The organism is Arthrobacter sp. TS-15, from assembly GCF_006964045.1.
GTDB lineage: Bacteria > Actinomycetota > Actinomycetes > Actinomycetales > Micrococcaceae > Arthrobacter.
Genome location: NZ_SDXQ01000006.1, coordinates 56459 through 112791 on the forward strand (window position 1 = coordinate 56459; position 56333 = coordinate 112791).

Genomic DNA, 56333 nt, shown 5'->3' on the forward strand with positions numbered 1-56333 from the left:
ACGCTCGGGCTTGACGGCCCAGGTTTCGCCATCGCCCAGGGTGGTGAGGGCGTTGAGGAGCTTGCCGTTGGCCGCTTCGATGATCGGCCCCATCTGGGTGGTTGCGTTCTCCGGGTAACCGACGGTCAGTGAGCGGGCCGCGTCGATCAACTGGTTGTGGAAGCGTGCGCTCTTGGCCACTGAGCCCACCAGGATCACCAGCGAGGCAGCCGAGCACTTCTGGCCTGCGTGGCCGAAGGCCGAGTACACGACGTCCTTGGCGGCAAGGTCCAGGTCGGCACTCGGGGTGACGATGATGGCGTTCTTGCCGGAGGTCTCCGCGAGCAGCGGCAGGTCCTGACGGAAGGAACGGAACAGCTCAGCCGTTTCGTAGCCACCAGTGAGGATGACCCTGTCAACGCTGGGGTGCGAGACCAACTGGGTGCCGAGCTCGCGCTCTTCAAGCTGAACGAGTGCCAGCACTTCGCGCGGCACACCAGCCTCCCACAGGGCATCCACCATGACCGAACCGGAGCGGCGGGCCTGCTTTGCAGGTTTGATCACGACGGCGGAGCCCGAGGCGAGCGCTGCGAGCGTCGAACCTGCGGGGATCGCCACCGGGAAGTTCCACGGAGGGGTCACCACGGTGAGGTTGGCTGGGACGAACCTGGCGCCGTCGACCGTTTCCAGGTCTTTGGCGCGCTCGGCGTAGTAGTGAGCGAAGTCGATTGCTTCGCTGACCTCGGGGTCGCCTTGATCGATGGTCTTGCCGGTCTCGGACGCCATGACCTCCAGGAGTTCAGCGCGGCGGGCCTCGAGGACCTCGCCGGCGCGGTGCAGGATGGCTGCGCGCTCGGCGGCGGGGCGGGCGCCCCAGGCCTTGCCGTGGTCAACGGCGGTGGCGATGATCCGATCCAGCTGGGCAGCGTCGGAGACCTTGGTGGACTCCACGATCTTGTTGCCGGCGGTGGAACCGGGGATGCGCTTGAGGATGTCGCGGCCCCATGCACGGTTGGCCGGGAGCGCCGGGTCCGTGTCCGGGGTGTTGCTGAAGCCCTCCAGCGGCGCGGGCTCGGCGGGGAGACGGCGGTCCTGCTTGCGGTTGGGGCCCGGAACCTCGTCCGTCATTCCGGCCAGGGAGTCCAGGAAGCGCTGCTGCTCGCGCTTGAACAGCGCTTCATTTTCGCTGAGTTCAAAGACTGCGGACATGAAGTTTTCCTGGCTGGCGCCCTCTTCGAGGCGGCGGATCAGGTAAGCGATGGCGACGTCGAACTCACCCGGGTGAACCACGGGTGTGTAGAGCAGGAGGCTGCCAACATCCTTGCGGACTGCGGTGGCCTGGCCGGTTGCCATGCCCAGGAGCATCTCAAACTCGATGCCCTCCGTAACGCCGCGCTGCTTGGCCAGGAGCCACGCGAAGGCAACATCGAAGAGGTTGTGGCCGGCGACGCCGATGCGGACAGCATCCACGTGATCCGGGGTCAGGGCGTAGTTAATGACGTTCTTGTAGCTGGTGTCCGAGTCCTGCTTGGTGCCCCAGGTAGCCAGCGGCCAGTCGTGCAGGGATGCTTCAACCTGTTCCATGGGGAGGTTGGCGCCCTTGACCACGCGGACCTTGATGGGTGCGCCACCTTCGGCGCGGCGCGCGGAGGCCCACTCCTGCAGTTCCTGCATGGCACCGAGAGCATCAGGCAGGTAGGCCTGCAGGACGATGCCGGCCTCGAGGTTCTTGAATTCGGGCATGTCAAGGATTCGCTTGAACACCGCGATGGTCATGCTGAGGTCCTTGTATTCCTCCATGTCCAGGTTGATGAACTTGGGCTTGGGGAAGGAGGCAGCAAGGCGGTAGAGCGGGGTGAGTTTCTCCACGACGTGATCCACGGCTTCGTCGAAAGCCCACGGGGAGTGCGGTGCCACGGTGGAGGATTCCTTGATGGAAACGTAGTCCACATCTTCACGAGCAAGGAGCTTCAACGTGCCATCCAGGCGGCGCTGGGCTTCGTGCTCGCCCAAAACTGCTTCGCCCAGGAGGTTCACGTTGAGGTGAACACCGTCCTGGCGGATCTTGGCGATGGCCGGGCCAAGCTTGGCGTCGGTGGCGTCAACGATCAGGTGGCCCACCATTTCGCGGAGCACGCGGCGGGCGATCGGGATGACAAGCTGCGGGACGATCGGAGCCATGACGCCACCCACGCGGACAGCGCTGCGCATGTACCACGGGAGGAACTTCGGCACCTTCGGAGCCAGCTCGGCCAGCTTCCGGCCGGCGACGGACAGGTCCTCGGGGCGGATGACGCCGTCGACGAATCCGACAGTGAAGTCAAGGCCGTTCGGGTCCTTCAAGACGCCGGCGAGGCGCTGCGCGGACACGTCCACGGGGATCTTGCTGGCTTCGGTAAGCCAGTGGCGGACCAAGGCAATGGCTTCCTGAGCCAAAGCATCGAACTGCCCGGAATCCTGGGTGCGCGGGGCGGTGGCATCCGGGAGGGTGCTGGTCATGGGGGCTCCTTCTGAGGCGGAGAAGTTTGTTTGTTTCCATCAGTATGGATCTACAATCACGTTAGGAAAAGCGATCTTTTCTGACGAATATTCATTACTCATCCCGAATCTTTGGAGGCTGCCGTGCTGGACGTCCGCAGGCTGCGTTTGCTGCACGAATTGAAGATCCGCGGAACCCTCGCCGAGGTAGCCGATGCGATGCAGTACAGCCCCTCTTCGGTGTCGCAGCAGCTGACGCTATTGGAGAAGGAAGCGGGGGTGGAACTGCTGCGAAAAGCGGGGCGTCGGGTGCAGTTGACTCCGCAGGCGGAGATCCTGGTGGCCCACACCGCTGCGCTGCTGGAAACCTTGGAGCGAGCCGAAACTGAGCTCGCGGCATCGCTGTCCATGGTCACAGGAACCGTGCGCCTGGCCGTGTTCCAGTCCGCTGCTTTGGCCCTGCTGCCCGATTTCCTCAGCATCATGCGCCAGGAGTACCCCGAGGTGAGGGTGGAAATGACACAGCGCGAACCGGAGACCGCACTCTACGAAACGTGGGCGCGGGACTTCGACCTTGTGGTGGCCGAGCAATACCCGGGCCACGCGGCCCCGCACCATAGCGGCCTGGACCGGGTTACCCTTACCAGCGACGCCATCCGGCTGGCCACTCCACCCGTAGGACTTGGCGGCGAAACCGTAGCCACCCTCGCTGACACGGCTTCCATGCCGTGGGTCATGGAACCCCGCGGCGCAGCGTCCCGGCATTGGGCAGAGCAGGCCTGCCGGTCCGCGGGATTCGAACCGGACGTGCGCTACGAAACAGCCGACCTCCAAGCCCAAATCCGGCTCATCGAATCCGGCAACGCCGTGGCACTCATGCCGGACCTCGTGTGGACCGGCCGCAGCCGCACAGTCCAACTCCTGGACCTTCCCGGCCTGCCGGAGCGAACCGTGTTCACCTCCACCAGGACGGCCGGCCGGATCCACCCGGCAATTCTGGCCTGCCGGGAAGTGCTGGAACGGGTGGCCGCCGCTCAGCAGAAAGATACCGAGCAGCAGGCTGACGGCTAACCCACAAGCCAGCGGCGGAGCGGCGACCGGAGCACCAGTAAGGCGAGAGCAAAGGGCACCGCCAAAGCTACAACGGCGTCCAAGATCGCTCCCGACGCAGGCGTGTTGAGCAGGTAGAGGAAAAATGCGTGGGTGAGAACCACCACCAGCCCGGCGGAGGCCAGCCGGATCGTCAGGCGATTCACCGCCGGGCCAACCCCGCGGTACAGCGCTGCGAAGACAAGAATGAGCCCCAGGCTCATTGCTGATGAGTTGACCACGCTCAACGCGACCGTGCCGAAGTCGCCGTCTTTCATGTTCAGCGGCCGCACCGCACCGCCCACCGTCAGGGCAACGCCGGCAAGTACCAGACCCACGCCCACGGCGGTTCTATAGCGAACGCGTGGGACCATGGCAGGCAAAGCGCGACCGACGAGGACGAACACCAGGCACGGCACTGCCAAAGCTATTCCCAGCGGCGTCCTTGCCATCACCTCCCCCGCAATAACGCTTGCTGCCAGCCCCAGTCCAGCGATGATCCACGCAACCCACGCCGGAAAGCGTTCCAGCCAGCGGCACAGCACAGCCGTGAAAAAGAGGACCGGTACAAACCAGAATGCGGAGTATGGTCGCACCGCGAAAGCTCCGCCGTAGACTGCATTTCGGAGTGCTTCGACGGGTAGGGATCCGCCGCGCAGGTACTCCACGGAAGCGAACGCGACACTGATGACGGCCAGCCAAGCAACGTACGGGACCAGGAGCGTCTTGGAGCGGCGGGTGATCTCATCGCGCACCGTCCGGCCCGGTTTCCATAGATAGCCCGTCAGGATGAAAAATACGGGGACATGCCACGCGAACAGGGCGTCAGTGAACGGCCCGGACGTCCAGACATGCCCAACCACTACGGCAGCGATTCCGATAAGCCTGATTGCGTCCAGGTCCGCCGCCCGAGCCCGACTCGGCAGGGCCGCACTAAGGTCCGACACCGGATCCCCTCTGGTTGCGAACAAGTCCACGCAATCCTAGGAGGGCATAGAGGTCCGGCAAAGCGCGTCATAGGACAAATGGCGTGCTCGGAATGTGCGGACCTCATGCCGGAAAACCATCATGGCGGGAGCCGAATTTTGGGCAAAGAGAAAGGCTCCGGGATCACGTGGATCCCGGAGCCTTTTTCGGCGGAGAATGGGGGATTTGAACCCCCGAGGGCGTTAACCCAACACGCGTTCCAGGCGTGCGCCATAGGCCGCTAGGCGAATTCTCCTTGCTTCCGATTCGAAAGCAGATACTACTGTACCTGAGAATTTCGGCATCGTGTAATCGGGCTGATTTGCCACGTCCAAGCACCCTCGAAGGAGGGCTCGTTAACGGAAAAATGGACGCCCCCAACGCGCCCATTCTTGCGGTACAACGTTGAGCTGCCGGGTCCGGCCCCTCGCTCCCAGGCCCCGCAGCTCACAATCTTGAGATTGCCCCAATCGGTGTACATACCCATGGTCCGCTGAGGCCGGGTGATTTGCAATGGTTGAGACCTGTTTGTAGCCGAAGTTTGTTGACAGGATGTCCCCATGACGCAGCTCCACGCCTTGGTGGTTTACGTACCAGAGACCCACATTGAAGAGGTCCTCCTGGCCATCGGCGACGCCGGCGGGGGCCGAATAGGGAACTACTCGCACTGCGCCTTCACCGCACCGGGCACTGGGCGCTTCACGCCTCTGCCGGGAGCACGGCCCGCTATCGGCGAGGTTGGGATTGAGGAGCAGGTGCCCGAAATGCGTGTTGAGTGCGTGGTCGAGGAGGACAGGCTCGACGGCGTGGTGCTGGCTCTGCGGGCGGCGCACCCTTACGAGGAGCCGGCTTTCATGACGTGGCCGGTGAATGGGTGGCGGTGATCCGGATCAGGCGAAGATGGGCATTCGCCCCGCTGCCAATTCTCCGTTGATCATTGCGATCTCATCGGCGGACATCAGTCTTACATCCGCGCTAAAAGCTCGGTTCGAGGCGCGCGCCCAGTTGACGACGTCCGACCAGCACCAAAGTGAGACCCCCGCCTGGATGGCCGGAAGGGGGAATGGAAAAGCCGCTTGCCGCTCGCCGGCAACCCAGTGGGCCACAGCCTGTCGTGTCGTTTCCAGCCGCTCCGCTATCTCACCCCGGGTGACATAGTCGAAATCAATTGCTAGAACGTCTCCACCCAGATGACGAACCTGGTCAACCACCCGGTGGGCGGCCAGTGTGCCGCTCTCGGCGTCCTGCAGCACGGTCACATATGGCACTTCCGCAAAGCGGGACACGATCGCGTCAAGTTGTTCCACAAGCAGGTCTTCAACCGGCTCGGGAAGTTCCCGCAAACGGAGACGCACTTCGAATGGGTGCTCGGTAGTCATAGTTTTAGAATATTCCAATGTGTTGACAAGTGACAACAGCTACCGCCGCCCTCTGAGTAGTTCATGCTGGCCCGGACACCGACGTGCGTCGCGAAGGAGGATCTTGGCTCGCTGGGACGAATTCCCAGGAGTGCCGTCAACCCTCAACTGCGCACCGCCAGATCCGCAGGGGCAGTACATGTAGAACTTGTGCCCTTGGCGCCTCAGCCTCCATCCGGAGACGACGAGGACACGAACCACAGCGAGCACGTCTTTGTGAATCTCGCCGGTTACGTCCTTTGGGTCAACCCAATCCCCACTACTCATCCCGCCCCACTGCCCCAACCTTTCCAACGAACCCCTCATGCAGTCCGAGGTTTACCACCCAGCCCCGACAAAGTGAGAAGGTTAACCACCCGCCGTCGAGCCTTATCCACAGCCCTTCGAGCCGATTCGAACCCCAACCCAAGTTCGGGTAAGCTTGTCGACGGCCCCTCATGTGGCGTCATCCTGTTGAACTCCCCCAGGACCGGAAGGTAGCAAGGGTAGATGGGCTCTGGCGGGTGCATGAGGGGTCACTTATTTAAATGTCAGTCTCTATAGGTAGGTTTCACTTGTGACTGTTACAACTGCCCTGTATCGAAGGTATCGCCCGGACTCTTTCGCGGACGTTATCGGGCAGGAACACGTCACGGAGCCGCTGATGACGGCGCTCCGCAAGAACCGCGTGAACCACGCCTACCTCTTCTCCGGCCCCCGCGGCTGCGGCAAGACCACGTCCGCACGCATCCTGGCCCGCTGCCTTAACTGCGCCGAGGGACCCACCGACACCCCCTGCGGCCAGTGCCCCAGTTGCATCGAACTCGCACGCGGCGGCTCCGGCTCGCTGGATGTCATCGAGATCGATGCCGCCAGCCACGGTGGCGTTGACGACGCCCGCGATCTCCGCGAACGCGCAACGTTCGCCCCGGTCCGTGACCGCTACAAGATCTTCATCATTGACGAGGCCCACATGGTCACGTCGGCCGGCTTCAACGCACTGCTCAAGATCGTCGAAGAGCCGCCGGAACACATCAAGTTCATCTTCGCCACCACGGAGCCGGACAAGGTCATCGGAACCATTCGCTCCCGCACGCACCACTACCCCTTCCGGCTGGTGCCACCCGAGCCGCTCATGCAGTACCTCGAACTCCTTTGCCAGCAGGAGAATGTTCCTGTCGCTCCCGGCGTTCTTTCGCTGGTCATCCGCGCAGGTGGCGGTTCCGTTCGCGACACCTTGTCCGTCCTGGACCAGCTCATGGCCGGCGCCGGACCAAACGGCCTGGATTACGAGCTCGCTGTTGCCCTGCTCGGCTACACGCACGCTTCCTTGCTGGATGACATCGTGGACGCCGTCGCAGCGTCCGACGCCGCAGTGGTCTTCAAAGCCGTGGACCGCGTCATCCAAACCGGCCACGATCCCCGGCGCTTCGTTGAAGACCTTCTGGAGCGTTTCCGCGACCTCATCATTGTCCAAGCGATGCCCGAGAGCGCGCAGGCCATCCTCCGCGGTATGCCGGCGGACCAGATCGCCCGGATGCGCAACCAGGCAACCAACCTTGGGGCAGCCGAGCTGTCCCGGGCTGCAGACGTCACCAATACCGCGCTCACGGAAATGACCGGGGCCACATCGCCGCGCCTCCACCTTGAGCTGTTGTGTGCCCGCATCCTCCTGCCCAGTTCCGAGCAGACGGAGCGGGGTATCGCGGCCCGCATCGACCGCGTGGAACGGCGCCTGAATTACGCGGGCGACGCCGGCGCACCGGCTGTCGCTGCCGGCCCACCCGCAGCTGCGGCTACCTCGCAGGCAGCTGCGCCGCTCGCCCCGGCAACTCCGGCGCCAGCGGAAGCCCCTGCCGCCGCGGCCCCCGCCGCTCCCGAGCCGTCAACCAGTAGTGGATCACGCGACGCCATTACAGCACCGCGAGTATCCACCAGCGATTGGCCCGTCGAAGATCGTCCGGCGGCTGAACGATCTTCCCGGGCTGCTGCACCGGAAGCTGCTCCGGCCCAAGCCGCTCCTGTCCCGGCACCAGCACAGCAAACCCCACCTGTCCAAGCTTCCACCACTCCCCCGTCGCAGGCAGCTCCGCAGGTTCAGCGGGCAGCCCCGGCGCAGGCAACGGCGACGCACCAGGCACCCGCGCAGCCTGCCGCTCAGGCTCCAGCTCCGGCGCAGGCCCCAGCTCCAGCTCCGGCTCCGGCGCAGGCCCAGACTTCGACCCCAGGTGGCAGCGGCGACGTGGAGGCTCTGCGCCGTGCATGGCCGGACGTTCTTCAGACGCTGACCAAGATCAAGCGCAGTACCTGGGCTCTCGTGGAACCGAATGCCCAAGTGGCCCAATTCGACGGCCAGGTGCTGACGTTGGCATTCACCACGGGCGGTCTTGCTGGTGCGTTCGGGCGTGCGGATCACTCCGAGAACCTTCGGCAGGCGATTCATAAGACCATCGGCATCGACTGCCAGATCGTCGCGGTCGCTGGCGGCAACAGCTCAGCGAGCTCTGAGCCAAACCCAAAAGCACCTACTAGCCGGGACATTCCGGCTGCTGCGGCACCAGCAAGCGCCCAGGCGTCGGCTGGTGCCGGGTCCCCTGTGGAAACAGCAGCAGATGTTACGTCAGCCACCGCGGACGCAGCCTCGACGCCGGCGCCGGTGTCAGCTGTCGACTCCGCCTGGGGTCTCGCACCCGCTTCGGCGACTGCGGCATCCGCACCGGCAGCCACGCCAGTAGCTCCCCCGCGGGCCGCCACGCCAGTAGCTCCCCCGCAGGCTGCTGCACCGGCAACTGCAGTGGCACCGGAAGCCGTCCCGGCCCCGGCTCCCGAGCCCTCCGGCGATTACTCGTACCCTGACGACGATTGGGGTCCGCCGCTGGACGAAGACGCGCCGCCTCTGGATGAAGAGCCTCCTGCGGATTGGGAGCCGCCTTCGGGCTACGCCCGTACCAGCACGCAAACGGCTGCCCCCGCAGCGGCCAGCCCATCCCCGTCGGCATCGGCATCGCCTTCCACACCCCAATCACCGTCGTCACCCCGGGCGTCGGCAACACCGTCCCAGGCCACCACAACCACAGCGTCCCAGGCAGCACGTGGCAACGCGTCCGAGGATCCGTGGTCCCGTGCAGTCGAGCAAGCGCCTGGGACGTGGGTTGTGGGCACCGAGTCCAATGTGGGCAGGAAACCCGCCGAAGCGGCCCAAGATGTCGCCCCGGCAACGGACGCCCCTGACTACGAACCCGCCGCAGCGCAGGTGCCGGAAGCAGCCACCGCTGCCTACGGCCATCCCACCAACGCGGAGCAGAACCCGAGCTCCAGCTGGGACGTCGCACCGGCGTCGAGCTGGCCCGCGACCCAATCGATGCCCGCCCCGGCAAGTAGCGCCGCCCCGTCTGCCAGCAACGCACCGGCAACCTGGCCATCCTTGGCGACGCAGCCCGAGGAAGCGCACGGTTCGGTAGCCACACTGGAGGAGGCCGCGCCGTCGGGAAGTCCGAATGGTCGCCAGAGCCTGTACCAGCGGTTGACCAACAGCCCCGAAGCCCAAGCGGGCCGTGTTCAGGCACCCGCACGGACCCAGGCAGCCCCCGCCACCGTGACGGAGGACATTCCCAGTCCGGAAGACGAAACCATCGAAGAATCCCGTGTCTTTGGGCGGGCTGCCGTGGAGCGTATTCTGGGCGGGAAGCTGATTGAAGAGCGCGCCTTGGACGGTTCTCCCCTGCAGCCCCGCTGACTCCAGCATTGATTTCAACCTAACGAGGACATTGTGTACGAAGGTGCAGTTCAAGAGCTGATTGATGAGCTCGGCCGGCTTCCCGGTGTGGGCCCCAAATCGGCGCAGCGCCTGGCGTTCCACATTCTTGAGGCCGATCCTGAGGATATGAAGCGCCTGGTCACGGCCATCACCACGGTCAAGGAACGGGTGAAGTTCTGCACTGTGTGTTTTAACGTGACCGAGCAGGAAACGTGCAATATCTGCCGCGACCAGCGTCGTGATCCGTCGGTCATCTGCGTCGTGGAAGAGTCCAAGGACGTCCTGGCCGTTGAACGCACGCGGTCCTTCCGCGGCCGTTATCACGTGCTGGGCGGGGCCATTAATCCCATCGCAGGCGTCGGTCCGGAGCAGTTGCGCATCCGTGAACTCCTCACGCGCCTCAACGACGGCGCCATCCAGGAAATCATCATCGCCACGGACCCCAACCTTGAGGGCGAAGCTACAGCCACTTACCTTGCCCGCATGCTCAAGTCGATAGGCATCACCGTGACTCGGCTGGCCTCCGGCCTTCCCGTAGGCGGGGACCTGGAGTACGCGGACGAAGTCACGCTCGGCAGGGCGTTCGAGGGCAGGCGCAACGCGCTGTTGTAGTCTCGCAGTCACAACATCAACCGTGATTGGGGTCCCGTGCGAGAACTTGTGTACTACGTTGCTGTGAGCCTGGATGGCTATATTGCCGGCCCTGGAGGCGAGTTTGACGCGTTTCCGGTGGAGGGCGACCACATGGCCGCCTTGAATGCGCGGTTCTCAGATGCCATTCCCACTGCGATTGCCGACGCCTTTGGCATCGAACGCACCGGGACCATGTTCGACACCGTGGTGATGGGCTGGAATACCTACGCGGTGGGCCTGCCGGTGGGCATGACAAGCCCGTATCAGCATCTGCAGCAGGTGGTTTTCTCGCGGACTCGGACTGAGGCAGACATTCCTGGCGAGCACCCGAACCTGACGTTGACGTCCGAGGACCCGGTGGAAGTGGTGCGCCGGTTGAAATCCGGGCCGGGCAACTCCATCTGGCTGTGCGGCGGTGGCACGTTGGCCACCCGGCTTTCCGGGGAGATCGACAGGCTGGTGCTCAAGCGCAACCCGCTCCTCTTTGGCAACGGCATCCCACTGTTTGCGCCCGGCGCCTATCAGCCCAGCGCCTTCGATGAGGTTTCGACGACGGCGTTCGGCTCGGGCGTGGTGGTTTCCGAGTACGTGCGACGGGGTTAGCTGGAACCCGGACTAGTTCGCAGCCTCCTCGCAGCCAGCCAGCGTCCCGGAACCAGCACCAACGCGGCCGTGAGTGCCTGCAGCACCAAGCCTGTCAGCGCCACTGGCATGGACGGCGCACGGTTGGTGCTTGATTCTCCGCGGAGGCACGGCACTTCACGGGATGGCCCGTCGGAAGCCCACTGCAGTCCGGACATCACCCAGCCCAGCGCGTTATCCGGGGGCACCATGTCGGCGCCGATGCTCCCCAGAAGGAGGGCCGGGTTGGCTGTGGCAAGCCACACGACCCGGTCCGTGTGGGCAACCTCAACCGGTTGAAGCTCGCCCACACATTCGTAGGCAATGACCCGCCCCGCACCGTCCCGCTCCACATTCACCGGTACTGACGCCTGGTCCATTCCGGTGGTGCCAGGAAGCAGCAGGGCCGTGACAACAACGTTGCCTAAGCACAGGAATGCCACCACCACGGCGGCCAACGCCGCACCCGGCGCCGCCGTGGCAAAGCACGTCCGTGCACCTGCACCGATCAGCCCGAACACGGCTACTTCGAGGACAATCACCACGACGGCGGCACCGGTCAGCGCGGTCGGCCCACCAACGCTGCTGCCCACCGTGAGCAAGACGCCACCGGCCAGCGCAGCCAACGCCATCCCTCGCATGGCCCCTGACAGCAGAAGAACGGGTACGCGCCCATGGGAATGACGGAAGCCCCACATCGCGCCCAACACGGCGGCGGCAAGTGCCAGGAACACCGCCGTGATCAGGTAGATGGCGCCTGGAACCCTGACGTCGAACCACCCATTGGCTTCCCCTACCGCAATCACAGCGGCAGCTGATCCCCAAGCGGCCGCAATCCCCAAGGCGCAGGCCACCCAGAACCTCCACGAGGTAAAAGATGTCCGGGCGCTGTGCCATGCAACGGCCAAGTCTGTCCCGAACTGCGGGGCGGGTCTGCCCGGAGACCCAGTCCTTGGACTGGTGCGATCAAAGCCGGAGGGCTGATCGTCGATCACGCCGCCGATCACTTCGTATTCGGGTTCATGGGTTGGACCCGGACCGCGTGGGCGGTCAGGAACGCCGGCCATTGCCTCTCGCACTCCTCATGAATGGATGGTACGCCGGGCACGCTGCCACGGATACGCCCAAAACTTCACGGGGAGATCCCAGCCAAGCGTGCCACTATGGGACATGGTCTCCAGTCGCAGTGTTTCCGGCGTCTTCCGGCGCCCCCGTCCCATCAAGCCGGCCCCCGGTCAGGAATCGGTGTGGGACTATCCGCGCCCGCCCCGGGTTGAGCCGCGTGCCGAGCGGGTTGTGGTGCGGCTGGGAGGTCAGGTGATCGTAGACACCACCGATGCTGTGAGGGTGTTGGAAACCAGCCATCCTCCTGTCTATTACGTGCCGTTGGATGCCTTCCCGGAAGGTGTTCTTATTCCTGTTGGGGGCACCACATTCTGCGAATTCAAGGGGCAGGCGAGCTATTTCACTATCGCTGCCGGCGGGACGGTTGTTGAGCGCGGCGGTTGGACGTACCCACACCCGACCCGGGGCTTCGAGGCCCTGAGCACACGGGTGGCCCTGTATCCGGAAAACATGGAAGCCTGCACGGTGGACGGTGAGCAGGTGACGTTCCAGGAAGGCGGCTTTTATGGCGGCTGGATCACCCGGCAGATTGTGGGCCCGTTCAAGGGCGGTCCGGGCACGGCCGGATGGTAGAGGGATGGGGTGGCCGCTATGTGGTCACAATTCCTACCAGCCCTGCACACGGCGATAAACTGGGCAAATAAGCTACGCAGGCGTGCTCAAATTTGGATTTGGCAGGCCGCGTTCGAACCCTATTGATGCAGTGAGGGTGCGCGCATGACTATGCCCACTACCGAAGTGAAGATCGACGAGCTCTCCAACGAGGCTGCCATTACCAAGCAGCTGATCGTTCAAAAGTTCGGCGGTTCCTCGGTTGCCGATGCTGATGGCATCAAGCGGGTCGCTCAGCGCGTCGTGGACGCGCAGAAGGCCGGCAACGAGGTTGTGGTTGTTGTTTCCGCAATGGGCGACACCACTGATGAACTCCTGGACCTTGCAAGCCAGGTCACCGACTCGGCTCCAGCCCGTGAAATGGACATGCTGTTGTCCGCCGGTGAGCGAATTTCCATGGCCTTGCTCGCCATGGCCATCAACAAGTTCGGTGCCTCCGCGCAGTCCTTCACGGGCTCCCAGGCCGGCATGATTACCGACGGCATCCACGGCAAGGCGCGAATTATCGACGTCGATCCTCACCGCATCCGCACCGCCCTGGACAAGGGTCACATTGCGATCGTGGCAGGTTTCCAGGGCATGAGCCGCATCACCAACGAGATCACCACCTTGGGCCGCGGTGGCTCGGACACTACCGCTGTTGCCTTGGCTGCGGCTCTCGAAGCTGACGTCTGCGAAATATACACGGATGTGGACGGCATTTACACCGCCGACCCCCGCGTCGTCAGCAGCGCCCAGAAGATCGAACGTATCTCCAGCGAGGAAATGCTGGAGTTGGCCGCTTCCGGTGCCAAGATCCTGCACCTGCGTTGCGTGGAGTACGCCCGCCGTTTCGGTGTGCCCCTGCACGTCCGCTCGTCATTCAGCCAGAACGAAGGCACCTGGGTCATCCCCGGCGCCGACGAAAAGTTCACTATTCAAGAGGGAGTTGCCTTGGAGCAGCCAATCATCTCCGGCGTTGCACACGACCGGTCCGAAGCCAAGGTCACTGTGGTGGGCGTACCGGACATCCCCGGCAAGGCAGCTGCAATCTTCCAGGTGATCGCAGATGCGCACTCGAACATCGACATGATCGTCCAGAACGTCTCCACCCACGGCACCGGCCGCACGGACATCTCGTTCACTCTTCCCATTGTTGAAGGTGCTGACGCCCTGGCCGCCCTGCGCGCCGCCGAGGGCCAGATCGGCTTCGAGAGCATCGAGTACAACGAGCACGTTGGCAAGCTCTCCCTCATTGGTGCAGGCATGCGCTCACACCCCGGCGTTTCGGCCACGTTCTTCAAGGCCCTCTCTGACGCCGGCATCAACATTGACATGATCTCCACCTCGGAAATCCGTATCTCCGTGGTTACCAGCGCTGACGCCTTGGATGATGCCGTGCGCGCCATCCACAATGCGTTCGAGCTCGACGGCGACGCTGAGGCTACCGTCTACGGCGGCACCGGCCGCTAGCATCACCACGGGCATCGCCCCCAAGTAAGTAGCAGATAAGGCCGTTCTNNAGAACGGCCTTATCTGCTACCCAGTTGGGTGCGACGGGGCCAGCAACACGTCGGTGAGCTGCCGCAGTCCTTCGGCCATGTCCACTGATTTGTCGTAAAGCCACTGCAACTGCAGGCCGTCGAAGGCAGCCACCACCAGCCGCGCAAGAGCTTCAGCGCCGACGTCGGTGCGTACCTCGCCGGACGACTGGCGCCGTTCGATGTCGGCAGCAATGCCCCGAATCACGGTCTCGTAGCGGTCCTTGAAGTACGCGTGGGAGTCGTGCCCTGGGTCATTGGCAGTTGCCGAGGCAACCGCGTAGAGGGTAGTCAGCCCCGGCTCCCGCTCGTTCCGCTCGGCGATGCCCGGCATAAGGGCCAGCCCCACCTCGGATTCGCCGCCAAGGGCCAGGGAGCGACGATCCCGTTCGGCCAGGACCGCAGTGAGAAGTTCCTGCTTCCCTTTGAAGTAGTGGAACAGCGTTGCTTCCTTAACGCCCACCAGCTCGGCGACGCGTTTGAGGGCTGTTCCCTCAAATCCTTCGGTGGCGAAGACGTCGGTGGCGGTCTGGATGATCTGTTCGCGGCGTTCCGCTCCCTTGGCGTATTGGCCGCGGGCCCTCGAAGTTGGCATTGGGACAGTCTATTTCAGACTCCAAAGTCCAGTGTCACTCGACATATTTCCACCAAAACCTAGTCACACTAGATTTTTGTCGCTAGAGTCTTCACTCAAGACCCAACGGTGGGTCACCCGTTCATCAGGAGGCAATGTGGCCCTCAATCTCAATCAGCAGGCGGCAACCCCGGAAACCACCATCCCGGGAAATGGAACCATTCCGCCCAAGGCAGCATCCCGTGCTTACGTCATCGGCATGCCGATCGCCAGCGCCGGCCTATGGATGGCCGTCCTGGCCCCGGCGCTGGTGGTCCTCGCCATCAAGGTTTCAGAGATCACCACCCCGGATACCCGCGCCGGGGCGCTCAGCCTCGTGGCCGGCGTTGGAGCAGCTGTCGCCCTGCTCGCCAATCCGTTCTTTGGCCGTCTCAGCGACCGAACCACGTCCCGTTTCGGGATGCGCAAGCCGTGGATTGTGGGCGGCTCCCTCATCGGCCTTGCAGCACTCTTCATGCTGGGTTCGGCCACGGAAGTCGGCGCCGTCCTCGTAGCCTGGGTTGTAGCACAGCTGGGCTTCAACGCAGCCCTGGCCGCTCTTGTAGCAATTCTTCCCGACCAAGCGGGCCCGACGGAGCGTGGACGCCTTTCCGGCCTGATCGGCATGACACTTCCCATCGGCCTGGTATCTGCGGCGTTCTTCGCGCAAATGTTCGATAACGCCTTCCAGATGGCCGTAGTGCCGGGGATCGTTGGCACGGCAATAGCCATTGCCTTCGCCTTCACCTTCAAGGACCGCGTCCTCACCGAGAAACCGGCTCCGCTAAATTTCAAGGAAATCCTGGGCTCGTTCTACTTCAACCCCAAAGATCACCCCGGTCTTGGGTGGGCTTGGGTCACCAAGTTCCTGGTCTATGTGGGCTACTGCGCCGGACTGCTCTACCTTCCTTACTTCTTCACGGACCACCTTCACGTCGCCGAAACCCAAGTCACCAGCCTGGTGTTCCAAGCAACCCTGGTGAGCTCTGCAGGCACCGTCATCACCAGCCTCGCCGGTGGCTGGATCAGTGACCGGATCGGCAAGCGAAAGAGCATGGTGATCACATCTGCCCTGATCATGATGGGCGGCCTGATCGTTATTGCCACCAGCACCGACACCGGCCAGGTCTTGCTGGGCCAAGGAATCCTCGGCCTGGGTCTGGGTGTCTTCAGTGCCGTCGACGTCGCCCTCATTACGGACCTGCTACCCAAGGACCAGTCGGAGAACGCCAAGACCTTCGGCGTCTTCAACATCGCCCAGGCCCTCCCCCAATCCCTGGTGCCCGCCATCGCGTTCCCCGTCATCGCACTGGGTGGCTACCCCGCATTGTTCCTCGGTGGTGCTGTTGTCGGCATCATCGGCGCTCTCCTCGTCACACGTATCAAAGGAGTCAAGTAAATGAATCCCACACTCGCAGCTGCCGTCACGGCACCGCAGGCCGGATCCCCGGACGCCGAAGCGAAGATCCGTGAACTCGCCACGAGTCTGTCCCTTGAGCAGCAGGTCCAATTGCTGACCGGAGCGGACGTCTGGTCCACCCACGCCATCCCGGAGATCGGCCTGTCCCGCATTGTGATGTCTGACGGCCCGGCAGGCGTCCGCGGCGAAGACTTCGATGAGCGCCACGACTCAGTCTCCTTGCCGTCGTCGTCCGCCTTGTCCGCCACCTGGAGCGTGGAAACCGCCCACCGCTTCGGCCAGGTCCTGGGCCAGGAGGCCCGCCGCAAAGGCGTCCACGCCGTCCTGGGCCCCACCATCAACCTGCACCGCTCCCCGCTGGGCGGCCGCCATTTCGAATGCATGAGCGAGGACCCCCGGCTCACCGCCACCATGGCTGCCGGCTACGTTGCCGGCGTCCAGTCCATGGGTGTGGGCGCCACCCCCAAGCACTACCTCGCCAACGAGGCTGAGACCGAGCGCTTCACCGCAGACTCCATAGTGGACGAGCGCCCGCTCCGCGAGCTGTACCTGGCCGCCTTCGAGGACGCGATCACCGAGGCCCGCGCCTGGTTGGTGATGAGTTCGTACAACTCCATCAACGGCACCACCGCCAGCGAGAACAAGCTGCTGGAAACGCCACTGTCCACCGAATGGGACTTCGACGGCGTGGTGGTGTCCGACTGGACCGGCGTCCGCTCGATCGACGCAGCCAACGCCCACCAGGACCTGGAAATGCCGGGACCGGTAGGCCACTGGGGACCCATGCTGCTGGCCGCCGTCAATGATGGCCGCGTGAGCCGTGACGCCATCCTGGAGAAGGTCACCCGCATCCTGCGCCTGGCGGCACGTGTCGGTTCACTCGAGGGATTCGCGCCCGCAGTCACCCAGCTCCCCACACAACTTGACGGTGCCGCCGTCGCCCGTGAAGTAGCCGTCCGCGGCGCCGTGCTGGTCCGCAATAAGGGGCTCCTGCCTCTGGATGCCAAAATGCTAAGCAGCGTGGCCGTGATCGGCCACAACGCTGACGAAGCCCGCACCCAGGGCGGCGGCAGCGCCACGGTGATGCCCAAGTACACCGTCTCGCCGTTGGAGGGGCTGCGGAAGGCACTGCCCGACGACGTCACGGTCGCCTACGCGCGCGGCGCCAAGGTTGCCGAGGGCATCCAGCCATTCCCCCGCGCCTCCCTGCACAATCCCGTCTCCGGCGTCCCCGGAATCCGCGTGACCTTCCTGGCGGAAGACGGCTCGGAGATTTCCGGCGAAGACCGTTTGGCTTCGCACTTGATCTGGTTCGGCATCGGAATTCCCGACGGCGCGGCCTCCATCCGCATGGAAGCGGACTGGACAGCAGAAACAGCAGGTGTCCACCACCTTGGCGTCGGCACAGTGGGCCAGATCCGCTTTGTCCTGGACGGCACGGAAGTCTTCAACAGCGAGCTTGAGGACGATACCGAAGTCCTGGGTGCGGCGCTGTTCGATCCGCCCAAAACCGTTCACGCGATCGAAACCACGGCGGGCCAGACGGTCCGCATCGAAGCCGAGTACCAACTGCCAGCCGAACAGATCATCCCGTTCACTGCCATCCTGCTGGGCGAGGAAACCATCGTCACGGACCCGCAGGCGGAAATCGACGCCGCCGCTGAAGCGGCCCGCACGTCCGACGTCGCCGTGGTGGTGGTGGGCACCAACGCCGCCATCGAATCCGAAGGCTTCGACCGCAAAGACCTGAACCTTCCGGGTTACCAAAACCAATTGGTCGACGCCGTTGCCGCAGCCAACCCGCGCACTGTTGTGGTGGTCAACTCGGGCTCCCCGGTACTGATGCCCTGGCTGGACAAGGTGGACGCGGTCCTGCTGGGCTGGTTTGGAGGGCAGGAATTCGGCAACGCAATCGCGGACATCCTCCTGGGTGCCCAAGAGCCGGGTGGACGCCTGCCCACCACCTGGCCTGCCGCATTGGAAGATGTCCCTGTCCTGAACACCACGCCAGTTGCGGGAAAGGTGGTCTATTCCGAGGGCATCCACATCGGTTACCGGGCATGGTTGAAGCAGGAAGCCGAAGGCGGGGCCGCTCCGGCACTCCCGTTCGGTTATGGCCTTGGCTACACGACGTTCGAGCTCGGCAAAGCCCACGCACCCCAGGCGGTGGCCGCCGGTAAGGACGTCGTAGTGCACGTCCCCGTCAAGAACACCGGCACCCGCACCGGGCGGGAAGTAGTCCAGGTTTACCTGGAACGCCCCGAATCCGGCGTGGAGAGGCCTGTGCGCTGGCTTGCCGGTTACGCCGGAACCCACCTGGCAGCTAACGGAACCGAGAGTGTGGAAATAAGCATCCCGGCCAAGGCGTTTGCACATTACGACGCCGGCTGGCAGTTTGAGCGGGGTACGTTCCGGTTGTTGGTTGGTCGCCACGCGGCGGACCAATTCCAATCATTGGACATCGAACTCCGGTAACAGATGGGCGAAATCACGCTTGGTGGCGGGTTTTTCTGCCCGTCACCCACGTGGTTTTCGCCACAAGCCGCATAACTGGGGTATGGTATGGAATTTTCGTGGCATGCTGTACGTTGCATACCCGGTAACCCCCTAACACGAAGAGGCATTAAAAAGTGGCAGCCGATTACGACGAACTCCGTACCGATGTAAAAGAGAACCAGGAGCAGTCCCTCCAGGCTCTCCAGTCCGCCAGCGCTCCCACGGCCAAGAGTGTCGTGCTTGAACTGGACGAAACCGATGGCCTCGACGCCAGCGGCCCCGGTGGCGAAATCGTCGCCGAAGAACTGGTCATCCAGGTCATCCCGCAGGCAAATGACGAGTTCACTTGTCACTCCTGCTTCCTGGTCCGCCACCGTTCGCAGATTGCCCGCGAAAAAGATGGCGTCGCCTACTGCACTGACTGCGAAGGCTAAGACGACCCACCACCCCGGCGGACCTAGAACGTCAGGGAGTGCCGCCGTCGGGATTAAATTGCGGAAGGACCGGAGCAAGCGCTCCGGTCCTTCCGCAGTTCATGGGGTGCTTCCACTGTCCCCCTACAGGCTGTAGTCAGTGGTGGTTGGACCGGGATCATTGTTCCGGACCGCATAGTGATGGCCCTCAGAGTCGGTCTCGATGTCGAAGTTCTTCAGATCCGCCTCGGAAGCGGTCTCGAAATCATCATGCTTGTGCAGCACAGGACTGTCCGTATCGCCGTGGGTTGCCGGTCCAAAAACGGACTGCAGCCGCTCGGTCACGTGGACGAAGCCTTCCATTCTGCGTCCCATGTTTTCCACCTCCTTTCTTACCGGAGAGCGAAAAAGCGGCAGGGCTGGTGCGTGCCGTTCAGTGAGGCAATTTTACGCCCAAAATCCTCGTCGCGGGCGTTACCGCAGGGACTTGTCTTCCGGATTGCGGGGTACCACGTAGGTGCTGCCATCGGGACGGCGGAGGGTTTCCCACTGCTGTGTCTCGGCTTGGCGCTGGGCGAGCAACTTCCGGTTGTCCTCGGTCATCTCATGGTCGAGGGAGCTGCTGTGTGCGGGGCCGAAAATTACCCGGAACTTCCCTGTCGCGCGCATGAATTTCCGTGTAAAGGATTCCTGGGCCACGCGGATCGACTCCTCTTTTAGGCGGTTCAATAAGTACATAGTACGCTAATCATTAGTGCACTAACTAATTGATGAGTGTGCGCTAATAGACCTGGCAGCGAGCACAGGAGGCAGCCATGACAACCACAAAAGAGCCCACTCAGGAGACCGACGACCTCCTCCTCGAACGCCAGCTGTGTTTTGCCCTGACCGTGGCCTCGCGAAGTGTTGTGGGCGTGTACAAGCCTGTGCTGGAACGGCTCGGGCTCACCCATCCCCAGTACTTGGTAATGCTTGCCCTCTGGGAGCGGAGCCCCCGAACGCTGAAGGACATCAGCGAGAGCCTCCTCCACGACCCCGCCACCCTCTCCCCACTGCTTCGCCGCCTGGAGGAAGCCGAGCTCATCACCCGCGAGCGCGTTCCGGGCAACGAACGGGCATTGGCGGTCAAGCTGACGGAGAAAGGTGCTGCCCTCCGCGAACAGGCAACAGCTGTTCCGGGCGAGATCCGCCAACGCCTGCAGCTCAGCCGCGAAGAAGTGGCTGAGCTCCACCAGGCCATGACGGGTTTGATCGCCGCCACCCAACGGCATAACTCGCTTTAACAAACCCGCGCGGCCACTAGCCAAGCACGCTCCCCCGGTGGTCTTCTTGAAGCGAACACGGAAACAGGCACCACTAGTGCCACGTAAAATGGACGCAACCTAGGAGATTCCATGCGCATGCGATTTGTTCGGCCCCTGTTGGCAGTACTGGCCGTCGCCGGCCTCGCCGCATGCTCAGGCACCCCGACACCAGGTTCCACAGGCAGCGCAAGCCAGGCACCGTCGTCGTCGGCCCCCTCCAGCAGCAGTCCCGGCAAGACCGCAACTCCCAGCGCGTCAGCAGCCGCCGGCGCGGGCAACGCCGAGCTGTCCATCACGCTCGTCGAAACCCCGGAGTCCGCTCCCCAAACATTTACGCTCGTCTGTAAGGATGGCGCACCGGCGGCCGAAAGCAGCCACCCATCAGGAGCCGAGGCCTGCAGCACCCTCAAGAGCGGCCCCTCCATCCTGAGCCCGGCCCCCACCCGGACGGACCAAGCCTGCACCATGCAGTACGGCGGACCGGCAACGGCCAAGGTGACCGGCTCAGTGGACGGCAAGGAAGTCAACGCGTCCTTCAAACGCACGGACGGCTGCCAGATCGCCCTGTGGGACGCCGCGAAGAGCGTCCTCGGATCAGATGGCGGCCTCTAGGCTGCGGCACCTCCCCCAAGAGCAATGGCTCGGGCTGGAGGCAGCCCACCATGCTCGCGTCGCGCAGTACGCCGATCCGTATCTGGCCAGGCGTTCGGCCGGCAAGAAGCACCCCGTGGAGGATTTCCTCTTCACTTACTACACGCAGAAGCCGGGGCAGTTGCAGCGCTGGCACCCCGGACACGGCGTGGTCCTTAGCGGCGAACGCGCCCTTGACCGTGTGACCTGGAAGTTCTACCGAACGCTCGACGACGGCGAACTCGCCTCAGTGGGGCTGGCTCCAGGCACGCCGGCGGTCACCTTTGACCGCGGCGGCTTCCTGGCCGACCGCGCCGAAGCTGTCCGCTTCGCGGGAATCATCCTCTCGGGAACGGCCAAGCGACCGGCACAATTCGGGTGCTTTGGGCTGCATGAGTGGGCCATGGTGTACCGGCAGGAAAAGTTCGAGCTACGGCACGAATACCTGAAGCTGAGGCTCGGCGGCGAGGGCACTGACTCCGTTGTTGAAGAGAACCGCATCCGTTGCTCGCACTTTGACGCTTTCCGCTTCTACACACCGGACGCCACCGCGTTGAATGAGCTCACGCCCACCCGGGAGAACCAGCGCACCATGGAACAGCCAGGTTGCCTGCACGCCAACATGGACCTCTATAAATGGGCGTACAAGTTGACGCCTGCCCTGCCCAGCGAGCTGGTGATGGACGCTTTCGAGTTGTCGTGGCGGATCCGGGCGATGGATATGCAGGCCTCACCCTACGATCTTGAAGAATGGGGCTACCCACCCATCAGGATTGAGACACCGCAGGGCAAGTCCGAGTACGTTGAATACCAGCGGGCTTTCGCGGCCGAATCCCAGGAGCTGCGGGCCCGTGTGCTCCAGGCAGTAGGGCCTCTCTTGGACGAGCTGAGCGGCTTGGCTGCCTGAGCACCCGCCGCCACCAGCGAAAGGTAACCATGGTTTCCGAAGAGAACAGCCACACAGGCAACAGCGACACAGCCAAGAGCGAGTACGACATCGACCTGACGGTCACGCTGACAGAGGCACCTGATGCTGAGCCGCGGGAGTTCCGCCTGCGTTCGATGAACGGTGTGCTGTCCGCGAACGCCGATTCCGTTGATTCAAACCTGCCCGACGCCACGGCAGCGCTGGCCGCCGTGGAGCAGTTCGGCGAGGAAATCTTCTTCCCCGAGCCCCGCCCGGACCGAATCTGCACCCAGCAGTACGGTGGGCCGCAGGTAGCGGTTGTGACGGGCTGGTTCCGTGGCCGGAAGGTCCACAGCCAGTTCAGCAGGACCGATGGCTGCGAGATCGCACGTTGGAAGACGATGGCGTCGCTGTTGGGGAACACCGGTGGTTCTACGGGGGCAAGCTAAGCCCAGTAATAACGGCAGTGGCCGGTGNNCACCGGCCACTGCCGTTATTGGATCAAGCGGAAACTAGCCGGCGTTGTTGCTCTGCGTCGGCTCGTCAGCGCGGATCTTGCCGCGGGGCTTCTTGTCTTTCTTGTCCTTCTTGGGATCTTCCTCGTCCGGGACCACAACGGCTCCGCCCGGGTTGACCAGGACGGTGACGAAGCTTGGCTCGCTGGTTCCTGCGAAGGTCAGGCGGCCAATGTAGGAGCCGGGCTCCAGGTTCTTCCAGTTCAGCGAGATCTGACCGGTCTTGCCGTTGGCGAGGCGGATCGGATTCGGCGTCACGGTGGCGTTGCCCTGGTTTGCGCCCAGGACTGCAGCGTCAACAGTGGCCTTGGTGGGCTGGTTGTTGGGGCTCGCGTACAGGTTGGCGTAGACGTAGTAGTCGCCAGCTGCCGGGTTGGGGACGGACAGGGTTTCGCTGGCAGAGGCCGTGGCGGCAGGCAGTTGCTGACCGGAAGGCGTCACCACCAGCATGTCGAAGTCCGCGGCCTCGTTGGAGGAGATAACCGAGAACTTGGCCAGCGCGCTGTTGGCGCCAACGGTCACCTTCTTCACGTAGTTGGACGCGTTGGTTTCGCCGGCAAACGGACCAGGAACCAGCTCGACTGCCGAGGAATCCGCCTTGGACAAGCCATCAATGGTCACACCCACCGGCAGGTTGGTGCCGGAGGTGATGTTGATGGTTGCCGAGCCATTGGGGCCCGTTCCGGTGAAGGCGAGCGCCTTGTCCGCAATGACGGATTGCGGCCGGACGGCGATCGGCGAGGTGACGGTCTTGTTGGCACCCTGCCAGTTCAGCGAACCCATGGCGAACTTGCCCAGCTCGGCGTTCTTGTTTTCGAACTGAACCTTGAACGTCTTCTTCTCACCGGGAGCACCGAACGTCAGTACGGACGGTGTGACCTTGACGTTGACACCCGGGACGTTGGCTGTTGCCCGGTAGGTTCCCGCCGTCAGCGCCGTGAGGGTACGCGTGACTTCGATCTTCCCGGCCAGGTTGCCCAGGGCGAAGGAAGGTACGTTCATGTCGCGGGCAGCTGTGGTGCCGAGCCCCTCCATGCCCAGGTCCATGCCCGTGCCTTGGATGAACTTGAGATAGTCCTCGGTGGTGGCGTCGTACACGAGGCCCGGTGAAAGGACCTTGGCCGGATCAACCTGACCCGCGCCGGTGGCGAAGACGTCCTTGTTGACGGCACCGTTGGCCAGCTTGACCGGACCTGCGGTGGTCATCATGGCGGACTTCACCGTGGCCGGGGACCACTGCGGGTTCTTGCCCAGGATCAGTGCGCCGAAACCGGCTACGTGGGGTGAAGCCATGGACGTTCCGGACAGGAAGCCGAAGTTGTCTCCACCGGTTCCGATCGGCGAGACGCCCGCGAGGATAGCGACGCCGGGAGCGGACACGTCAGGCTTCAACAGGTCAGAATCCGTAGCAAGCAGCGGTCCGCGGGAGGAGAATCCGGCGATCTGCGGCTGCGCTTCAGCAGGCAGTCCCGTGGTGTCGCGGTTCAGCAGGGACACGGTGACGCCCGGGTTGGCCGTGACCTTGTCCTTGATGGTCTGCGTTGCAGGCGGGTTCACGTGGACGGTGGGGATGACGTGCTTGTCAGTGTCCAGCGAGGATTCCGTGAGGTTCACCAGGATCATGCCCACGCCACCGCCGCGCAGGACCTCGGCGCTCTTGGCCGTTCGGTCAACAACACCACGGTCGCAGACAACAACCTTGCCGGCTACCTTGGCCGGGTCCAGTGAGCCCGGAGCACACAGGGCCGCATTTCCTTGGCCGCTTGCAGCGCTGGTGGACAGCACGACGCCGGCCCCGGTCACCTCGCGGTTCATGATGGACGCTCCGCGGAACTTGCTGCCATCGGAGAACTCAACAGTGCCCTGGAGCTCCTGCGAGAAGGAGGTGGCGGCTACCGTGGTCAGCCACGGCGCTCCGTGGTTCACGGTGCTGGCAGTCGGACCGGAGTTACCGGCCGAGGTTGCCACGAAGATCCCTGCGGAAGCTGCTGAGAGGAACGCCAAGGAAACCGGATCCGTGGTGGTGGTGGTTGAACCCGAAATGGAGTAGTTCAGCACGTCCACGCCGTCCAGGATGGCCTGCTCGATCGCGTCAACTGAAGCGGAGCCGTAGCAACCACCGGCGGCGGGATCGGTGTCTTCCCAGCAGACCTTGTAGACGGCGAGTTTGGCGGCGGGTGCGATCCCGCTGGTGGTTCCGAAGCTGCGGCCATCCACTACGGCGTCAACGTTGGCGTTGCCCGCTGCCGTGCTTGCCGTGTGGGTGCCGTGGCTGTCCACGTCCACAGGAGAGATGACTTCCTCGGAAGCGCGGTTTTCCGGTGGGACTGTTTCCAGGAAGGCGTCCGCGAAGTAGTGGGTGCTGAGGACCTTGGAGTTGCAGGCGCTGCCATCGTAATCCGCGCCGGTATCGGTACCGGGCTGGCATTCGCCCACGAAAGTATCGCCGTCGGCCTTAAGCATGGCGATCTTGCCGTCAGCGGTGCGGTACGGAACCCCTACCTGGGGGTTCCCCACCAGCGGACCAACGGGCTCCCCGGCGAAGAACGGGTTGGAGGGGGTGTACCCGGTATCGATCACGCCAACCACGGTGCCCTTGCCGGCGTTGTCCTGGCCGCCGTATTGGGTAGCCCAGGTCCCGTTGGGGCCGCTGAGCTTGAGGAAGTCGGTGGTGGAGTAGTCCGGAGCGTACTGCGTGTCCGGTGCAACCATGAGGACCTTGGGGTCCTTGGCAAGGTTGATGGCCTGGTCCGCCGTGAGGTTGGCACTGAAGCCGTTGACGGCGGTAGTGAAGTCACGCTTGATGGTGACGTTTTCCTGCTGGGCGACTTCCTGCTGCTTTTGCTGGAGGTGCTGCTGGTATTCCTTCACCTCGGCGCTGTCTGCGTCGAGCTTCTTGCCTTCCTCCGGCTTGGTGGGCGCGAGGCCTGCCGTGCCGCCGTCGTAAGTCGCTGCAGGTTTCTCGGCCAGCACCACCATGTAGCGGCCGTCCTTGTAGGCGCTGGGGTCAAGGTTCTTCTTGGCCACGCCTGCACCATTCCCGGGCGCCTCCGGCGCGGGAGCGGCCTGGGCGGGCATCGCCATGGACGAGAGCAGCAACGGCAGGCCGACGGCGAGCGCCGCAGCCTTCCGGAGTCCCCCGCTTCTGACGAAGCTCTTTCCTTGTGATTTCACGAGTGGTTGCACCTTTCACTGAGGGAGGACCGGGCTCCATCGCCCAGGCCTGTCAACTTTAAGTTGGTTGAACCTTTGACAGTTCTTGTCAAAGCAGCGCAACCAGCCGAGTCACAGAGTACCTAGTGAGAGCCGAATATGACATACAGCACATTTCAAGATTTTTGTCTTGTCACAGCGAGGGTGATTCGTCAGGGAATGACAAACGGCGGACCGCTGCAGAGTACTGCGGTCCGCCGCTTACTTCCGAGCCAATGAGCTAGCCCTTCGGTGTCACCTGCATCCGGTCAAAGGAGACCTGGACGCCGTTCTGATCCAGGACCACCACGTCATCCCGGCCGTTCTTCACGTCGGCGGGAAGCGTGAACTTCACCGTGTTATCCGCCCCCGGAAAGTTCCAGCCAAGGCGGTAGCCCGTTTTGTTCAGGTACAGGTAGTACCACTGACCATGGTCAAGGCCGTTCAAGACCACTTCCTGGCCCGTCCGGTATTTCTCTGCCGTGCCCAGGTCGAACGCCGGCGTGCCGAGTTCCTGGCGCGCGATGGCCGGTTCCGTGTCCGGCTTGGTCCTCAGCTCTACCGGGTCACCATTCACGGTGATGATCTTGGTGGTCTGCCCCGCCGAGCTGACTTCCCAGGTGGTCTTTGGAATGAAGAACCCCTGCTCAGCTTCTTCGGCAGTGACGGTGTGGCGCGGGGTGGCGCACTGGTAGCTCTGGCCGGCCGGCAGCACGCTGTAGCGGCAGTTGCCCGGCCCTTCCGGCAGGAACGGGCTGAAGTTGCCGGCGGTGGGGACCACCTTCTCCACCAGCGGGCTCGTGTTCTTCACCGTGAAGGTGTACGGGACCTGGTCACCTGCCGCGTAGGGCTGGGTTGCAAGGTCACGTCCGACGTCGGCACGCGCCCCGCTGACATCGGCTGTCAGCAGTCCGTCGCGCAAGGCGACCGCAGCGCCGGTAAACGGCACCGTTTTGGTGAGCGACGGCGTCGTGCTGGCTGTGATGCTGAAGCTCGCCTCGGGCACGAAGTAACCGCGCTCGATGTCGGCCGCGGTGATCACGTGCTTGGCGGTGGTGCAGTTGTAGCTGGCACCTGCGGCCAGGTTGTTGTACCGGCAGTTAGGGGCCGACGGCGGCAGGAACCCGGAGTCGAAGGTCCCGGAAACCGGCACCGCGTTTGCCGTGACGTTGGCAGTGCTCTTGACGTTGAGCGAGTAATTGAGAACATCGCCCACTTGGTACGGGTTGGCGACCATATCCCGGGCAGGTGCCGTTCCCGTGATGCTCAGGCCCACCTGCGGGGCAACCGGCACGGTGGCGGTGAAGGTGAACTGCGAAACCCTGCCATTCGCGGTGGTGAACGCCGCATTCACGTTTTGCGGTCCGCTGGCGTTGGCCGGTGCCGTCAGGGCAACGTTGACGGTCACCGAGGCACCGGGGGCGATGTCGGGAACCGGCACCGTGGTGGCCGACCAGCCGCCGGGTGTGTAGACGGTGGCCGTTGCGCCGGACAGGGTGCTGGCTTCCTGGTTGGTGACGGTCACGGGCACCTGCTGCGTAGCACCGGGCGCAGTGGTGACAGCCGGGACAGACAGAGGGGCGCAGACGTAGTTCAGCCAAGCATCGTCGAACTTGGCGAAGGGCATGTTGTCCGTGTAGTTGCCTTCGTAGAGGACCCCAAACTTGCCTTCTTCCAAGCGGGTCACCGTGGAGTACGCGGAGAAGCCGGAACGGATGGTGCGGACGCCGGGCCAGGTGGCGCCGTCGTCGCAGGAGACGCGGGCCGAGACGTTTTCGCGGCCGGTTTTGGAGTTGGCGTTGGTAAAGATGAGCTTCTTTGCATCAGCTGAGCCCTGCGCCGCGTTGGGGAACATACGTGCGATGGCACCGTTGTTGGCGGGATCCGGGAGCTCGGTGTCCTGGGTGACCGGACCGTACGTAGCGCCGCCGTCCGTGGAGATGGCCACTTTACGGTAGCCCTGGTTGGCGTTGTCCCGGGAGTTCAGGAGAACGCGGCCGTCGGAGAGTTCCACGGTCTTGTTCTCGTCCATGCGGTCCCCGACGTTGGCGCCCTTGTGCCAGGTGGCGCCGTGGTCATCGGAGTAGACGGAGTAGGCCTGGATCTTGTTGGTGCCATCTGCTTGGCGGACATCGCCGGCGTATTGCTGAATCAGGCGCCCTTTGTACTGGCCATATTTGAGTTGGATACCTTCCCCGGAGGAGGCGAAGTTGGACCTGATGTCGCCGGCGACAGGGTTCGTCTTGCTGGTGCCCGGCTTGGTGACGTTGGTGATAAGCCGTGGCTGGCTCCACGTGACGCCGGCGTCCGAGGACTCGATGACGGCGGAGGAGATCACGGTCCTATCGGCGTCATTGTTGCCGAATTGGCTTCCGCCGAAGCCTTGGTCTTTGGAGTAGACAAAGAAGGCGAATACCTTGCCCGCTTCAGCGTCATAGATATAGGAGGGGTCGCTGTAACCATATTTCGGCCCGCTGGCATCACCAACATGTCCGGCCGCTATGACAGTGACCGGACCCCACGTCTGGCCACCATCGGTGCTGCGACGCTGGACGATCGAGTTGGGGTTGGGAGCGTCCGCCGCTGAACCCGGACGTCCGTCCCAAGCAGCAAGGACCACGTTGTTGCCCAGGTAGGTCAGGGCGGGAATCCGGTAGAAGAAGTTGGCTGCGGTACGATCCGCGCCGATGTTGGCCTCGGTGAACGTGCCCGGGGCTGCTGCGGGGTTGTTGGGCGGAATCGGGGCGGCTGTGGCCGGAAGAGCGAGCCCGGCCAGGAGGGCGGCGCTGAGGGCGCCGGCGGCTGCTGTTCGCGCAAAGGATGAAGATCTCAAATCGAGGGGTCCTTTCGAGTGGGTGCTACGTGCTACGTCGAACGTCCTATAACCTAGGGACGTCCTCATACCCTAAGGTGTTCAGCGTCACATTGCCAGAGATGAAGTTGGAGCGCGCTTGGCGGACGGGCAAAGCGGTAGCCTCAAACTCGAAACCACCCACCCTTGAGCACTGGAGTTGCCGTGAAAATTCTCGTCCCGGACACCATCGAGCTGGACCTCTCCGCCCTCGAGGACCAGGTCTTCGTCTATCAGGTGGACCAGCCGATCCCCGCAGAACACCGGGACGCCGAGGTCCTGGTTGTCTGGCGGAACACTTCGGACAATCTGTCCGACGCCGCCCGCTCGATGCCCCACCTCAGGTTGGTGCAGACGCTCGCGGCCGGTCCCGACTCCGTACTCTGCGCCGGCTTTGCGGACGGCGTGGCCATTACCTCCGGCCGCTCGCTCCACGACGGCCCCGTGGCCGAACACGCACTGGCACTGGTTTTGGCAGCCGTGCGCCGCATGGATGTCCTGCAGGAGTCCCAGAAGGCTGCCAGCTGGAACCAGCCTTACAACGCAGCGCAGTCGGACCCGGCAACGGAACAGCTCTACACGCTCGACGGCGCCAAGGTCACCATCTGGGGTTTCGGTTCCATTGCAGGGCGGCTCGCTCCCCTGCTGGCGGCTTTGGGCGCGAAGGTCACCGGCGTGGCCAACTCAAAGGGTGATCGCTACGGCTTCCCCGTGGTCTCAACCGAAGAACTGCAGGATGTCCTCGCTACAACCGATGTCCTGATCTCCATACTGCCCGCCACCCCGGAAACCGCCGACTCCCTGAACAAAGGGATCCTCGCCGCCCTGCCGTCCACGGCAGTCTTTGTGAACGTTGGGCGCGGTGCCACCGTTGACGAAGAAGCTCTTCTCGCAGCTCTTACCGAGGGCCGCCTGCGCGTAGCGGCACTGGACGTGACCAAGGTTGAACCCCTGCCGGCCGACTCGAAGCTATGGGCCGCCCCCAACCTGATCATCACGCCGCACGTTGCGGGCAACCGACCCAAAGGCTCGGCTCGCCTGGTCACAGAGAACGTCACCGCACTCAAGGAAGGCAAGCCGTTCACCAACCAAGTGGCCGGCTAGATCCCACCCCTTTTCCTCACGGGATCCAATTCCTCACAGGATTTCATTGCCCCCGAATAGTAAGCATGCTTATGGTATGTAAGTCCGGGGTGGCCAGCAGAGGGTTTCCATCCCACACAGAGCATGAGACAACGTGAGGAAACGTATGTACCTGCACACCCAGCTTCTCATCAATGAAATCGCCGCCGACGAGCCGGATCCCGCAGCCGCCAATGCCCTCCAGGAAGGTCTGGGCGGCCAGTTCGGCGAAATGCGCACCATGATGCAATACCTGTTCCAGAGCATGAATTTCCGGGGTGACGCGGCGTCGAAGCCGTACAAGGATCTACTGCAGGGCATCGGCACTGAAGAGATCAGCCACGTGGAGCTCATCGGAACCACCATTTCCCAGCTCCTTGACGGCTCACCCCGCTATCAGGGCAAGAAGTCCGATCCCGTGGACCAGCCGGGCGCAGGGGGATCTACTCCCTTGAAGATCGCACTGGACACCAGCAACATCCACCACTACTTGGTGGGCGCTCAAGGTGCCCTGCCTGTGGATGCCGCCGGTAACCCGTGGAGCGGCTCGTACGTCTACAACAGCGGCAACCTGGTGCTGGACCTGCTCTACAACCTGATGTTGGAGTCAACGGGCAGGCTGCAAAAGTGCCGCATCTACGAAATGACGGACAACAAGACCGCGCGTTCCACCATCGCGTACCTGATTGTCCGGGACCAGGCGCACGAGAATGCGTATGCCAAGGCATTGGAGAGTCTGGGTGTGAACTGGGGCAAGCTGCTGCCCATACCCAAGACCAACGCCGAGCAGTTCCCGGAGGTGAAGAAGCTCCTGGACAAGGGACTGCAGAGCATCCAGTACACCTTCAGCGCTGACAATCTCAGCGAAGCAGGCAAACTCTACCGGGGAGCTTCTCCGTCAAACGACGGAACCGAGTTGAGCACCGACGTCATGCCCGACGGGTTCCCCATGACGGTCTCACCGGAACGCAAGGAAGAATTTGCGCCCGGCCTTGATCCGGAATTGATGGCCCTGATCCAAGCCACGGCAGAACAGGAAATGAAGGACGCGGACAGCCCCAAGGAAGCCAAGTCCACGTCGGCCAAGAAGAAATAACGAACCACAAAAAGGGTCCCCGCCTTAACCGAGGCGGGGACCCTTTTGGTAGGTGGTAGAGATCAGGAGTGCTCGTACGTCAGGCAGTCTGCAGCTTCGCGGCCGGGACCCACCTTGACGTCATGTGCCTCGCACATGAGGTTGTTGTTGTGGACGCACTCGGAGCGCTGGCAGGCACCAACGTGGGCGAGGACCTTGGGAAGGCCGCCCATGGCATTGGTGTCAATGAACGTTGCGCAGGAAGCGTGATCCTGGCTGCCACCAATGGTGATGCCAAAGGCTGTGCAGCCGTCATGGTTGAATCCGCAGCTGCCAACGCTACAGGCGGATACTTCGGCAATGTGTTCGGTCATTGTTCCTCCTGGTTGGATCCTGAATAATACTGAGGCTAAACCCCGCGTGTATTACCCAAGCTACGCCCGAATCACGCCCTTTAACCTCTTCGAATAGCGCATTTGTATGTGCGCTAATGCCCGGAGGATTATCGGGGAGTTCGCAGGGCATCACTGATTTTGGCACGTGTTTCGGCGTCCAGAGGCGCCGTCACGCGATTGTCTCTCGCCACCCGATCCGCCCTGATCTTCTGAATGACCATCCGGCCCAAACCAGCAAAAACGGCTGCGGCCACAACGCCCAGCACCATCGATTTCGGTTTCTCAGCCATGCCGCAATCCTAGTGACGCGAACCACCCGGCGAAAGTGCCGCCGTCGGGCCCTCATCTGGTCCAATTTCCTCCGCCGCGGCGGGGTGTCCTCGCGCAATCCGGCTGAATAGGGTATGTGCGCCGCTCCCGGTAGAATAGGTGTGCAAGCTCGCGGAGCGCCCCCCATGCCGTTCAAACATTGCAGTTCACCACCGTGTTTAACCCTGTGTTCAAGACGCTGTTTGAATGCGGCTGAACGGCGTGAGACGGCACCTCCGCGGCAGCCTTATTTAAGGTTCACCCAACTCACGCACAGGAGTTACCGGATGCCCCGGATCGTCGTTGACGTCATGCCCAAGCCCGAGATTCTGGACCCCCAGGGGAAAGCCATCGTGGGTGCTCTGCCCCGCCTCGGCTTCAACAGCTTCAGCGCAGTCCGTCAGGGCAAGCGCTTCGAACTGACCGTCGACGGCGAGGTGACCGACGCTATCCTGGCCCAGGCCCGCGAAGCTGCCGAGACCCTCCTGTCCAACCCGGTGATCGAGGATGTTGTCAACGTCGAGGTCGTCGAGGCCTGATATGACGTCGATCCCCCTGATTGGCGAGGCTGTGGCCGTCGCCGCAGAACCCCGCTTGGCCGGCGCCAAGATCGGCGTCGTCACCTTCCCCGGCACCTTGGACGACCGCGACGCCGCCCGTGCAGTGCGTCTTGCAGGCGGCACCGCCGTTTCGCTCTGGCATGCAGACACCGAACTGGGCGATATTGACGCTGTCATCATCCCCGGCGGTTTCTCCTACGGCGACTACCTCCGCGCCGGTGCCATCTCGCGCTTCGCTCCGTTGATGTCCAAGATCATCGATGCCGCGAACTCGGACGCAAAGCTCCCGGTTTTGGGTATTTGCAATGGTTTCCAGATCCTGACCGAGTCGCACCTGCTGCCCGGCTCCATGATCAAGAACGACCACCTGAAGTTCATTTGCCGCGACCAGACGTTGCGCGTGGAAAACGCCAACACTGCGTGGACCGTGGACTACACCGACGGCCAGGAAATCATTGTGCCGTTGAAGAACCAGGACGGCCAGTACATCGCCGACGAAAAGACACTGGATGCCCTTGAGGCTGAGGGCCGCGTGGTGTTCCGCTACGTGGGCTTCAACCCGAACGGCTCCCGCCGCGATATCGCGGGCATCTCCAACGCCGCGGGCAACGTGGTGGGCCTCATGCCGCACCCCGAGCACGCTGTGGAGACCGGATTCGGCCCGGAGTCCCTTGATGGGGCTCCCCGCGACACCGACGGCCTGGGCTTCTTCACCTCCGTACTGACCAAGATTGTGGGAGGCGACAAGTGACCACGGAAACCACCAAGAAGTTCAACATCGACACCGTTGAGCACGCTGCCAAGACCCCGGACACGGAACTCCCGTGGGCCGAGTTGGGCTTGAAGCAGAACGAATTCGACGAGATCGTCAAGGTTCTCGGCCGCCGCCCCACCGGTGCCGAGCTGGCCATGTACTCCGTCATGTGGAGCGAGCACTGCTCCTACAAGTCCTCCAAGAACCACCTCCGCCAGTTCGGCGAGAAGGTCACCGAGGAAATGAAGAAGGACATGCTGGTTGGCATCGGCGAGAACGCCGGCGTCACCAACTTGGGCGACGGCTGGGCCGTGACGTTCAAGATCGAGTCCCACAACTCGCCGTCGTTCGTTGAGCCTTACCAGGGTGCCGCTACCGGCATCGGCGGCATCGTCCGCGACATCATCTCCATGGGCGCACGCCCGGTTGCCGTGATGGACCCGCTGCGTTTCGGCGCGATCGACCACCCGGACACCGCCCGCGTCATGCACGGTGCTGTTGCCGGCATCGGCGGCTACGGCAACTGCCTGGGCCTGCCGAACATCGGCGGCGAAATGGTGTTCGACTCCGTATACCAGGGCAACCCGCTGGTGAACGCACTCGCCGTAGGCGTCATGCGCCACGAGGACATCCGCCTGGCCAACGCATCCGGCAAGGGCAACAAGGTTGTCCTGTTCGGCGCGCGCACCGGCGGCGACGGAATCGGCGGCGCTTCGGTGCTGGCCTCGGAGTCCTTCGATGACACCAAGCCCTCCAAGCGTCCGGCCGTCCAGGTGGGCGACCCCTTCGCTGAGAAGGTCCTCATTGAGTGCTGCCTGGAGCTCTTCAAGGGCTCGCTGGTTGAAGGCATCCAGGACCTCGGCGCTGCAGGAATTTCCTGCGCCACGTCCGAGCTCGCGTCCAACGGTGATGGCGGCATGGAAGTGGAGCTGACTTCGGTCCTGCTCCGCGACCCCACACTGACCCCGGGCGAGATCCTTATGTCCGAGTCGCAGGAACGCATGATGGCCGTGGTCACCCCGGAGAACATCGCAGCGTTCGAAGCCGTGATGGACAAGTGGGCCGTGGAGTACTCCTGGTTGGGTGAAGTTACCGATACCGGTCGCCTCATCATCACCTGGGAAGGCGAAGTAATCGTCGACGTCGATCCCCGCACCGTTGCGCACGACGGCCCGGTCTACGACCGTCCGTTCGCCCGCCCGGAGTGGCAGGACTCGGTGCAGGCCAACGCCTTCACCGGTTCCGTTGAGGACGCAGGCCGTCCGTCGGCGCCCACCGAGCTGGCTGCAGCCGTCACCGAACTGGTGGCATCGCCTAACATGTGCAGCAAGGCCTGGATCACCAAGCAGTACGACCGCTACGTTGGCGGCAACACTGCCATGGCGTTCCCGGACGATGCCGGCGTGGTCCGCGTTGACGAGGAAACCGGCCTGGGCGTTGCCTTGGCCACCGACGCCAACGGCCGCTACACCTACCTTGAGCCCTACCAGGGTGCGCAGCTGGCGCTGGCCGAGGCCTACCGCAACGTTGCCACCTCCGGTGCTGTTCCGATGGCCGTCAGCGACTGCCTGAACTTCGGCTCCCCCGAGGATCCGGATGTCATGTGGCAGCTGGCCGAAGCCATCCGTGGTCTCTCCGACGCCTGCATGGAACTCGGCATCCCCGTGACCGGCGGCAACGTCTCGCTCTACAACCAGACCGGCACCACGCCGATCCACCCCTCCCCTGTGGTGGCAGTTCTGGGCAAGCTCGACGACGTCGCCCGCCGCACGCCGTCGGGCTGGCGCGAGGACGGCCAGGCCATCTACCTGCTGGGCACCACCGCAGCAGAGCTGGATGGTTCGGAATGGTCCAACCTCCGCGGACACCTCGGTGGCTTGCCGCCGAAGGTGGACCTCGCAGCAGAGCGCGCCTTGGGCGAGATCCTGATCAACGCTTCCCGCGACGGCATGGTTGACGCAGCACACGATCTCTCCGAAGGTGGCCTCGCGGCTGCTTTGGTGGAGTCCTCGCTGCGCTACGGCGTGGGCGCCCGCATCGCCCTTGAAGAGCTCATGGAGCGCGACGGCGTGGACCTGTTCACAGCACTCTTCTCCGAAACGCAGGCCCGGGCCGTCGTGTCCGTACCGCGTTCCGAGGAAGTCCGTTTCAAGGACATGTGCACGGCCCGTGGCTTCGCCCACCTCCGGATCGGCGTTGTTGACGCTGCCGGTGGAAAGCTGGAGATCAACGGCGTGGACGAGCTCTCCTTGGACGCTCTCCGCGAAGCACACGAAGGCACCCTGCCGAAGTACTTCGGCTAGAAGAAGCTATGCCAAAAGGCCCCTGCGAGCGTCCGCCAGGACGTGTGCAGGGGCCTTTTGCCTTCTCATAAGGTTTTAGCCCGGCCAAGTGCGCAGCAACATCAGCTGTTCGGTGAACTCGGCCTCCGGCAACGGCCTGCCAAAGTAGTAGCCCTGCCCGCTCGCGCAGCCTATGCTCCGAAGCGCTTCTGCTTGTTCGGAGGTCTCAATCCCCTCCCACACACCCTCCAAGCCGCAGGAGCGGATGACCTGCTGGATCGCGGCCAGGAAGTCCAGCTGTGAAGGATCCTTGCCCAGGTCCTTCACGAACTGCCGGTCCACCTTCACCCGGTCTACGGGCAGTTTCCTCAGGTATCCCATGGACGAGTAGCCGGCGCCGAAGTCGTCGATCTCAAGCCCCACACCGAGCCTGTGCAGGCTCGCCAGGGTGTAACGGTCAAGCTCGTTGTTGTGGATGATGGCACTCTCGGTGAGCTCCAGCACAAGTGATTCCGGGGCCACGCCTTGCCCCGCCAATGCCTCACTGACGTCGTCCACGAATTCCAGGCTTTGAAGATCGGCAGCAGAGACATTGATCCTCATGGAGAAGTCCTGGTGTGCGGTGGCCGGGGCATCCCGCCACCGCCGCAACTGGCCCACGGCCGTCCGCAGGACCCATCTGCCCAACTCCGCGATCAGGCCGGTGGCCTCGGCAACGGGGATGAACTGGTCCGGCATGATCAGGCCATGGACGGGGTGTTTCCACCGGACCAAAGCCTCGCAGCCCTCGATCCTGCCGGTGGCGAGCTCCATGATCGGCTGGTAGTAAAGGACCAGCTGGTCCGAACGGATGGCTTCGCGGAGTTCGCCCACGATCTGCCGCTGCAGCAGCCGTGCATGCAGGGTTGCGGGATCGAACACTTTGAGTTTGTTCCGGCCCTCGTTCTTGGACTCTTCCATGGCCAGATCGGCCTCTTGGAGAAGGTCCTCGATGCTGTGATGCGGCTCCGCGGTGCGCAGGCCGACGCTGGCGCCGCAGCGGATGCTGTTGTTCCCGAGGTCTATGTTCGGTTCCAGCGCGGCCAGGATGCGGTTCCCGACGGCGGTGGCCCGGCTTTGCGCGGTGGCGGGCAACAGCACAGCGAATTCGTCCCCACCCAGGCGGGTGACGACGTCGTCCTCCCGCACGGCAGACCGGATGCGCATGGCGACGGTGATCAGAATCTGGTCCGCCGCGGCATGGCCTGCGGAGTTCTTCAGTGCCCTGAAACCGTCCAGATTCATGAGGAGCAGGGCAGGGGGTACGGCACCCTTGGCAGCAGCTGCCTGGGCTTCGGAGAAAGCATTCTCCAAGGCCTGGCGGTTGCCGAGCCCGGTGAGTGGATCGGTAAGAGCGTCCCGGCGCTGTTCATACCGGGCGAGGTGGAGTTCCGTCATCAGGGCCTGGACGTGTAACTCCAGTTTCTGGATCCGCGAATCGACGGAGAGAAGCTTGTGGGGCTTCGTGGCACTCACGACTCTTCCAGGCGTCGCAACGTTGAGTCGGCAACAGCCTGGGGCTTGGTGACGGGGTTGCGGCGTTCGTCCAGGAAGAGCCGGTAAGAGGCAACATCCAACCTTCCATCCGGCTCAACTTTGTTGCCGGCACGGTAGACGTGGGGGATCCAGGCCCCTCCGACGATGGCCTCGATCCAGGCATCGCATTCGGCGAGCGGGAGGTGCACCCGGGTGCCGGTGTTCCTGCGGTGGCCCGCAATCGAGACTGTGATGCAGCTGCCCAGGAGTCCTTTGTCCGCGGTGAACCAGGCCAGGCCTTCGACGTCGGCCACTATGGTGAGGTTCGCGTTGCTGTCCTCCACCGACTGCACGGGGCCCATCCTGACGGAGCGGCGGTCAGCGTTCAGCGTGGTGGCTGTCCCGGCCTTATAGGGGGCACTGGTGATGCTCTGGCGGAAGACGGACAGCTCGTGGGTGTGCTGAATCTGAATCCGGGTGGTGAGTTCGTTTAGGGTCATGATCGTGCCTCATCCGCTATAGTGGCCGCCTCCGGGCGGTCGGCTCCTACAATCCTGTTTCTCCCTTGCGCCTTTGCGCTGTAAAGGGCTGCGTCAGCTACCTCGATCATGAAACTGAGGTCAGCGGACGCGGGAATGCTTGACGTCACTCCGTAGCTGATGGTGGGAAACACCACGCCGCCAGGGGCTGGAAATTCTGCCATTCGGCGGCTGATTTCGGTTGCGATGTTCTCTGCTCGGTCCTGTGTTGCCCCCGGCAGGAAGAGAACGAATTCTTCCCCGCCATAGCGTCCGATGAGGTCCGTGGACCGCACCGAGGCTGAGCATGCTTCGGCGAAGGCGCGCAAGGCCACATCCCCGGCTCCATGGCCGTGTTCATCGTTAACGGCCTTGAAGTGATCCAGATCGGCCAGGATAACAGCTGCCCCGGAACCCGTTGAATGCAACCGGTCAAGTTCAGTGGTGGCAAGGTCAAGGAAGGCTCCGCGGTTGAGGAGCCCTGTCAGGTGGTCGCGGGTAGCACGTTCGCGAAGGCCTTTGATGAGTTGGTCGCTGGTCAGGGCCGTCATGCTGAAGGAAACGGTGACCAGGAGGACCATGGAGATGAGGGCTGAAGGTCCAGGCCCAAAGTACGTGCGGAACGTGTAACTGGCCGGTCCTTCCAACGCATAAACCACCCAGCGTCCCAGGTAGTAGGCGGCCAGCAGGCCTGCGGCTATGGAGAGGGCTCTGTGGACTTGGGAGTGGGAAGACTTGATGAACCACAGGTCATAGGCGGCCAAGGCTATGCCCACGGTCATCATGGCCAGATAGACAAAACCACCGGACCAGACGTTGTTCCCGGGGCTTTCCAGAAAGGATGCGATAGCGGTGACGGCAGGACCAACAGCCAGCTGCCACAGCTTGGCCTTCCGGTCCCGGAGGGTCTTCGCCCCGGCCCACACGCTGAAGGAGCCTGCCACCACGAGGACGTTGCCCACGGGGTTTGCCCACACCTGATGGGGGGTTCCATTGAGGAGGAAGGCGGCGTTGCCCGCCATGAACTCGAGCAAGGCCAGGCTCCACCAGCCTGCGTACGGCGAGCGGGTTCGGTGGAAGGAAGCACAGAACAGCATCAGGAGCGTCACGGTGACCACGCCCAGAGCTACTCTTACCGAGAATGCATCGAGCTCCATGCCAACCCCCTCAGCTGGTCATCCTGTGCCTTTGAGTTTCAGTGTCGCCGGGCTTCCTCAACCTCCATGCTGTGTTTGCTCAAGATTTGCTCAAGATACGGTGTGGTTCCTCACCCAACCCAGTGGCCGTCGTCGTGATATTCCGAGCAACGCGAAGATCGCAATCCGCCATCCGTGGCGACGCAAGGTAGCCAGGCCGGAGACGATGATCATCATGGCGTTATCGAACAGCATGGATGGGAGGACCAAGCCCACAATGTCGTAGCCGATGTAGGTCACTATGGTGAATCCCACCACCAGCGGGTAGGCCAGGACGACGATTGGAGGGCTGCTCCTTCAGAGGGCGCCGCGGCCTGAGTTGGCTCAAGATTCCATCAACTCCACAGTGGTCCACCGCCCTGACCTGCGGCGATAATGAATTCATGTGGATCGGTTGGATTGAGTTCGACGTCCTTTTGGGCGATGTCCATAGCCTCAAGGAGAAGCGCTCGCTGCTGCGGCCCCTGGTAGCCGAGCTAAAGCGGCGCTTCGAGGTCTCTGCTGCCGAAACCGGGCTTCAGGACCAGCATCGTCGGGCGCTGGTTGGAGCCGCTGTGGTGGCCCCGGATCACGCGCATCTCCAACAAGTGCTCGACGCCGTTGAACGGTTCGTGGCCGCCCGGCCTGAGTTCGAGCTGCTCAGCGCACGGCAGCGGGAGCTGCACAGCGAGGATTAGTAGCCGATGACGGCCAAGCGCGTTGAATTCAGGTGGGCGTCGATGGCTTGGTGTGCCGCTTCCAGGCTGCGGCTGCGCAGCGCATCCACAATAAGCTGGTGCTCCCTGAGGACGTCTCCTGCGCGGTCTGTGCCTTGGGTGACTGCCTTGACGCCGATCCTGAGTTGCTTTTGCCGGAGCGAGGCGTAGAAGTCAGCAAGAACGGGATTGCCACCTGCCCGGACCATGAAGGTGTGGAACTCGGTATCCAGTTCGATGAACCGGGCCGGGTCGTCCTTGGCTTCCCGCTGCTGGTCTATGACGTTTTGGAAGGCATCGATCTGGGCCTCCAGCATGGTCTCTACCGTCGAGACAGCCCACTTTTCCACCACGGCCCTGGCCTGCAGGATGGCGCGGACGTCGGGGTCGGAGATCGGCGGCACATACGCGCCTTTGTGAGGAATCCGCTTCACGAATCCTTCGGCTTCAAGGCGCAGCAAGGCCTCACGCACGGGAGTTCGTGAAGTGCCCGTGGTTCTGGCCAGGACACCCTCGTTGAGGAAAGTTTCTTCCTCACGGGGCAGGGCTGCGATGTAGCTTTTCATCCACTGGTAGGCCACTTCTGGCTGCGACTGTGCAGCGGGGGTCATCTGGATCATGCAGAGCCTTTCTCGCGTAGCCCAGTATACGAGTTGCATTCAGAGCCTCGGGGACATTTAAAAACTTCTTCTTCAAATATAGACAAGTTGTATACAGCCCGTCTACAGTGTTGTTCAGTGACTCCGCTCACGCATCGGAAGCACCCCAAATTCCTGGGAGCCTCGGCGGCCCGACTCACCGGAAACCGTCTCCCACTCGCGAAGGATCCCCACAATGACCGATTTGAAGAAAGCAGAACTCAGGCAACAAAAGCACTCCAGCCTGCCCGTGGTAGCTGCTTCGAGCCTGGCCGGCACGGCCGTGGAATGGTACGACTTCTTTCTCTACGGCACGGCTGCTGCGCTGGTGTTCAACAAGCTCTACTTCCCCACCGACGATCCCTTGGTGGGCACCATGCTGGCACTCGGAACGTTCGCGGCCGGCTTCCTTGCCCGCCCCATCGGGGCCATAGTGCTGGGGCACCTCGGCGACAAGCACGGCCGCCGCGCTACCTTGGTGGCCAGCCTCATGCTCATGGGCGTTGCCACCACGCTCATCGCCTTCATTCCCTCCTACGCTGCCATCGGCCTTGCAGCACCCTTGCTTCTCCTTCTGCTCCGCCTGATTCAGGGATTCGCACTTGGCGGAGAGTGGGGCGGCGCCGTTCTCCTCGTCTCCGAACACAGCAACGAAAGCGCCCGGCGTGCCTTCTGGGCTTCGTGGCCCAACATGGGACCGCCCCTCGGCAACCTGATGGCCGCCGGCGTCCTGGCTATACTCGCCGCCACCATGCCGGAGAGCGAGTTCCTCGCTTGGGGCTGGCGCATCGCCTTCGGATTGTCCGCCCTGTTGGTGGTCATTGGCCTGATTCTGCGGCTCTACGTGCAGGAAACCCCGCTGTTCAAGGAAGCTCAGCGGAAGCGCGAAGCCGAAGGCAGCAAGGAACGGAAGATGCCGCTGGCCATCCTGTTCCGCCGCAACTGGCGCGAGATCCTCATTGCCACCGGCAGCCGGATGGGCGAGAACGCAGGCTTCTACATTTACTCGCTGTTCATCATCACGTACGTCACCCAAATCATGGGACTGCAGAGGCAGACGGGCCTCACAGCCGTCATGATCGGTCAAGGCGTGGCCGTCGTCGCCATTCCCATCCTGGCGATCTACGCTGACAAGGTAGGCAGGAAACCCATCCTCATTGGCGCCTCGATTGCCACCATGGTGTGGGCCTTCGCGTTCTTCTTCCTCCTGAACACGGGCCAAGTGTGGGGCATCATCGCCGCAGCTATCGGAGGACTCCTGATCTTCGCGGCGTACAGCTCGGTGATCGGCGCATTCTTCTCGGAACTTTTCCCCACGGATGTCCGGTACAGCGGCACCTCGGTGTCCTACAACCTGGCGTCGCTGATCGCCGGTTCCTTGTCCCCGATCATCGCCTTGGCACTCTATAGCGCTTTCGGGACCGGCTATGCGATCGGTATCTACCTCGCTGCCATGGGCTTGATCTCCATGGTTTCGGTGATGTTCGCCAAGGAAACCAAGGGCCTAAAGCTGAGCGATTTGGACGAGCCGACCAGCAAAGAGAAGGAACAAGCATGAAAATCGCACTCGTCCAGGTGGCCAGCCCGGACTCCGAGACGCGCGAGGACCGGATCGATCGTGTGGAAGCGCTTCTCCGCGGGATCAACGGCGCCGAACTCATCGTGCTCCCTGAGCTGTGGAGCGCCGGATACTTCCACTTCGACGAGTACGAGGCCCTGGCGGAAACACTGGATGGTCCCACCGTCTCCATGTGCTCACGTGTAGCAGCGGATCTGGGCGTATACCTCCACCTCGGCAGCATCATCGAAGCCGGCCAGGACGGGCAGCTCAGCAACACCTCCATCCTGCTGGGACCGGATGGCAACGTGATCCACACGTACCGGAAGATCCACGTATTCGGTTACAAGTCAAAGGAGTCGAGCCTCCTCACCGCGGGCTCGTCACTTCCCGTGGTTTCCCTGCCGTTTGGATCCGTTGCCGGCATCACCTGCTACGACCTCCGCTTCCCGGGCCTGTGGATGGAGCTGAGCACACGCGGTGCGGAGATCGTCATAGTCCCCGCGGCCTGGCCGGCAGCCCGCCGGGAACACTGGCGCCTACTCACAACAGCCCGCGCGGTGGAACACCAGATCTTCGTGATCGCGTGCAACGCCGCAGGAACCCAGGAAGGTGTGGAACTTGGCGGGCACAGCAGGGTGGTGGATCCGGCGGGCAACGTCATAGCCGAAGCAGATGCCGGGGAGTCAGTGCTCATGGTGGACATCGATCCTACCCAGGTGGCCGCGGTCCGCAGAGAATTCCCTGTCATGAATGACCGCCTCGCAGACTACAACACATTGGCTGTCTAAGGAGCCGGAATGGAAACAACAAGGCAAGTCCCACTCACCTTCAGGGTGGTGGGCACGGACAAGACCATAGTGGTCTCGGACTTCCACGGAGTAGTGGCTGGTTACACCGGCCGGGATCCGAAGGCAGTCCAGCACCACATCGATGAATTGGCAGCCATAGGCGTAGCTCCGCCGCCAGAGGTTCCCATGTTCTACCGGATGGACTCGGACCTATTCGAAACGTCCGGGGAGCATGACACGTCGGAGAACCTGACCTCCGGCGAGATCGAACCCCTCTACATCCGCCACAACGGCCAGTACTACCTCGGCATCGGCTCTGACCACACGGACCGCGACATCGAAGCCCGGGACATTGGCGATTCGAAGCGCGCATGCCCCAAGCCCGTCGCAGGCGAGGTTATCGCCGTCGAATCCTTGGAGGACCTCGACCTCGATACCTGCACCGCGCGCTCGTGGGTTGACGGAACCCTGTACCAGGAAGGTTCGTTGAGCGGCCTGCGCAAGCCGGCCGACGTCGTCGAGCGCCTTTTGGCCCGCACCGACATCGGCGACGCTGACTTCATGTGCCTCGGCGGCACCCTGCCGCTGCTGGACGGGAAATTCGTGGATGGAACTTCCTGGAAGTTGGAGCTCTCGTTCCCGAATGGGACCACAATCGAACATAACTACAAAATCAAGAAAGGCTCACTTCGATGAGAACCGGTAAGCAGTATTTGAAGTCCCTGAACGACGGCCGGACAGTGATCCTCGATGGCGAGGTAGTCGGCAACGTCCTGGAACACCCGGCGTTCGCGAAGGTTGCCCGGACCATGTCCGAGCTGTTCGACATCGCAGCCGACCCCGCCAACGGCATGCAGTTCCATTCCGAGGAAATCGACGGGCCCGCCAACCGCACGTTCGCCGCTCCCCGCACCCAGGAGGAGCTGGTCCTACGGCGCCAGGCTATCGAGAAATGGGCCAAGCACACCCACGGCTGGGTGGGCCGGAGCCCGGACCACGTTGGTACGTTCTTCGCAGCGTTCGGCTCCCACCCGGACGTCTTCAAGAACGATGAGCGGGACTTCGCCGGCAACGTGGAGCGCTATTACAAGAAGATCCTGTCCGAAAACCTGTATCTGTCCTACGCGATCATTCCCCCGCAGGTATCCCGCGCAACCACAGCGTCAGGGTGGGAAGGCGAATACCTGCAGGTCGGCGTCGTGCGTGAAACCGAGGAGGGCATCATTGTCCGCGGTTCCCAGATGCTCGCCACCGGTGCCGCGATCGCCGACGAAGTCTTTGTCACCTGCATTAAGCCGCTGGGGCCGGACGATGTTGACTTCGCCGTCAGCTTCGCCATCCCCGTGGCCACCGATGGCTTGAAGCTCTACTGCCGCCGGCCGTTCGCGCCCGCTGCCACCAGCGACTTCGACTACCCGCTCACCAGCCACTACGACGAGCCCGACGCCTTAGTGGTGTTCGACGACGTGCTCATCCCGTGGGACCGCGTGTTCATCAACCGGAACATCGACACCCTCCGCCGCCAGTTCTTCGAAACCGGCGCCCACGCCCTGGGTAACTGGCAGGCCCAGATCCGGTTCTCCACCAAGCTGAAGTTCATTGCATCCGTGGCCCGCAAGGTCACTCAGGTGAACGGCACGGACAAGATCCCCGGCGTCCAGGAGAAGCTGGGCGAGCTCGCCGCCATTGTGCAGTCCGTCGAGTCCGCGGTCCTCGCCGCCGAATACACGGCAACAACGGACGACGCCGGCATGAGGATTCCGGGAAAGAGCGCACTGTACGGGGCCATGGGTTTGCAGTCAGAGACCTACCCTCGTGTGATTTCGATCCTCCGCGACCTCGTGGGCGGCGGGGTGCTGCAGTTGCCCTCCAGCATCGCCGACATGACCAGCAGTGTCACCCGGCCGGACATGGAACGCTACGTCCAGTCCCCCGGCGTCGCCAGCGAGGAACGCGTGAAACTGTTCAAGCTGGCCTGGGACATCATCGGTTCCGAGTTCGCCGGACGCCACCAGCAGTACGAAATGTTCTACGCCGGTGCACCGTTCGTGGTCCGAGGCGCCTACACCTACAGGAACTACGGCTACGACGCCCTGGTGGCAGAGCTGGAAACCTTCCTTGGGTCCTACAGCATCGCGGGCACCAGCGAAACGGAGGGGATCTGACCATGGCAAAGCCCGAATTCGAGTTCACCCCAGTTTCCTCGGTGGACTTCGCACCCTGCAACCCGCACATCGAGGGCCTGTCCGAGGCCATCCTCGCCCGGGATTCGGACAACGACAGCGTCACGCGCATCCTCAAGTTCGAGCCCGGCACCGACACCTCACCCAACGGCGTCCTCACCCACGATTTCTGGGAAGAGGTGTTCATCTTTGAAGGCTCGTTCGTGGACCAGCGCCTCGGCAGGACCTTCCAAGCCGGTGACTGGGCCACCCGTCCACCGGGAATGGAACACGGGCCGTGGGTTTCGGAAAACGGAGCCAAAATGTTCGAAGTTCGGTACTACACGCAGCCGGTACAAGCGGAGCGGAGCAACTGACATGAGCCTGGCACCAGCCTTCACCATCCCCGATGCCATGGGGATGCGCCGCGCAATGGGCCGCTTCCTCACGGGCGTCGCCGTGGTCACCACCCAGCATGAGGACGAGCAATATGGGATGACCATCAGCTCGCTGACCTCCATAAGCCTGGAACCGCCCATCCTGATGATCTCGCTGAACTTCGGCACCCGCACCGGAGAAGCTTTGCTGGAGAGCGGCAAGTTCGCGGTCTCTATCCTGGGCGCGAAACAGGAATCAGTGGCCCGGCGGTTCGCTGTCCGCGGCGGGGACCGCTTCGGCGATGGCGACTTCGACGTCACGGACAGCGGTCTCCCGGTGATCAAGGGTGCGCTCGCCCAGGCGGACTGCAGGGTTGTGCAGCAGTACGACGTCGGAGATCACCAGGTCTTCTTCGGCCAGGTCACCACCTGCCGGGACCGGGACGGCGAGGTGCTGGCATTCAAGGCAGGCCGCTTCGGCTCATTCAGCGACTTCGGCCATGCGGAGATTCCCTGGATGTTCTGAGTAGTCCTTAAAGGCGGTGCCGGGCTCAACGAGCCCGGCACCGCTTTCGTGTTTTCGCCCTACGCGATGGTGAGCTCACCCATGCGGTCCCAGCCGCTGCCTTCGAACTGGCGGCTGATAATGTGCGGGGTCTCCACGAGAGCCTGCGGCATGTCCGCCATGGCTTTCTTGAAGTGAGCGCTGTTGACGTGCGCCTCGGCAGCGTCGTCCTGGAAGGCTTCCACCAGGACAAACTCGTTGGGGTTATCCACACTGCGGGACCAGTCGAACCACAGGTTGCCCGGCTCTTCGCGGGTCGCCTTGGTGAAGTCGGCCACCAAATCCAGCCACCGTTCGGACCACTCGGGCTTGACGTTGAACTTGACCACAATAAAGATCACGGGCTGCTGCCTTTCGTTGCACTACAGATCCGTTCCATCCTTTCAGATTTAACGCCCGACGGCGGCCCGCACCTTGAGGTGAGGACCGCCGTCGAACGCTGTTTGCTGCGTGGAGCTACTACTTTGAGGTGCCCTGTGACACGGAGCCCTGCAGCTGGCGCTGGAAGATCACATAGACAATAAGCACCGGAATGACCGTGACACTGACGGCTGCGAACAGCGCGCCGTAGTCCACCGCATAGCCCATCTGGCCGGCGAAGGCCGCGAGTTCCTGCGACAGGACGCGCGGACCGGCGGCGTTGATGGATACCGGAATCAGGAACTGGTTCCACAGGCCCAGGAAGTTGAAGATGGCAACCGAGGCGAGGCCCGGCTTGGCCATCGGCAACATGACCTGGAAGAACGTCCGCCACTCCCCTGCGCCGTCCAGGGCCGCTGCTTCAGTGATTTCGTGAGGCAGTGACTTGAAGAAGGAGAAGAGGAAGAACACCGTGAACGGAAGCGCGAAGCCCACGTACACCAGGATGAGTCCCGGCAAAGTGTTCAGGAGCCCCATGTTCTTCAGGACGAAGAACAACGGAACCATGGCAAGGAAGATCGGGAACGTCAGGCCGGCGAGCATCAGGTAGTAGATGGCCCTGCTGCCCGGGAAAGTGTAGCGGGCCAGCACATAGGCACACATCGCACCGAGGACCATCACGATCACCAGGGCTGCGGCCACAACGATGATGGAGTTCAGGAAGGCGCTGCCGATCCCGGCATCGCTCCAAGCCTTGACGTAGTTGTCCAGTTTCCATTCACCCGGCAAGGCGAACGGCGAAGCAAAGATCTCGCTGGAGGTCTTGAAGGAGGACATGAACGTCCACAGGAGTGGAAGGATGACGATCAGTGTCCAAATGGTCAGCGCGGTGTGCGACACCGCTCCCACCACTTTGTCACCCGGCGTGGTTCCCGGAGTCCGCGGTTGGAAGTGCAACGACTTCATTTCCGGAGATGAGACTTTGGTTGTCATTACTGGCTCACATCCTTATCGCCGCCGGTGAGCCGGTTAACCATGAACACCAAGCCGGAGAAGATCAGCGTGGCAATGGCCAGCACAACGCCCATGGCACTGGCGAGGCCGAACTGCCCCTTGCTGAATGCGGTGAAGAACAATTGTTGCGCCATGACCAGCGTGGAGTTGTCGGGACCACCGCCGGAGTTGAGGGCAGCCATGTAGACGAAAGCATCCAACGCCAGAATGCCCATGTAGATGTAGGCGGTCTGGATGTTGTCGCGGATCAAGGGGATGGTGATGGATACGGCGGTCCGGAAACGTCCGGCGCCATCAATCCTGGCAGCCTCGAAAAGCTCGGCAGGAATGCCCTTGATGCCAGCTACAAACAGGACCATGTAGAAGCCAACGAAGCCCCACACAATGACGAACATGGTGGCGATCATGGCCGTGTTCTTATCACCCAGCCAAGCGAAGTCCTTGAACTGGTCCAGGCCGAGGCCCGTCAGGATGCCGTTGAGCAGACCGCCCGAAGGATCGTAGATCTGCCCCCACATGATGCCGATTGCTACAGCGGGAATGGTGTAGGGGAAGAACGACACTACGCGGTAGAAGCTGGAATTGCGCAAACCCTTGGTCTGGCCTTTACTGCTTCCGCCTACAGTCACCAGCGAGGCAAGCACCAGGCTCAAGATGATGGTGATGATGGGAAGGAAGATGACCAGGACGATGTTGTTGGACATCGCCTTCATGAAGATGTCGTCAGTAAAGATCTTCACGTAGTTTTCGAGGCCGATGAAGTTCTGGTTGGGCGAGAAACCGGACCAGTCCGTCAGCGAATACCCGAATGCCTGAATAAACGGCCAAATCACGAACAACAGGTAGATCGCCAACGGCAGTCCGAGGAACACCGCAAAGAAACTGACCTTGTCCCACGTCAATGGCTTACGCCGTCGCCTCACCACTTGCAGTGGGGCCTTCGCCGGAACGACGGCGGCCAGGCCGTCGTCGTTCCGGCTCTGCTGAGTTTTCACTGAAGTCACTTCACTTCGATCTTCTTGACCGAGCTGTCGTTACGAACCTTATCGGTGATGTTCTGCAGTGCGGAGGTGAGGGTTGCAACGTCCGACTTACCGTCCAGGAAGGTGTTCCAGACAACCAGTTGGTCCTTGTTGGTGCCGTACAGGTCAATGAAGTTCCAGGAGTAGACGTTGTCGCCGGCATCGCTGAGCATCTTGGTCTGCGAAACCAGAGCCGTGGAACCGAAACCATCGGCCGGGACGGTGTCCTTGACGATGGTCGGCGCCAGTTTGGTCTTGGCGAAGTTGGTGGCAGCTTCCTTGGAGAGCATGATCCGGAGCAGTTCCTTGCCACCGGCAGCGTTCTTGCCCTGCGACGGGACAATGAACGGCTCACCTGCAGCACTGTGAAGTGCCGTCTGGGGCATCTTGGGGCTGGCGGTGACAGACGGGGCCGGGGTACCCATCATGTTGAAGCCGGCCTTGGTCTGGTCCTTCATTTCGTTTTCGATCCAGGAGCCCGAGGGGTAGAACACGGCTTCCTGGGCGTTGCTCCACTGTGCCTGTGCTGCCGTGAACTGGGTGCCTGAGCCGCCCGGCTTGAAGAAGCCGGCCTTGACGATCTTGTCCATGACCGCGAAGACGGACTGGATGGCCGGGTGCGACCAGCAATCGGCTTTGAGGTTTTCAAGGCCGAGGCGGACGTCGTCGCCGCCTTCCTTGATGGCGGATGCAATGGCCAGTTCCTGGTAGTACGTGGCCGCTTCCTTGCCCCAGACGAAGAGGTACTTGCCCTTGGCTTTGGCTTGCTCGCCCAGGGCGTACATTTCATCCCAGGTCTTGGGAACAGTCCAGCCGTTTTCCTTGAGCAGGGAGTCGGAGTACCACACAGCGAAGACGGTCAACACGTAGTTCAAGGCGGCAAGCTTGCCGTCGAAAGTACCTGGAGCCAGTACGCCGGTGTACAGGGTGTCCTTGATGACCTTGCCCTCAAGGTTCTTGGCCTCCACGACGCTGGTGAGGTCTTCAAGCTGGGCAAGGATGGTGCTGAAGCCGATGGCCTTCGCGCCGGAGTTATCGATCAGGTCCGGCGGGTTGCCACCGACGAAGCGCGGCTGAAGTTCCTGCGCAATGTCCGTGGACGGTGAGATCTTTGCAGTGGAGCCCTCGTGTGTCTTCTCGAAGATCTTTCCGGCGAACTCGACGTAGTCGATGCCGTAGCCACCCTTGAAGATCACGGCGTCCAGGGCGGCCTTGTCAGCCATGCCGAACGGGTTGGTGTCGGAAACGGTGCCCGTGGGACCGGTTGTGGTGGTGCCGCCGCCTGCGGCACAGGAAGCGATGGTTCCCCCCATGGGCACGAGCACGGCTGCTGCGAGTGCTCCGCGCAGGAATCCACGGCGACCGACGGACTGGTGCTGAACGTTCATTTCAAACCCTCCAGTGACTCGTAGTGTCCGGACTGTTGCGGCGGGAAAGCCGTTCAGCCAGACAGTCTGGGCTGGCGCTCTGGCAGCACCAACCTTCTGTGACATAATTCACCAGGAATGATCGAAAATCAATCTTTCTTGGTACTTTCGATCAACATTTGTCAAAGCGTGATCTTTCTACGGGCCACCGGCGAGGGCCTTTCCGCACTCGGCGATCGCCTGGCGGGCCGTCACCCTTTGCCTCCCAGTTCCCAGTGGTACCGGGCATTGTTGGGCAAAACGGGACTCCGCCAGGCCTGGGGTGAGCACCTCTTTACCAGGCGGAAACGAGCCAAAGCTTGCGCGCAAAGCAATCATCCAGCTATGCACTATCAATCTAGTCCCATGTCAGTGCCGTGGGGAGGGGTTTGCGGGCGTGTCAGGTGCCCTGCGGTTTTGCGAGCCTGGCCCAGCCGAGCTGTTCCTGTTGTTTGCGGCTCAGCGTGGCCACCACGAGGTCGTAGGAGTCCTCCACCATGTCCCGGATCACCTCATCAGAAAGGTTCCCGTCCAGTCGGACCCCGTTCCAATGGGTCTTGTTCATGTGCCATGCGCCGGTGATTTCGGGGTTTGCTGCCCGGAGCTGTTCAGCCAGGGCGGGCTCGCATTTGAGGCTCACGGACCAGTTGTCCGGATCCATGGATGACAACGCGAACATCTTAGCTTGGTGCCTGGCCCCTCCAGTGACGGCTGCACGCACCTTGAACACTGAGGTTTCGGGGCCGAATGGGAAGTCTTCGAACGCGCCGGGGAAGCTGAGGCAAATTTCGCGGAGGGCGGGAACATCCATGGAGAGAGCCTACTGGCGGTCCGGGCCGGCGACCACGCCCCTCACCGGGCAGCGCCTTACGCCACGCCCAGGAAGTCCTCCAGCAGCACCACTTCCAGCCCTGCTGCCAACTGGGCGGCGCGGAATGCGGCGAGGTCGGCGGCAAACTCCGCCCGGAAGTGCATGAGCACAATATCGCCGGGACGAAGCGAGTTGCCCACCTGGTAGTCCATCTTCCCGGCGTTTGCCTTGGCCTCCCACGTAACAATCGCCTTCATCCCTGCATCGGCAACGGCTTGGCGCATCACGTTGGAGTATGCGCCTCCCGGGGGTCGGAAAAGCGTGGGACGTCGTCCGTAGTGCTGAAATGCGTACTCCTGCATTCCCACCATGTCATTGAACTGCTGCTGATAGCCCCACTGCCGCACCATGTTGATGTTGTGGGTGACCGTGTGGTTCTCGATCAGGCTGCCCTGGGCTTTGAACGCGTTGAAGAACGCCGGGTTGTCCGCCACGGTGTCCTTGGTGAGGAAGAGCGAGGCAGGATAGTCGTACTCTGTCATGAGCTTGATCGACTCCGGCGTTTTGATGTTGCCGTCGTCGATGGTCAGGAATACCACCGGGTGCTTGGTGTCGATCTTGGTAATCACGGGCGCAAGGCCGCCGACAATCGGCGGGAGTTGATAGTCCGGGATGAACGTCCGCCGGATGCGCTTGGTGGGGGTCGCCGTCGGTGTGGGCGTCGGAGAAGCGGACGACGTCGGAACCTCGCCTGCAACGGCCATGGCGCCGTTCGGTCCCGGCACCTCGGGCGAGGCGGCAGCGCCACTGGGCGTCTGCACCGGCGTCGAACTCTCAGCGGCATTGCAGGCCGTCAGGCCGGCCACCATGGAAGCGCCCAAAACACTGAAGACGGCCCGCCTGCTGGGAGTGGAAAAAGGCTCCGCAGAATGACTGCCGAACATGGTTGTCCCCCAAAGACTCAAAAAGTGATTCAGCTGCAATCTAGCAGAGGAATCGGCACGGCCATCACAGGCCGTAATGCCAGCCTTCACGTGCCGGGCAGGAGTTAACCACTACGTCCAGTCCCGCATCATGTGCCCGCTGTACGGCGTCGTCGTCAAAGACTCCCAGCTGAAGCCAAACGGCCTTGGCACCAATAGCTATCGCCTGATCAATGACCGCCCCAACACGTTGGGAGTTGACGAAGCAATCAACAACATCAATGGGGTACCTGGCCTCGGGGATCTCCGCCAGGGATTTGTACCCTTTTTCTCCGTGCACTTCCTCGCCTTTGAGGTTGACGGGGATGATCTCCATGCCCATCTTGTCCCGCACGTACAGCGAGACGTCATAGGCGGAGCGCCATTCATTGGTGCTCAGGCCAACAATTGCCCAGGTGCCCTTTGTTCGCATCAACCGCTCGACGACGGCGGGATCGTTGACATGCATCATGACCCAAGCTTACTTAGGCCACTGCTTCCAGGTGTCCACGGACGCCGGTAATTGCGCGTCATTGCGCTCGTCGCTGAGCGCGGTGTGCCGATATCCGGGTTTGGTTCGTTCCGCAGACTTAGCGGCTTGCTGCTTGTCCTCCTTGTCTGACTTGTCCTCCTTGTCTGACTTGTCCTCCTTGCCTGAGTCCGGCTTGGGCTGCGGGCTCAGGGGTAGATTCGGCGCAGTCTTCGTTTGCGGAGGTCCAACCGGTACGGCACTGCCCGGGACAGCACCGCTTGGAGGGGTGCTGTTGTGGGCGGGCGCTTCAACCACGCCAGGGGCCGGCGGCTGCGCGGGTACTTGCGCCTGCGCCTGGGTCTGTGCAGGAATTTCGGCAGGCGCACCACTACCGGGTACCGGCACGGATCCGGCAGCTGGGGTGGTCGGAAGCGCAGCTGGATCCACCGCCGGAGCGGGTTCGGTCATAACGCGCGGGGCGTCGGGACTGGGCAGCGCGGGGGCTGCGACTGCCGGCTGCGGCCGGACGTTTCCCAGAAGCTCATCCATGAACGACGGGTTCCGGGTAAACCCGGAACTTGCGGCTGCAACGCCACTGACGCCCAGACCCATCGCTGCCACCACGGCGACGCCGACCACGGCGGTGCGGTGCTTGCGCCTCCATCGGCGTTTGCTGACTTCATCGTGGGGGCCGGACAGCATTGCGGAAAGCTCGGCACCCGGAGTTGGGGCCGCAAGATTGGCGAAGGACCCCAAGGAGAGGAGCGCACGCCGGACGTCAGCTGAGTCGGCCGCATCGGCGTCGAGCAACAGCTCCTCCGCGATCACTTCACGTTCACTATCTCTGTATGTCATGGCGACACGTATTCCTTTACTGCCGAATGCTCACGGAGCGTTATTAGTGCCCGCCGCTGCAGCTGTTTCACTGCCCCGGCGGATTTCCCCATGATGTCGGCAACCTGCTCCACGGTCAGGCCCGCCACGATGCGAAGGGTCAAGACCTCCCGCTGCTCGTCGCCGAGGTAGTCCAGGAGCTTCATGACCTCCTTGGGCGCCAAAAGTCCCAAAGCTTCCGCCTCTGCGGAACTCACTTCCCGGGTGTCCCGGTCCGGCTCGAACTCGTGCTGTTCCGGCGACCTGCTTTGCTTCCGATGCTCATCCACCATGCGGGCATGAGCCACCGAGAAAATGAAGGTTCGGAGGCCATGAGCCCCACCGCTGATGTCATCCAGCCTGGGCAGGATGGCCAGGAACACGTCCTGCGTAACTGCCTCCGGATCCGGTACACCTTTGGCCGTCAGATAACCGAGGACCTGGCCGGCGTACGCCTGGTAGACGGCGCCGAACAATTCCGCGTTATTGCCCTTGAGTGCAAGTAGCGCTTCATCGGTCAATGCGTCGGTCACAGTATTGAGGCTTTCGATCGGCGGCAGGTCCGTTGCTTGGGCCTGGACGTCCGCCATGTCACCAACGGACGACCCCACCAAGGGTAACCGCTCCACCTGGCCTTCCATGGAATGACCCGCTGCCTTATCAGGCAGGCTCTCGACCGAACTCCGCAGAGAGCGACTCCCTTGAGAGCAAACCGCCGCAGACAAGGAACCGCCGGAGACAAGGAAGAGCCGAGCTGGAACATGATGGGGGACAAATTCCAGCTCGGCCCTTTCAAAGACGTAATCGTCAGGGCACGCCAAAGGGTTACGCGCGGGTAGAAACTTTTTTGAAATTCTTTTGGAAGGCGCGTTTGAGACCGCCAGCGTCCCTGGACAGTGTCTAGATTCTGGCGGGGTGGTGCCCGGGTAGGGGTGGAGCCTTTGATTGGTAGGTGTGCCCGGTGGGGGTGCGGATTTCCAGGGTGTGCACGCTGTGGTTCTCGCCGGGCAGGGATGTAGTGGTCCAACCGGGGTTTTCCTTGGTGTGATTGCACGCCTCGCACAACCCCGCGGCGTTGCTGAGGTTCGTTTTCCCTCCTGAACGCCACGAAACCACATGGTCGATATGCCGGATGGGCGCATCACAATACGGCGTCCGGCAGGTATCGTCGCGAGTCTCAACGAACCGCCGTAACCTGCCGGTGAAGAGCCGGGCTTTGGAATCGGTGGCAAGGAGTTCTCCAGTGCCCGGCGCGGTGTAAAGCCGGCGGAGCCACACATCAAACTCTGTGTCCGGCGGTGCCTGTGCTGCCTGTCCTGCCCGTGCCTGTGGTTCGGCCACTGCCCGCCCGGAACCGGGCCGCCGACTTGGGCTTCCACCCGGCCCCAACCCCAGCAGTTCCCTCCCCCACTCTGCCGGGACGATTCCGTACCCCTTGAGCCGGGCCGGTTCACTGTCCCCTTGAAAGAGCGTCCGGTCGGTCATGACCAGATCCAGATTGATCCCCGAAAACCCACCCGGAGTGCCGGTAACCCGTTCAACCAATGTGTCCGCCATGACCTGGCCACGGGTCGGGGCTACTTCACCAGACCCGACACCCCCACCAGTACCAGCACCACCTGTGGAACGGGCAGTATCAGCAGCCCGGGACAACGCAGCATAAACCGCCACCCCCTGAGCCACCGGCAACAACGCCGTCAAATACGTCATGGTGTCCGGCGCCGGACGCAAACTCACCGTCCGCTCAGCAGCGGCACGACTGGCACGACCCACCACCGACCGCGGATCACGCCGATACGCAGCCGCCTTCACCGCCGCAATGATCGCGTTATCGCCCTTCCCCTCAAAAGTCCCGGTATCGGCGGCGAGTTCCTCATCCACCGCACACCGATCCTCAACAGACAAACACGCCGTTTCCCTCACCAGCAGCGTGGCGCGCCATTCATTCAACTGCCCCGACCGCAGAGCCGCCAACGTCCGCGGCATCTCCAACACCAGCGCCTTCGCAAAACCCAGCAAACGTGACCCACGATTCGGGGACTCCCGACGCGCCAACGCCACCTGAGCCCCCACCCCCTGACCACGCTCGGACGCAGGAACACCAGCCTCAGCCTGCTCGGCGCGCTGGGCTAGATCAAACGCCACCACAACCCGCGCCTGCAACGCGGTGATAGCCGACTTCATCTCCTCCAACACCCGCAACTGCTCAATCAGATCCCCACTGACCGAGCCCCCAGGAACAGCGCCGGGCTGAGCAGAAACCCGCGGCGACAGGCCACCAGACGAGGCACGAACAAGCGCGTTCGAGGTCACCGCACCTGCTCGACTTTCCCGAATCCGCTCCATGTCATAACTCTGTCAGCAGGCACCGACATTTTTAGCTTGGGCCACATGGTGACGGTGGCGGACAGGCCGGACAGTGCACGGGGAAGAACTACTCGGGCGCCACCGTGGGGGCTTCATACCCTTCGGGGATTGCTGGAACATCAGCATCCAAAGCGCCGGTGAAAACCCGCGCCGAGAGCAGGCGGGCGCCCTCGCCTGACAACTTCACGTGCAGCTCTGATGCGGTGACAACCGGCAATTGGTGGATTCGGCGGCTACCCACGGTCATCCCGTCAATAAGGTTCGCGCCTTCGGAGGACACCACGTGACGGGTGATCCGCTGCCCCGCGTTCAAGTCCTCAACTAACTCCAGGTGGTTGAACGTAACCGCAGCGGGGAAACCCAGCGTCACTCCGCCGTCGTGATGTCCCAGCGTCGCCTCAACCACGCCGGAGAGGCGACGATCCAATTCCGCCTTCCACTCCTTCAGAACCAGAATGTCGCAGTCAGGAATGAGACCACGGGTATCGGGTGGCACATTCAGCAAGAGGTTGGCACCCATTCCCACCGATTGGTAATAGATGGCGAGCAGGTGCTCAACGGATTTCGGTTGGTCATCCGGATGCCAGAACCAGCCGCGGCGGATGGAGACATCGCATTCGGGCGGCAGGTAGTGTTCGGCGAGCAGCCCCGAGCTGGTCTCTGTGTACTGGGTATCGGACGTGCGGTCCACAACATAGGTGACGGGGTCCGATGCCAGTCCATTCTCGTTACCCACCCAGCGAATGGTGGGCTGGCCCATGTTGAAGATCATGGCATCGGGCTGGTGTTCCTTAACGACGGCGATGATCCTGTCCCAGTCGTGTTTTCTACCCACCGAACCCGCGCCATCGAACCACAATTCCATGAGCGGACCGTAGCCTGTGCAGAGTTCGGTGAGTTGACGGACGTAGAAATCGTCATATGCGGCGGGGTTGTTGTAGCAGTCAGCGTTGCGGTCCCACGGCGACAAGTAGAGCCCCAGGCCGATCCCCTGTTCCTTGCAGGCTTCGGCGACTTCCCTGACAACATCACCTGTGCCGCCCCGCCACGGCGATGACGCAACGGAGTAATCGGTGGTGGCCGTCGGCCACAGGCAGAATCCGTCGTGGTGCTTTGCTGTGAGGATGAGGTACCGGGCACCTGCCGTTCTTGCCGCGCGGACCCAGCTGCCGGCGTCGAGTTCGGTCGGGTTGAAACTTGACGCCGGGACGGTACCGTCACTCCACTCCTTGCCGGCGAAAGTGTTGATGCCAAAGTGGATGAAGACACCGAGCTCGAGCTCCTGCCAACGGAGTTGGGCCGGAGTGGGCACTAACTGAGTCACCGGGCGGGCTCCTGTCCGTGGATCAACGATTGCGCCGCGCTGATAATGGATCCGTCTCCGTGCTCTGTCCGGAGGCCGGCAATATCCGAGCGTGTGACGGCCGCCCCCTCGAAAAGGCTCACGATCGCGGCAGCAACGCCGGCGAGTTCCGGCTCCGACAACTCTGGCCTACCGCGCCGCACCACGCTGCTGACGTGCGCTGCATACTGCCCATAGAAGCTCCTCAGCGCAGCCGCCGCTTGCTGGTCTGCTGAGGCCAGGGCCCAGATCTCCAGGTGCATCTTCACGTCTTCAAGCGCTGAGTGTTCGTGCAGCAGCGCCGTCAGGAGTCGATGGGAATCCTCCCGGGTCAGGCCTCCGGACGCACCGGCACCAAGGTCCAGCCCGGCCTCTTCCGAAAGCCTCTGCAGTGAGCGTTCAAGGCTTCGCTCAAGGACAGCGCGGATCAGGTCCGCCCGCGTAGGAAAGTAGTGCTGCAGGTGTCCGATGCGCACCCCGGCCGCGGCGGCGAAGTCCCGCATGGCAGCATTGGCGTTGCCCTTGGTGACCAGAACTTGTTGAGCAGCGTCAAGGAGCGCCGCCTTCCGCAGGGCGCCCTTGCTTTCGGTCATGACCTCAATATTGTCACACCGTGTGATTCAAGTTCCGCCAGCCGGGACGCTGGATCCGGTGTGGATTCGGGGAAGGTAACA

At 62.8% G+C, this 56333-nt stretch carries 56 protein-coding genes, 1 tRNA gene and 1 other RNA gene (2 of these 58 running past the window's edge); 28 read left to right on the forward strand and 30 right to left on the reverse strand.

Going from position 1 to position 56333, the window contains the following annotated elements:
• On the reverse strand, positions 1–2478 hold the 5' portion of the coding sequence (locus EU811_RS01465; protein ID WP_142936749.1) for a bifunctional proline dehydrogenase/L-glutamate gamma-semialdehyde dehydrogenase. 984 nt of this gene lie to the left of the window's left edge; only the first 2478 of its 3462 coding nucleotides appear in the window; it begins with the start codon at positions 2476–2478; its stop codon lies beyond the left edge, outside the window.
• 123 nt (positions 2479–2601) lie between these two features.
• Here EU811_RS01465 and EU811_RS01470 point away from each other — a divergent pair, with 123 nt between their 5' ends.
• Positions 2602–3528, forward strand: a complete 927-nt coding sequence (locus tag EU811_RS01470; protein ID WP_142936750.1) for a LysR family transcriptional regulator — start codon at positions 2602–2604, stop codon at positions 3526–3528.
• Here the strand turns inward: EU811_RS01470 and EU811_RS01475 are convergent.
• Positions 3525–4493: an acyltransferase family protein gene (locus tag EU811_RS01475; RefSeq protein WP_238703255.1), complete on the reverse strand. Its 969-nt coding sequence runs from the start codon at positions 4491–4493 to the stop codon at positions 3525–3527. The two genes, EU811_RS01470 and EU811_RS01475, sit on opposite strands and share 4 nt — an antisense overlap.
• 190 nt (positions 4494–4683) lie before the next feature.
• A tRNA-Ser gene (locus tag EU811_RS01480) sits at positions 4684–4768 on the reverse strand.
• A 304-nt stretch (positions 4769–5072) separates the two neighbouring features.
• Between EU811_RS01480 and EU811_RS01485 the strand changes: the two genes are divergently transcribed.
• Positions 5073–5396, forward strand: coding sequence for a hypothetical protein (locus EU811_RS01485; RefSeq protein ID WP_142936752.1), 324 nt, complete (start codon positions 5073–5075; stop codon positions 5394–5396).
• Positions 5397–5402: 6 nt separating this feature from the next.
• On the opposite strand, the gene EU811_RS01490 is transcribed toward EU811_RS01485, so the two are convergent.
• The gene (locus EU811_RS01490) at positions 5403–5891 is read right to left on the reverse strand and encodes a hypothetical protein (RefSeq protein WP_142936753.1); all 489 of its coding nucleotides are present in this window, start codon (positions 5889–5891) and stop codon (positions 5403–5405) included.
• Between the two features lie 465 nt (positions 5892–6356).
• Between EU811_RS01490 and ffs the strand changes: the two genes are divergently transcribed.
• From ffs to EU811_RS01515, 4 genes are all read left to right on the forward strand, one after another.
• Positions 6357–6453, forward strand: an RNA gene (gene ffs / locus EU811_RS01500) — signal recognition particle sRNA small type.
• Between the two features lie 33 nt (positions 6454–6486).
• Positions 6487–9645: a DNA polymerase III subunit gamma and tau gene (locus EU811_RS01505; protein ID WP_142936755.1), complete on the forward strand. Its 3159-nt coding sequence runs from the start codon at positions 6487–6489 to the stop codon at positions 9643–9645.
• Positions 9646–9678: 33 nt separating this feature from the next.
• Positions 9679–10278: a recombination mediator RecR gene (gene recR, locus EU811_RS01510; protein ID WP_142936756.1), complete on the forward strand. Its 600-nt coding sequence runs from the start codon at positions 9679–9681 to the stop codon at positions 10276–10278.
• Positions 10279–10314: 36 nt separating this feature from the next.
• Positions 10315–10902, forward strand: a complete 588-nt coding sequence (locus EU811_RS01515) for a dihydrofolate reductase family protein (protein ID WP_142936757.1) — start codon at positions 10315–10317, stop codon at positions 10900–10902.
• Here the strand turns inward: EU811_RS01515 and EU811_RS01520 are convergent.
• The gene (locus tag EU811_RS01520; protein ID WP_142936758.1) at positions 10899–11987 is read right to left on the reverse strand and encodes a hypothetical protein; all 1089 of its coding nucleotides are present in this window, start codon (positions 11985–11987) and stop codon (positions 10899–10901) included. The two genes, EU811_RS01515 and EU811_RS01520, sit on opposite strands and share 4 nt — an antisense overlap.
• A 103-nt stretch (positions 11988–12090) precedes the next feature.
• Here EU811_RS01520 and EU811_RS01525 point away from each other — a divergent pair, with 103 nt between their 5' ends.
• Together EU811_RS01525 and EU811_RS01530 are read left to right on the forward strand one after the other, a co-directional pair.
• Positions 12091–12618 (forward strand): DUF427 domain-containing protein, encoded by a 528-nt coding sequence (locus tag EU811_RS01525; protein WP_187697058.1) that lies wholly within the window; start codon positions 12091–12093, stop codon positions 12616–12618.
• Between the two features lie 144 nt (positions 12619–12762).
• The gene (locus EU811_RS01530; protein WP_142936760.1) at positions 12763–14109 is read left to right on the forward strand and encodes an aspartate kinase; all 1347 of its coding nucleotides are present in this window, start codon (positions 12763–12765) and stop codon (positions 14107–14109) included.
• 66 nt (positions 14110–14175) lie between these two features.
• Here the strand turns inward: EU811_RS01530 and EU811_RS01535 are convergent, their stop codons facing one another.
• Positions 14176–14772 carry a TetR/AcrR family transcriptional regulator gene (locus EU811_RS01535; RefSeq protein WP_142936761.1) on the reverse strand — a complete coding sequence of 199 codons (597 nt, stop codon included), beginning with the start codon at positions 14770–14772 and terminating at the stop codon, positions 14176–14178.
• Positions 14773–14908: 136 nt separating this feature from the next.
• Here EU811_RS01535 and EU811_RS01540 point away from each other — a divergent pair, with 136 nt between their 5' ends.
• The 3 genes from EU811_RS01540 (at position 14909) to EU811_RS01550 (ending at position 19140) form a co-directional block, all read left to right on the forward strand.
• A complete protein-coding gene (locus EU811_RS01540; protein WP_238703256.1) occupies positions 14909–16189 on the forward strand; it encodes an MFS transporter in 1281 nt (426 codons plus the stop codon).
• Entirely contained in the window at positions 16190–18685 is a 2496-nt protein-coding gene (locus tag EU811_RS01545; RefSeq protein WP_142936763.1) for a beta-glucosidase family protein, read from the forward strand. It begins immediately after the preceding gene.
• Between the two features lie 155 nt (positions 18686–18840).
• Entirely contained in the window at positions 18841–19140 is a 300-nt protein-coding gene (locus tag EU811_RS01550) for a DUF4193 domain-containing protein (RefSeq protein ID WP_142936764.1), read from the forward strand.
• A gap of 123 nt (positions 19141–19263) precedes the next feature.
• On the opposite strand, the gene EU811_RS01555 is transcribed toward EU811_RS01550, so the two are convergent.
• Positions 19264–19494 (reverse strand): hypothetical protein, encoded by a 231-nt coding sequence (locus EU811_RS01555; RefSeq protein ID WP_165450136.1) that lies wholly within the window; start codon positions 19492–19494, stop codon positions 19264–19266.
• Positions 19495–19593: 99 nt separating this feature from the next.
• Positions 19594–19857: a hypothetical protein gene (locus EU811_RS01560; RefSeq protein WP_208096388.1), complete on the reverse strand. Its 264-nt coding sequence runs from the start codon at positions 19855–19857 to the stop codon at positions 19594–19596.
• Positions 19858–19934: 77 nt separating this feature from the next.
• On the opposite strand from EU811_RS01560, the gene EU811_RS01565 reads away from it, so the two are divergent.
• The 4 genes from EU811_RS01565 (at position 19935) to EU811_RS01580 (ending at position 22409) form a co-directional block, all read left to right on the forward strand.
• The gene (locus tag EU811_RS01565) at positions 19935–20402 is read left to right on the forward strand and encodes a MarR family winged helix-turn-helix transcriptional regulator (protein ID WP_142936767.1); all 468 of its coding nucleotides are present in this window, start codon (positions 19935–19937) and stop codon (positions 20400–20402) included.
• Between the two features lie 111 nt (positions 20403–20513).
• A complete protein-coding gene (locus EU811_RS01570; protein WP_142936768.1) occupies positions 20514–21035 on the forward strand; it encodes an SSI family serine proteinase inhibitor in 522 nt (173 codons plus the stop codon).
• Positions 21022–21960 (forward strand): 3-methyladenine DNA glycosylase, encoded by a 939-nt coding sequence (locus tag EU811_RS01575; protein ID WP_142936769.1) that lies wholly within the window; start codon positions 21022–21024, stop codon positions 21958–21960. The genes EU811_RS01570 and EU811_RS01575 overlap by 14 nt, the downstream gene beginning before the upstream one ends.
• A 29-nt stretch (positions 21961–21989) precedes the next feature.
• Positions 21990–22409 (forward strand): serine protease inhibitor, encoded by a 420-nt coding sequence (locus tag EU811_RS01580; RefSeq protein ID WP_142936770.1) that lies wholly within the window; start codon positions 21990–21992, stop codon positions 22407–22409.
• A gap of 63 nt (positions 22410–22472) precedes the next feature.
• Here the strand turns inward: EU811_RS01580 and EU811_RS01585 are convergent, their stop codons facing one another.
• Positions 22473–25649 carry a S8 family serine peptidase gene (locus EU811_RS01585; protein WP_446698032.1) on the reverse strand — a complete coding sequence of 1059 codons (3177 nt, stop codon included), beginning with the start codon at positions 25647–25649 and terminating at the stop codon, positions 22473–22475.
• A 259-nt stretch (positions 25650–25908) separates the two neighbouring features.
• Positions 25909–28569, reverse strand: a complete 2661-nt coding sequence (locus EU811_RS01590) for an exo-alpha-sialidase (RefSeq protein ID WP_238703257.1) — start codon at positions 28567–28569, stop codon at positions 25909–25911.
• A gap of 114 nt (positions 28570–28683) precedes the next feature.
• On the opposite strand from EU811_RS01590, the gene EU811_RS01595 reads away from it, so the two are divergent.
• Positions 28684–29622, forward strand: a complete 939-nt coding sequence (locus EU811_RS01595) for an NAD(P)-dependent oxidoreductase (protein ID WP_142936772.1) — start codon at positions 28684–28686, stop codon at positions 29620–29622.
• Positions 29623–29767: 145 nt separating this feature from the next.
• Entirely contained in the window at positions 29768–30736 is a 969-nt protein-coding gene (locus tag EU811_RS01600) for a manganese catalase family protein (protein WP_142936773.1), read from the forward strand.
• A 62-nt stretch (positions 30737–30798) separates the two neighbouring features.
• Here the strand turns inward: EU811_RS01600 and EU811_RS01605 are convergent, their stop codons facing one another.
• Both EU811_RS01605 and EU811_RS01610 read right to left on the reverse strand, forming a co-directional pair.
• Entirely contained in the window at positions 30799–31089 is a 291-nt protein-coding gene (locus EU811_RS01605; RefSeq protein ID WP_142936774.1) for a DUF1540 domain-containing protein, read from the reverse strand.
• Between the two features lie 128 nt (positions 31090–31217).
• Positions 31218–31400 carry a hypothetical protein gene (locus EU811_RS01610; protein WP_142936775.1) on the reverse strand — a complete coding sequence of 61 codons (183 nt, stop codon included), beginning with the start codon at positions 31398–31400 and terminating at the stop codon, positions 31218–31220.
• A gap of 306 nt (positions 31401–31706) precedes the next feature.
• Between EU811_RS01610 and purS the strand changes: the two genes are divergently transcribed.
• The 3 genes from purS to purL are packed head-to-tail and all read left to right on the forward strand — an operon-like array spanning position 31707 to position 35036.
• The gene (gene purS, locus EU811_RS01615) at positions 31707–31958 is read left to right on the forward strand and encodes a phosphoribosylformylglycinamidine synthase subunit PurS (RefSeq protein ID WP_011773385.1); all 252 of its coding nucleotides are present in this window, start codon (positions 31707–31709) and stop codon (positions 31956–31958) included.
• Position 31959: 1 nt separating this feature from the next.
• Positions 31960–32730, forward strand: a complete 771-nt coding sequence (gene purQ, locus EU811_RS01620) for a phosphoribosylformylglycinamidine synthase subunit PurQ (RefSeq protein ID WP_142936776.1) — start codon at positions 31960–31962, stop codon at positions 32728–32730.
• On the forward strand, positions 32727–35036 hold the full coding sequence (gene purL, locus EU811_RS01625; RefSeq protein ID WP_142936777.1) for a phosphoribosylformylglycinamidine synthase subunit PurL: 2310 nt from the start codon (positions 32727–32729) through the stop codon (positions 35034–35036). The genes purQ and purL overlap by 4 nt, the downstream gene beginning before the upstream one ends.
• A gap of 75 nt (positions 35037–35111) precedes the next feature.
• On the opposite strand, the gene EU811_RS01630 is transcribed toward purL, so the two are convergent.
• The 4 genes from EU811_RS01630 to EU811_RS01645 form a co-directional block, all read right to left on the reverse strand.
• Positions 35112–36530, reverse strand: coding sequence for a putative bifunctional diguanylate cyclase/phosphodiesterase (locus tag EU811_RS01630; RefSeq protein WP_142936778.1), 1419 nt, complete (start codon positions 36528–36530; stop codon positions 35112–35114).
• The gene (locus tag EU811_RS01635; protein ID WP_142936779.1) at positions 36527–37030 is read right to left on the reverse strand and encodes a hypothetical protein; all 504 of its coding nucleotides are present in this window, start codon (positions 37028–37030) and stop codon (positions 36527–36529) included. Before EU811_RS01635 ends, EU811_RS01630 begins: the two co-directional genes overlap by 4 nt.
• Complete coding sequence (locus tag EU811_RS01640; RefSeq protein ID WP_142936780.1) at positions 37027–38205, reverse strand: GGDEF domain-containing protein; 1179 nt, start codon at positions 38203–38205, stop codon at positions 37027–37029. The genes EU811_RS01635 and EU811_RS01640 overlap by 4 nt, the downstream gene beginning before the upstream one ends.
• 90 nt (positions 38206–38295) lie before the next feature.
• The gene (locus EU811_RS01645) at positions 38296–38502 is read right to left on the reverse strand and encodes a hypothetical protein (protein WP_238703258.1); all 207 of its coding nucleotides are present in this window, start codon (positions 38500–38502) and stop codon (positions 38296–38298) included.
• A 125-nt stretch (positions 38503–38627) separates the two neighbouring features.
• On the opposite strand from EU811_RS01645, the gene EU811_RS01650 reads away from it, so the two are divergent.
• Positions 38628–38921: a DUF503 domain-containing protein gene (locus EU811_RS01650; protein WP_142936781.1), complete on the forward strand. Its 294-nt coding sequence runs from the start codon at positions 38628–38630 to the stop codon at positions 38919–38921.
• Here the strand turns inward: EU811_RS01650 and EU811_RS01655 are convergent.
• Complete coding sequence (locus EU811_RS01655) at positions 38918–39559, reverse strand: GntR family transcriptional regulator (protein WP_142936782.1); 642 nt, start codon at positions 39557–39559, stop codon at positions 38918–38920. The two genes, EU811_RS01650 and EU811_RS01655, sit on opposite strands and share 4 nt — an antisense overlap.
• A gap of 214 nt (positions 39560–39773) precedes the next feature.
• Here EU811_RS01655 and EU811_RS01660 point away from each other — a divergent pair, with 214 nt between their 5' ends.
• The 6 genes from EU811_RS01660 to EU811_RS01685 are packed head-to-tail and all read left to right on the forward strand — an operon-like array spanning position 39774 to position 44991.
• Positions 39774–41135 (forward strand): MFS transporter, encoded by a 1362-nt coding sequence (locus EU811_RS01660; protein ID WP_142936783.1) that lies wholly within the window; start codon positions 39774–39776, stop codon positions 41133–41135.
• Entirely contained in the window at positions 41132–41926 is a 795-nt protein-coding gene (locus EU811_RS01665) for a carbon-nitrogen family hydrolase (protein ID WP_142936784.1), read from the forward strand. Before EU811_RS01660 ends, EU811_RS01665 begins: the two co-directional genes overlap by 4 nt.
• Positions 41927–41935: 9 nt before the next feature.
• On the forward strand, positions 41936–42622 hold the full coding sequence (locus EU811_RS01670; protein WP_142936785.1) for a DUF2848 family protein: 687 nt from the start codon (positions 41936–41938) through the stop codon (positions 42620–42622).
• Positions 42619–44091 (forward strand): 4-hydroxyphenylacetate 3-hydroxylase family protein, encoded by a 1473-nt coding sequence (locus EU811_RS01675; RefSeq protein WP_142936786.1) that lies wholly within the window; start codon positions 42619–42621, stop codon positions 44089–44091. Before EU811_RS01670 ends, EU811_RS01675 begins: the two co-directional genes overlap by 4 nt.
• 2 nt (positions 44092–44093) lie before the next feature.
• Positions 44094–44465, forward strand: coding sequence for a cupin domain-containing protein (locus tag EU811_RS01680; protein ID WP_142936787.1), 372 nt, complete (start codon positions 44094–44096; stop codon positions 44463–44465).
• A 1-nt stretch (position 44466) separates the two neighbouring features.
• The gene (locus tag EU811_RS01685) at positions 44467–44991 is read left to right on the forward strand and encodes a flavin reductase family protein (protein ID WP_142936788.1); all 525 of its coding nucleotides are present in this window, start codon (positions 44467–44469) and stop codon (positions 44989–44991) included.
• 59 nt (positions 44992–45050) lie between these two features.
• Here EU811_RS01685 and EU811_RS01690 read toward each other — a convergent pair whose 3' ends face one another.
• The 6 genes from EU811_RS01690 to EU811_RS24030 form a co-directional block, all read right to left on the reverse strand.
• The gene (locus tag EU811_RS01690) at positions 45051–45371 is read right to left on the reverse strand and encodes a putative quinol monooxygenase (protein ID WP_142936789.1); all 321 of its coding nucleotides are present in this window, start codon (positions 45369–45371) and stop codon (positions 45051–45053) included.
• A 118-nt stretch (positions 45372–45489) separates the two neighbouring features.
• On the reverse strand, positions 45490–46383 hold the full coding sequence (locus tag EU811_RS01695) for a carbohydrate ABC transporter permease (RefSeq protein ID WP_142936790.1): 894 nt from the start codon (positions 46381–46383) through the stop codon (positions 45490–45492).
• Entirely contained in the window at positions 46383–47399 is a 1017-nt protein-coding gene (locus EU811_RS01700; protein WP_142936791.1) for a carbohydrate ABC transporter permease, read from the reverse strand. The genes EU811_RS01695 and EU811_RS01700 overlap by 1 nt, the downstream gene beginning before the upstream one ends.
• 5 nt (positions 47400–47404) lie before the next feature.
• The gene (gene ngcE, locus EU811_RS01705; RefSeq protein ID WP_142936792.1) at positions 47405–48814 is read right to left on the reverse strand and encodes an N-acetylglucosamine/diacetylchitobiose ABC transporter substrate-binding protein; all 1410 of its coding nucleotides are present in this window, start codon (positions 48812–48814) and stop codon (positions 47405–47407) included.
• Positions 48815–49232: 418 nt separating this feature from the next.
• Positions 49233–49643, reverse strand: coding sequence for an MmcQ/YjbR family DNA-binding protein (locus EU811_RS01710; protein WP_142936793.1), 411 nt, complete (start codon positions 49641–49643; stop codon positions 49233–49235).
• A 56-nt stretch (positions 49644–49699) separates the two neighbouring features.
• Positions 49700–50272 (reverse strand): polysaccharide deacetylase family protein, encoded by a 573-nt coding sequence (locus tag EU811_RS24030; RefSeq protein WP_238703259.1) that lies wholly within the window; start codon positions 50270–50272, stop codon positions 49700–49702.
• Positions 50273–50315: 43 nt separating this feature from the next.
• Between EU811_RS24030 and EU811_RS24035 the strand changes: the two genes are divergently transcribed.
• Positions 50316–50576: a hypothetical protein gene (locus EU811_RS24035; RefSeq protein WP_238703260.1), complete on the forward strand. Its 261-nt coding sequence runs from the start codon at positions 50316–50318 to the stop codon at positions 50574–50576.
• Between the two features lie 75 nt (positions 50577–50651).
• Here the strand turns inward: EU811_RS24035 and EU811_RS01720 are convergent, their stop codons facing one another.
• From EU811_RS01720 to EU811_RS01750, 7 genes are all read right to left on the reverse strand, one after another.
• Complete coding sequence (locus EU811_RS01720) at positions 50652–51077, reverse strand: CoA-binding protein (RefSeq protein ID WP_142936795.1); 426 nt, start codon at positions 51075–51077, stop codon at positions 50652–50654.
• A 9-nt stretch (positions 51078–51086) separates the two neighbouring features.
• Positions 51087–51932, reverse strand: coding sequence for a hypothetical protein (locus tag EU811_RS01725; protein WP_142936796.1), 846 nt, complete (start codon positions 51930–51932; stop codon positions 51087–51089).
• Positions 51929–52483, reverse strand: coding sequence for an RNA polymerase sigma factor (locus tag EU811_RS01730; protein WP_142937106.1), 555 nt, complete (start codon positions 52481–52483; stop codon positions 51929–51931). Before EU811_RS01730 ends, EU811_RS01725 begins: the two co-directional genes overlap by 4 nt.
• Before the next feature lie 367 nt (positions 52484–52850).
• Positions 52851–54296, reverse strand: a complete 1446-nt coding sequence (locus tag EU811_RS01735) for an HNH endonuclease (RefSeq protein ID WP_142936797.1) — start codon at positions 54294–54296, stop codon at positions 52851–52853.
• 88 nt (positions 54297–54384) lie between these two features.
• Entirely contained in the window at positions 54385–55641 is a 1257-nt protein-coding gene (locus tag EU811_RS01740) for an alpha-L-fucosidase (RefSeq protein ID WP_238703261.1), read from the reverse strand.
• Positions 55638–56252: a TetR/AcrR family transcriptional regulator gene (locus EU811_RS01745; RefSeq protein ID WP_142936799.1), complete on the reverse strand. Its 615-nt coding sequence runs from the start codon at positions 56250–56252 to the stop codon at positions 55638–55640. Before EU811_RS01745 ends, EU811_RS01740 begins: the two co-directional genes overlap by 4 nt.
• Positions 56249–56333: the end of a saccharopine dehydrogenase gene (locus EU811_RS01750; protein ID WP_142936800.1), read on the reverse strand. 998 nt of this gene lie beyond the right edge of the window; 85 of the gene's 1083 nt are visible here — the last part of the coding sequence; its start codon lies off the right edge, out of view — the gene reads right to left on this strand; the stop codon is at positions 56249–56251. The genes EU811_RS01745 and EU811_RS01750 overlap by 4 nt, the downstream gene beginning before the upstream one ends.

Bases quoted from the DNA above. Each gene is read 5' to 3' on its own strand.
- EU811_RS01635 (WP_142936779.1), bottom strand. From the start codon at position 37,030: ATGACCCTAAACGAACTCACCACCCGGATTCAGATTCAGCACACCCAC.
- EU811_RS01590 (WP_238703257.1), bottom strand. From the start codon at position 28,569: ATGAGGACGTCCCTAGGTTATAGGACGTTCGACGTAGCACGTAGCACC.
- EU811_RS01520 (WP_142936758.1), bottom strand. From the start codon at position 11,987: ATGGCCGGCGTTCCTGACCGCCCACGCGGTCCGGGTCCAACCCATGAA.
- EU811_RS01535 (WP_142936761.1), bottom strand. From the start codon at position 14,772: ATGCCAACTTCGAGGGCCCGCGGCCAATACGCCAAGGGAGCGGAACGC.
- EU811_RS01675 (WP_142936786.1), top strand. From the start codon at position 42,619: ATGAGAACCGGTAAGCAGTATTTGAAGTCCCTGAACGACGGCCGGACA.
- EU811_RS01575 (WP_142936769.1), top strand. From the start codon at position 21,022: ATGGCGGCCTCTAGGCTGCGGCACCTCCCCCAAGAGCAATGGCTCGGG.
- EU811_RS01605 (WP_142936774.1), bottom strand. From the start codon at position 31,089: ATGACCGAACACATTGCCGAAGTATCCGCCTGTAGCGTTGGCAGCTGC.
- EU811_RS24035 (WP_238703260.1), top strand. From the start codon at position 50,316: ATGAACGTCCGCCGGATGCGCTTGGTGGGGGTCGCCGTCGGTGTGGGC.
- ngcE (WP_142936792.1), bottom strand. From the start codon at position 48,814: ATGAACGTTCAGCACCAGTCCGTCGGTCGCCGTGGATTCCTGCGCGGA.
- EU811_RS01485 (WP_142936752.1), top strand. From the start codon at position 5,073: ATGACGCAGCTCCACGCCTTGGTGGTTTACGTACCAGAGACCCACATT.
- EU811_RS01655 (WP_142936782.1), bottom strand. From the start codon at position 39,559: ATGATCCAGATGACCCCCGCTGCACAGTCGCAGCCAGAAGTGGCCTAC.
- EU811_RS01665 (WP_142936784.1), top strand. From the start codon at position 41,132: ATGAAAATCGCACTCGTCCAGGTGGCCAGCCCGGACTCCGAGACGCGC.
- EU811_RS01680 (WP_142936787.1), top strand. From the start codon at position 44,094: ATGGCAAAGCCCGAATTCGAGTTCACCCCAGTTTCCTCGGTGGACTTC.
- EU811_RS01545 (WP_142936763.1), top strand. From the start codon at position 16,190: ATGAATCCCACACTCGCAGCTGCCGTCACGGCACCGCAGGCCGGATCC.
- EU811_RS01725 (WP_142936796.1), bottom strand. From the start codon at position 51,932: ATGACATACAGAGATAGTGAACGTGAAGTGATCGCGGAGGAGCTGTTG.
- EU811_RS01745 (WP_142936799.1), bottom strand. From the start codon at position 56,252: ATGACCGAAAGCAAGGGCGCCCTGCGGAAGGCGGCGCTCCTTGACGCT.
- EU811_RS01650 (WP_142936781.1), top strand. From the start codon at position 38,628: ATGTGGATCGGTTGGATTGAGTTCGACGTCCTTTTGGGCGATGTCCAT.
- purQ (WP_142936776.1), top strand. From the start codon at position 31,960: ATGACGTCGATCCCCCTGATTGGCGAGGCTGTGGCCGTCGCCGCAGAA.
- EU811_RS01685 (WP_142936788.1), top strand. From the start codon at position 44,467: ATGAGCCTGGCACCAGCCTTCACCATCCCCGATGCCATGGGGATGCGC.
- EU811_RS01570 (WP_142936768.1), top strand. From the start codon at position 20,514: ATGCGCATGCGATTTGTTCGGCCCCTGTTGGCAGTACTGGCCGTCGCC.
- EU811_RS01580 (WP_142936770.1), top strand. From the start codon at position 21,990: ATGGTTTCCGAAGAGAACAGCCACACAGGCAACAGCGACACAGCCAAG.
- EU811_RS01610 (WP_142936775.1), bottom strand. From the start codon at position 31,400: ATGGCTGAGAAACCGAAATCGATGGTGCTGGGCGTTGTGGCCGCAGCC.
- EU811_RS01560 (WP_208096388.1), bottom strand. From the start codon at position 19,857: ATGTACTTATTGAACCGCCTAAAAGAGGAGTCGATCCGCGTGGCCCAG.
- EU811_RS01555 (WP_165450136.1), bottom strand. From the start codon at position 19,494: ATGGGACGCAGAATGGAAGGCTTCGTCCACGTGACCGAGCGGCTGCAG.
- EU811_RS01695 (WP_142936790.1), bottom strand. From the start codon at position 46,383: ATGACAACCAAAGTCTCATCTCCGGAAATGAAGTCGTTGCACTTCCAA.
- EU811_RS01640 (WP_142936780.1), bottom strand. From the start codon at position 38,205: ATGGAGCTCGATGCATTCTCGGTAAGAGTAGCTCTGGGCGTGGTCACC.
- EU811_RS01735 (WP_142936797.1), bottom strand. From the start codon at position 54,296: ATGGAGCGGATTCGGGAAAGTCGAGCAGGTGCGGTGACCTCGAACGCG.
- EU811_RS01525 (WP_187697058.1), top strand. From the start codon at position 12,091: ATGGTCTCCAGTCGCAGTGTTTCCGGCGTCTTCCGGCGCCCCCGTCCC.
- EU811_RS01490 (WP_142936753.1), bottom strand. From the start codon at position 5,891: ATGACTACCGAGCACCCATTCGAAGTGCGTCTCCGTTTGCGGGAACTT.
- EU811_RS01600 (WP_142936773.1), top strand. From the start codon at position 29,768: ATGTACCTGCACACCCAGCTTCTCATCAATGAAATCGCCGCCGACGAG.
- EU811_RS01530 (WP_142936760.1), top strand. From the start codon at position 12,763: ATGACTATGCCCACTACCGAAGTGAAGATCGACGAGCTCTCCAACGAG.
- EU811_RS01710 (WP_142936793.1), bottom strand. From the start codon at position 49,643: ATGGATGTTCCCGCCCTCCGCGAAATTTGCCTCAGCTTCCCCGGCGCG.
- EU811_RS01670 (WP_142936785.1), top strand. From the start codon at position 41,936: ATGGAAACAACAAGGCAAGTCCCACTCACCTTCAGGGTGGTGGGCACG.
- EU811_RS01565 (WP_142936767.1), top strand. From the start codon at position 19,935: ATGACAACCACAAAAGAGCCCACTCAGGAGACCGACGACCTCCTCCTC.
- EU811_RS01660 (WP_142936783.1), top strand. From the start codon at position 39,774: ATGACCGATTTGAAGAAAGCAGAACTCAGGCAACAAAAGCACTCCAGC.
- purS (WP_011773385.1), top strand. From the start codon at position 31,707: ATGCCCCGGATCGTCGTTGACGTCATGCCCAAGCCCGAGATTCTGGAC.
- EU811_RS01720 (WP_142936795.1), bottom strand. From the start codon at position 51,077: ATGATGCATGTCAACGATCCCGCCGTCGTCGAGCGGTTGATGCGAACA.